Here is a 56057-nt window from a genome sequence, read left to right as displayed (position 1 = left end):
TCGACGACGACCTCGCCGGCACCGGCGCGGGCGGCCTTGTCGAACCGATCCGGCCGGCTGCCGGGGACGAACAGCCAGGACGCCGCGACCGGGGCCGTCACGGCCGCACCCGGTGGCGCCGGACCAGCTCCCGCGCGATCACGTTGCGCTGGATCTCGTTGGTGCCCTCACCGATGATCATCAGTGGGGCGTCACGGAAGTACCGTTCGACGTCGAACTCGGTCGAGTAGCCGTATCCGCCGTGGATGCGCACAGCGTCCAGAGCGATCTTCATCGCCGTCTCCGAGGCGAACAGTTTCGCCATGCCCGCCTCCAGGTCGGCTCGCTCACCCGAGTCGTAGCGGCGCGCGGCATACTGGACGAGCTGGCGGGCGGCCGTCAGCTGGGTCGCCATGTCCGCGAGGTAGTTGCCGATCGACTGGTGCCTCCAGATCGGCTGCCCGAAGCTCTCACGCTCCTGGCTGTAGCGCAGGGCGTCCTCCAACGCCGCGGCGCCGACACCGACCGCTCGCGCGGCCACCTGGATGCGCCCGATCTCCAGGCCGCGCATCATCTGCGCGAAGCCGTGGCCCTCCGCGTCGCCGAGCAGCGCGGAGCGGGGCACGTGGAAGTCGTCGAAGGACAGCTCGCAGCTCTCGACCCCCTTGTAGCCGAGCTTCGGAAGGTCGCGTGACACCTCGAAGCCGGGCCCCTTCTCGACCAGCAGGATGCTGATGCCGCGGTGCGCGGGGGAGGCCGTGGGGTCGGTGAGACACAGCAGGGCGATCAGCTGGGACCGCCGCGCGTTCGTGATCCATGTCTTGGACCCGTTGAGCACGTACTCGTCGCCCTGCCTGCGTGCCACGGTGCGCATGGCCTGCAGGTCGGACCCTCCGCCGGGCTCGGTGAGCGCCATCGTCGCCCGGATCTCGCCGACGGCCATCTTCGGCAGGTAGTGGTCCTTCTGCTCCTGGGTCCCGTAGGCGAGGAGCAGCTTCGCGACCACGCTGTGCCCGCCCATCGCGCCGGCCAGGCTCATCCAACCGCGCGCGAGCTCCTCGGTCACCGCGGCGTAGCAGCGCGCGGAGACGCCGGCGTCGTTCCACGGCTCGGGGATCGCGAGGCCGTAGATGCCCATCCGCTTCATCTGCTCGATGAGCGCCTCGGGATAGGTGTCGGTGTGCTCCAGCTCCCGCACGACGGGTTTGACCTCGTGGTCGACCCATTCCCGCACCAGGGCGACGATCGCCGCTTCATCCGCGCTGAGTTCGCACATGGGAAGCCCTCCCGGGCGTGATGGTCAGGAACGGGGACACACGGTGCGCTTGGCCGCCAGGCCATCTTATTTTGCGATGTCACATCCTGTGAAATGCTGATATGTGATGACCTCACTCGTTTCGCGCATGACCACGTAAAGGACCCGATGGACCTCAAGCAGCTCACGGCGCTCGTCACCGTCAGCGACGTCGGCAGTGTCACCAAGGCGGCCCGCCTGCTCCGCGTCGTGCAGCCCGCGGTCAGCCGGCACATCCGCTCACTGGAGGAGGAGATCGGCGTCCGGCTCTTCGAGCGCACCAGCCAGGGCATGACGCTCACTCCCGCGGGTGAGATCCTGACCGAGCGCGCGCGCCGGGCGCTCCTCGAACTGGAGCGGGCACGGGCCGAGATCCGGCCCGATCGCGGGCAGGTCCAGGGGATCGTCACGATCGGGTTGCTGGAGAGCACCGTCGAGATCCTCGCGGCGCCTCTGATGGAGTCGGTCGCGCGGCGGCACCCGGGCATCGATCTGCGCCTGCTCAGCGCCTTCTCCGGCCACCTCCAGCAGTGGCTGGACGACGGCGCCGTCGACATGACCCTGCTGTACAACCTCGCGTCGACACCGTCGATCTCCGTCACACCGCTGCTGCACGAGTCGCTGTGGGCGGTCGCGCCGCCCGGCGCGGCTCTCGGCGACGCCGGCTCGCTGACCTGGGACCACGTGACGAGACAGCCACTCGTACTGCCCGTGGCCGGGCACGGACTGCGGACCCTCATCGACGAGGCGCTCGGCACCGCCGGCGTCGAGCCCACGGTGGCGTGCCAGACCAACTCGATGCTGCTGCAGAAGAAGCTGGTGTCGTCGGGAACCGGCTGGAGCGTCCTGCCCGCCGCGGGCGTCGCCGAGGACGTGGTGACCGGACGGCTGAGCGGCGGCCCGCTGACCGATCCAGAGGTGTCCCGCACCGTTGTCCTCGCTCTGCAGCGGGGCGGCCGGATACCGGCCGCCGTCGAGGTCGTCGCGACCGAGGTCTTCCGGGTGACGCGCCGGTTGGTCGAGAACGGGGCGTGGCCGACGGCGCGTGCCGTCGAACGGCGGGACTGACATCGGCCCGTGTGGTCTCGGAGAACCCGCGCCCGCCTCGCGACCGGCCGGAGGGTCCGCCGTCGAGCGCGGTGAGGACCGGCGGGGAAGGACATGCACCCGCGCCGCGAACTCCGGTCGCCGCGGGCGGATTCTGTCGGTCCTCGGTGCCAAGATCTTCCCGATCTGTCAGCCGAAGAGAATCGGACCCCCGTGAGCGACTACGACTGGATCGACGACGACGCGTTCTGCGTGACCTTTGTCCGCGGTCTCACCCCGCGCGAGGCCCTCTCCCGCTTCCCCACCGAGGTGTTCGACGGTGACGACGAGGAGGGGGACTACGAGGAGGGTCTCGTCTCCGCCCGCCCCGCCGAGGGCGGGGCCATCCTCAGTGAGTGGAACGGCTTCGCGGGGACGCTGCCGGAGATCCTGTCCCGGCTCTCCTCGGGAACGGTGACGGCGAGCGTCTTCCGCAACGTCAACATGGTCGCGAGCTTCGTCCACTACGCCGACGGGCAGGAGGTCCTCGCCTTCGACTGGCTGTTCCCCGACGACGACGCCTCAGGCGCATACCTCGCCGAGCGGACCGAACTCGGCCTGGCGGGCGAGGACGCCGAGGGGGATCTTCCGCAGGCGCTGAAACTGGCCGAGCGCATCACCGGCGTGCGGGCGAACGGTTCCAGTGAGACCGTGGCGGCCCACTGCGTGTTCGAGCACTACTGATCCGCCGGGATCCGCACCACGGCCCGCCCTCGGCCGGGAAAGGGCCGGGGACGGGCCGCGGTCAGTCGCGTGCGTTCGAGGAGTGGAAGAGCCGGCTCGCGAACACGACCACCACCCCCACCAGTCCGATGATCAGAGCCCACTTGAGGAGCGTGAAGAGGAAGCCCAGCACCGAGCCCAGCAGGAGGAAGCCGATCACCACGGCCGCCACGATCAGAAGAATTCGTCCCATGCACCCCACGCTAGGCCCCTGCCCGGCCCGGCGGCAGGCCTGGGCCCCGATCTCAGGGACAAGCCGGGGTTTCCCCTCATGCCCGTCCCCTCGCCCGGGTGCCGCAGGCCGTGCGAAGGGTCCGCGTTCCCTGACCGGGCCGGGGATCAGCGGAGGGCGGCGCTCCCGCCGACGAGCGGGAGGACGACCGAGCTGGATCCGGGCTCGACCGAGACGCCGGTCCCCGGAGGCAGGCGCAGGGTGAAGTCACGGTCGGTGGACAGGAGCACGACGCCGATCCGGTGGCCGGCCTTGACGACGTAGTCGTTCGGCTGCAGGTCGAAGCGGAAGTCGTAGAAGTGCCCCTCGCGCAGAAGCTCGGTCTTCGAGGCGGAGTGGCGGTTGCGGACGTCGAGCCAGCCCCTTGTGATGATCTTGTAGGGGGCGGTCACCGTGATGTGCTCGGCCAGCCGGGTGCAGCCGGTGTCGCCGGGCACGCCCTGGCCGTAGCAGACCTGGGTGTCGCCGTAGACGACGCCGCCGTACGCGCGGGTGTCGGTGCCGTAGTCGACGAGCAGCGCCGTCAGGTACGGCGAGCGCCCGCCCTTGAAGGCGGCGCGCACCGAGACCTCCGGGGTGCCCGACAGGCGCGCGTCGCGGGCCAGGGTGCCCGAGACGTAGGCCAGCCGGTTGGGATCCGTGGCCTCGGCGTTCTCGGCGAGCTGCTCGGCGGTGCGGGCGCTCTGGTCGACGAACGTCTCGACGGTGCGGCGGTCCCGGGGGCGGTCGGCGCTCAGGGTGCCGTTACGGCCGTCCTTGCCGGCGGCGAGGTGGAGCCGCGCGTCGCGGGTGCCGGGCAGCGGCCACGAGGCGTGCTGCGCCCACTGTCCCGGGCCCGACTCCACGTCGGCCTGCGGCTCGTCCATGATGCCGTTGCGCAGGCCGTACAGGTGGAAGTCGAACCAGCGGTGGAGCTGGCGCAGCCACTCGGCGTTGCGTCCGGCGAAGGAGAACGGGTTGAAGTGCGCGCCCTGGTGGAGCCAGATCTTGCGGGGCACGTTCCGCTTGGCGAGGGCGTCCCACCACTGGACGGCCTGCTTGGTCTTGACGTTCCAGTCGTTGAGGCCGTGCACCAGGAAGACCGCGGCGCGGACCTTGCGCACGTCGTTGAGGTAGTTGCGCCGGTCCCAGAAACCGGAGTAGTCGCCGGTGACCCGGTCCTGGTCCTGCTCGATGCGGTCCATCAGCGCGCCACAGTTCTGCGTGGCGTTCTCGCGGGTCAGCACGTAGCGGGCGAGCACGTCGGCGTCCTCGCCCTGGTAGCCGCCGGGGGCGAGCACCCCGCCGTTGGCTCGGTAGTAGTCGTACCAGGAGGAGATGGCCGCGATCGGCACGATCGCCTTGAGCCCCTTGACCCCGGTCGCGGCGACGGCGTTGGGCAGCGTGCCGTTGTAGGAGACGCCGATCATGCCGACGTTCCCGGTGGACCAGTCGGCCCTGATCTCGTTCCCTGCCGCGTCGAACCCCCGGGCGCGGCCGTTGAGCCAGTCGATCGCGGCCTTGGGGCCCGCGGTCTCGTTGTCCAGGCCGGTCGTGGGGCAGCCGGTCGCCCGTCCCGAGCCGAGGTTCTCCACCAGCGCGATCGCGTAACCGCGCGGCACGAAGTAGTTGTCGTAGTAACCGCGGAAGGGCGGCGCGACCGCGCGGTTCACGTCGAGACCGTCGATGCCGAACATCTCGTCGCGCAGGTCCTGGAACTTGTTGCGCCGGTACTCCATGCCCGCGGGGTCGGAGCCGTCCAGGTCGACGACGTGGTTGGGCACGTCGTTGCCGCCCGCGTAGTAGGGGCTCGCCTCCATGATGACCGGGACCTTCAGTCCCGAGGCGGTCTCCTTGGGCCGCATGATGTCGACGGCGACCCGGTCCGGGCGGCCGTCGGCGTCGCTGTCGACCCCGGCGACCTCGACGAACACGGTCTCGGTGAGCGCGTCGGCGCGCGAGTAGACCGGCTTGGTCTCGCCGTCCTGGATCGGGGAGGCCGCGGATCGCGCGGCGGCGGCGGGCAACACGTCGGTAGGCAGCACGCCGGCGGGTAGCACGGCGGGCAGTACGCCGCTTGGCAGGGTGACCGCCAGCGCGACGATGGCCGTTTTCCATCTGTTCATCGAGGAAAGCTCCCAGAGGGTCGCTGAAAAACTGACAACTCCGGTCAATCTCCTGCGAAGCAATCTTGACCTGCAAGATCGAAGATATAACGAATAAGCGGCTATCTCGCGTTACGCGCGAGTTCCAGCGCGTATTCGGGGAACCAGTCGCCGGCGCGGGGTTCCCCCCGGTGGCACTCGCCGTCCGACTCACCGGGCCGCTTGATCCACAGGAAGGCGTCCACCCGCTCGTGGCCGGTCTCGGTGGTCGGTTCCGCGCCGAGCGCGCGGCCCTTGGGGTTGCACCACGCGTCGTCGCCCTGCGCGTCGCGGACGGGACCGTTGCCGTTGCGGGAGGTGTCGATGACGTAGTGGGCCCCGTCGACCGCGTCCGAGAGCCGTCCCGCGACGGCGACGCTCTCCTCGACGGTGAAGAAGTTGCTGACGTTGAAGGCGAAGCCGTCCGCCTGCGGCACCCCCGCCCTGCGCATGGGTTCGGCCCACTCGCCCGGGTTCTTGATCCAGCCGGCGTTCCCCGCGTCGAGGTAGACCTTGGCCGCGGGCTGTTTCTTCAGCGTCTCCACCGCGCCGCGCAGCAGGTCGAGGCGCTCGCCCGCCTGACCGCCCTGGGTGCAGTTGTCCAGGATGTGGGCGAGCGCGTCGGGTTCGACGACGACCAGCGCGGGCCGGTCACCGATGCCCTCGGCGAACCGGCCGATCCAGGAGCGGTACTCCTCCGCGTCGGAGGCGCCGCCCGCGGAGAACTGGCCGCAGTCGCGGTTGGGGATGTGGTACGCCACCAGGACGGGGATCCGGCCCGCCTGCCGGGCCTTGGTGGTGATGGCGGCGACCCTGTCCTTCGGGTCCTGGTCACCGATCCAGATCGCGTTGGGCCGGTCGGCGATCTTACGGATCAGCCCGGCCTCCTCGGCCCTGCCCTCCCCTTCAAGCCTGCGGACCTCCTGGGCGGCGGCGCCGTCGGGGTCGACGTAGAACCCGCCCGCGGGGCCCGAGGGAGTGCCCCCGGAGGTGGCGTTCCCTGAGACCGCGTTCCCGGAGGTGGTGGGCGGCGCGGGATCGCCGGTACAGGCCCCCGTCGCGAGAACGAGAGCCAGCGCGGCCGCGAGGCCGTACCTGTTCATCGAATACCTCCGGCGTGGGGACCCCGGGCCGACCCCGGGGAACAGAAGTGGGAGGGCGCCGTACACCACCGGAGGGCTGCGGGGATCATGTCAGCCCTCTCCTCGGATGTGGACCCAGCGTGCCGGGGACGGCGTTCCCCGTTCGGTGACTCCGAACAGCATGTACCACCCTGGGGGCACCAGGGCTGGATTGGAGGGGATCTCGGCGATTATCCCGGTAGGCACCCGGGTGAACTCCAACTTGATCGAGCGTTGCTCCACATCGGTGACGTGGGTGACGGCGCTCGGGCGCATCAGCCGCACCTGGTGGATGCGTGCGGCGTCGGGAGTCTGGAAACCGGCCCTGCGCCCCAGGGACACGCTCTCGCGCCCGCCGGTGAACACCGGCGCCTTCTCGCCGTTGTGCAGGTAGGTCGGCGTGTAGATCTCGATGCGCTGGTCGAAGGTGCCTGGCAGGGAGCCCGCCTTGTCGCCGAAGAGCGGGTCGGAGCCCATGCCGAGCACCCGTCCGTCGGGCAGCAGGAGCCCTTCGGCGTGGTAGTTGCGGCCGACGGCGGGCGCTGCGGCCTCGTGGAAGCTGTTGCTCTCCGGGCGGTAGACCTCCGCGCGCAGGACGTCACTGGCGCCACGTCCCCGGTAGTCGCTGGAGCCGTTGAAGGAGAGCACGCTGTCGTCGGGCAGCAGCACGGCGTTCGGATAGCGCACCGGGTCGGACAGGTCGGGGCCTCTGACGTAGCGCGGGCTCGCCTCGGTGAGGTCGACGATGGCGGTCCTGGCGGTGGCGTTGGGCAGGCCCGGCTGGCGTTCCCCGACCGGCCCCCCGCCCATCACCATGATCCGCTGGTCCTGCGCGGGCGGCAGCAGCACGGAGGCGCCGGTCTCGTTCAGCTCGGGCTCGGGCAGTCCGGGGACGGGGGTGAACGCCTCCATCTCGTCGGGCGCCATGCCTCCGACGCCGCCCGGGGTCTTCACCAGACGGTCGGTGTCGCGGCGGTAGTCCCAGATTCCGGGGGGACGCAACTCGAGCTGGCCGGGGCCGTACCCGGCGCTCATACCGGTGAAGAAGAGGGTGTCGTCCTCCAGCAGGAACAGCGCGGGGTAGGTCGGGAAGAACCTCTTGGGGCCGGGCCGCCAGGTCTTGGTCCTGGGGTTGTAGATCTCGTTGTCCCTGGTGACCTCCCCCACGACGTCGAGTCCGGAGACGGTCATGACCCTGCCGTCGGGCAGGTTCGTCATGGTCGGGTACCAGCGCCCCTCGGCCATGTCCTGGACCTTGGTGTAGCGCTCGGTGACGGGGTCGAACTCGTAGGCGTCCCTGATGCCCTGGAAGTCCTGCTTCTCCATTGTCATGCTGCCGCCCATGGCGTACAGGTCGCGCTTCTCCCGGCCCTTGAGTCCCTGGATCTCGTAGTTGACGGAACCGGCCGGCGCGGTGAGCAGGCCGGCCGCGCCCTCGGTGACGGCCTCGGCGAAGACCTTGGTCTCGCTGGGCCGGATCCTCACCTTTCCCGGCACTCCGGTCTCGATCTTCTTCGCGGGCGGCACGCTGATGTGGGCGGTGGTGCGGTAGACCTGACCGCCGGGGGCGGTGAGCAGCGTGCCGGGGTGGAACTGTCTGGGCTTGGCGTCGGGGTTCTCGTTCTTGAAGGTCAGGGCGCCCGCGGCCCGCTTGACCTTTGCCTTCAGCACCTCGAAGCGGCCCGTGCCGCCCGCGATGAGGAGCTTGCCGTCGGGCAGCATCGTGTGTCCCGCGCAGAAGAGGTCGACGGGGGTGTCGATCAGCTTGAACTCGTCGGGCCCGCCCGGCTTCGCCGGGTCCCACAGCACGGTCTTGAAGGTGCCCTTGTCGAAGTTGGCGGCGTTGTTCCCCGATCCGGCGACGATGAGCACCTTGCCGGTGTGCAGCAGCGCGGCGTGGATGGCGTTGACCTTGAACCTCTCGGGGACGTCGAGGAAGGTCCAGTGGCCGTGGGACGCCTTGTAGTCGTCGCGGTTGATGCTGTAGTCGCGCCACTTCTCCGTGGCGAAGCCCGCGACGGCGGGCAGGTTGATCGCGAGGACGGCGGTCACCACCGCCACCCCGACCAGGTGCTTGCGCAGGCGGCTCACGACTCGTCACCGACCGGCCGCAGGCCGCCCTTGACCGCCCGCAGGTTCCAGGCCCAGGTCACGAGCGGGCCCAGGCAGATGACCAGGGCGAGGATGGCCCACAACGTCATGACCAGGTGGATGTGGCCGGTCCAGAAGACGGTGAGCAGCAGCCCTCCGCCGAAGATCGCCGCCCACCACAGGTGGATACGGAACGTGGCGATCTGGTCGGGGCTGGCCGAGTCGCCCTTGGGGGTGACCACGAACTTGCTGGGCCTGCGCAGCGCGGCGCCGATCAGCGAGGTGACGTAGATGGGCGCCGACAGCGCCGACATGACCATCCCCGCCACCCCGGAGGAGCCCTCCGGCTCGTGCGGGCTGACGTTGTGGCGCCGGTTCCAGGTGTAGAGCATGACCTGCAGCAGCGCCGCGTCGCCGTACAGCATGAGCCACATGTCCATCGGCACGGTCACGCCGGAACCGCCGACGGCCATGAACAGGGTGGCGCTGAGCCCGGCGAGCAGCCAGTTGAGCGCGGACATCGGATAGAAGGTCACCATCAGGGAGTAGTTGAAGAACCGGCCGGGCGAGAGCTTCGGCGCGGCCTTCCAGAACTGGGTGAGCAGCGTCTCGTAGGTTCCCCGGCTCCAGCGCAGCTGCTGGGTGAAGAAGTCGGTCCACGAGGACGGCCCCTCCCCCACGGCCAGCACGTCGGGGGTGTAGACCGACATCCAGCGCTGCCCGGTCTCCGGATCACGGGAGCGGTGGAACTCGATGCCGGTGGCCATGTCCTCGGTGATCGAGTCGTACAGGCCGCCGATCTGCTTGAGCGCGCGGATGCGCACCGCGTTGTTGGTGCCGACGAACATCGGCGCGCCGTACAGGTTGCCCGCCCGCTGGATCAGCGAGTGGAACAGGAACTGCTGGCTCTCAGCGGCCTTGGTGACCCCGGCGTCGTAGTTGCCGTAGACCTGGGGACCGACGACGAAGGCCACCCTCGGGTCACGGAAGTAGCCGAGCATGCGCTCGCAGAACTCCGGGAGCGGTACGTGGTCGGTGTCGACCGAGACGAAGAAGTCGTAGTCGTCGCCGTGCGCGTCCAGCCAGCTGTTGTAGTTGCCGTGCTTGGTCTTGGCTCGGAACGTTCCCTTGGGCTGGTTCCACTCGGGCACGCCCTTGCGGGTGAAGTGACGGGCGCCCAGCCAGTCACAGAGTTCGCGGATGTCGGGGTCGTCGCCCTCGTCCAGCAGCCAGACGTCGAGCACGCCGTCGTGGCGGATCTTCAGCGCGGCGGCCAGGGTCTCCCTGACCATCTCCAACGGCTCCTTGCCGGGTACGCAGGTGGTGATGAAGGCCACCCGGGTGCCGGGTTCCGGCGCGACCGGGACCGGGTCCCTCGCCGCCAGCATGGCGTGCACGTTGGAGACCACGCTGACCAGCCGGAAGACCTCGATGAAGGCGATCGCGACGAGCATGATCCGGTCGGCCACCGGCAGATACCAGGGGATCGTGCCATAGGGGTCGGGACGGACGGTCCAGTGGTCCGGCAGCAGCAGCCAGACCATCAGGGTGAACTCCACGAGAAGGGCCGCGACCATCAGCAACACCGCCCGCACCCGGTGCGGCTCGGTGGCCAGCAGGGAGCGGTAGCTCACGCGGTAGGGCACCCCGGGTTCCGGTTCGGTCACGGGCCCGGCGAGCCTGCTGAACTTTCCGTAGTCGTAGCCGGCGGTTTCCGCGGCGTCTGCGGGGGCGCTCATCGATCCGGCGACCTCGGAGCACACGAAAGCAGGCCCAACACTGTGTTCCCCCAGGTAGATCGCGTAGGCCGCTCCCCGTCAAGGTAGGGTCACCCGCGGCCCGCGTGGTGATAAATCGTCACACATCATATTGGGATCGGTAAGCAAGATCTGCCCAACCCGGAGATGTGCGGAACATTTCACGCGGCCCTCTAGTTTAAGTTTCAACAAACGGGATGAGAGGACCACCAGACATGAACGTCGACATCCGCAGGTCCGACGAACGCTACGCCACCAAGATCCCGTGGCTGGACTCGAAGCACTCCTTCTCCTTCGGCCGCCACCAGGACCTTTCCAACACCCACCACGGCGTGCTGCTCGTCAACAACGACGACATCGTCAAGCCGGGCACCGGCTTCGACACCCACCCCCACCGGGACATGGAGATCGTCACCTGGGTGATGCGCGGATCCCTCGTCCACCAGGACTCCGAGGGCCACTCCGGGGTGATCTATCCGGGACTGGCCCAGCGGATGAGCGCGGGGACGGGCATCCTCCACTCGGAGAAGAACGACTCGTGGCGGCTCCAGGGCGAGCAGCACACCGACCCGGTGCACTTCGTCCAGATGTGGGTGGTTCCCGACGAGGGTGGACTCGCCCCCGGGTACGAGCAGCTGGAGATCGACTCCGAACTGCTCGGCGGCGCCCTGGTGCCGGTCGCGTCCGGCATGGCCAGAGACGAGGGCCGCAGCGCCATCCGGATCAACAACAGGTACGCCGCGCTGCACGTGGCCAGGCTCCAGCCGGGCCAGAGCGTGCAACTGCCCGAGGCGCCGTTCCTGCACCTGTTCGTCCCGCGCGGCACCGTCGACCTGGAGGGGGCCGGGCACCTCGCCGAGGGCGACGCCGTCCGCTTCACCGCCACCGGCGGCCAGCGCGTCACCGCGATCGACCCGGCCGAGATCCTGGTCTGGGAGATGCACGCCGCCCTCGCCGCCTGACGGCGAGATCAGGCCCGCCACCGGGCGGCCTGGGACTTCGGCGGGATCCGTCCCGCCGAGCCCTGGATCGAAGGCCGCTCCCCCGCGCCCACCGGCAGGACCGGAGACGCCCCAGGGGGCCATTGAGCCATGATTACCAACAAAGCTAGCCTTACCTCATGACTTCCCTCGACACCGGTGCGACCGGCGAGACCGGCCAGATCGTCACGGTCACCTCAGAAGAAGAGCTGCGCCGGATCACCGGGGAGGCCACGGACGTCGTCCTGCGCAAGGACATCGGCCACCTCGACGAACACGCCCGCGACTTCATCGCCGCCTCGCCGTTCGTCCTGCTCGCGACCTCGGCCCCCGACGGCACCTGTGACGTCTCCCCGCGCGGCGAGGAGCCGGGCGGCGTCCTCGTCCTCGACGACCACACGCTGGTGATCCCCGACCGGCCCGGCAACCGCCGGGTCGACAGCCTGCGCAACATCGTCGCCAACCCGAACGTCGGCCTGCTGTTCGTGGTGCCCGGCACCGAGGAGACCCTGCGCGTCAACGGGCGGGCACAGGTGGTCAGCCAGGCCCCGTACATGGAGCGCCTGCGCGTGAAGGGCAGGCTCCCCACGCTGGCGGTGAGCGTCGAGGTGCGCGAGTGCTTCTTCCACTGCTCCAAGGCCTTCCGGCGCTCGGCGCTCTGGCAGCCGGAGCGGTGGCCGGAGCGCGAGTCGCTGCCCACACTCGGCCGGATCCTCAAGGACCAGCTGAACCTGGAGTGGTCGGCCAAGCTGATCGACGACGACCTGAGGGCCGACGCCCGCGAGAACCTGTACTGACGGTGAGGATGTCGGCGAACGTCTCCCGGTGAGGTCCCGGCCGGCCGCCTTCCTCCCCGTCCCGCGGGCGAAAACCTGTACCCGAGCCGGGAGCGGCCCTGACAGGCTGTGCGGATGGATGCGCGGTACGTCCCGGATCACCTGGTCTTGTCGGTGGTGGTCGGCTCGCGAGCATACGGGCTGGAGACCGAGGAGTCGGACATCGACCGGCGCGGAGTCTTCGTGGCGCCGACCCGGCTGTTCTGGCGGCTGACCAAGCCGCCCACGCACGTCGAAGGACCGCTGCCCGAGCAGTTCTCGTGGGAGGTCGAGCGGTTCTGCGCTCTCGCGCTGGAGGCCAACCCGACAATCCTGGAGTGCCTGTGGTCGCCGACGGTCGAGCGCATCACCCCGGCGGGCGAGGAACTGCTCGCCATCCGGGACGCCTTCCTGTCCGAACGCGCCAACCAGACCTTCGTGGGATACGCCGACGCCCAGTTCCGCCGCCTGGACCCCGCGCGCCCCAGGTGGAAGCGGGCGATGCACATGATCCGCCTGCTGCTCAGCGGCCTGCACCTGGCCCGCCACGGCGAGCCGCTGGTGCGGATGGACGCCCACCGCGACCGGCTGCTCGCCGTACGCAGGGGAGAGCTCCCCTGGGAGGAGGTCGAACGCTGGCGCTCCGAGCTGACGGCGAGATTTCGCGGCGGTGGCGTGCTGCCCGCCGAACCCGACCGGCGGCGCGTGGAGGACTACCTCGCGCGCACCAGGCAGGCCGCGCTGTGACGGGTCGTCCCGCCCTGCCGACCGGCCGAGCCCCCCGCCACCCTCTCCGTGGTCGGAGGACTCACCCGGGTGACTCCTTCCCGAAGGATCAGAGCCTGGGGTCGGAGCCTCGGGGAGGGGAGTTCGGCACCCGGCCGGGCGTGCGGGACGTCTCGGCGCCGTACGACACCTCCCACCAGCTCTCCAGCATGGGCACCTCGGCGGTGTCGACGCGCTCGCCCGGGCGGGGAACGGTGATGCGGACGTCGCGGGCCTTGGCCTCGCGCCACAGACGGTCGACCGGCTCGGCCCACGGGTGCGTGGCGAGGGCGAAGGTCGCCCAGTGGACCGGCAGGAGCAACCCGCCGCCCAGGTCGAGGTGGGCGTTGACCGCCTCCTCGGGATCCATGTGGATGTCGGGCCAGGCGGCGTTGTAGGCGCCGATCGGCATGAGCGTGAGGTCGAACGGGCCGTGCGCGGCGCCGATCCTCGCGTAGCCGTCGAAGTATCCGGAGTCGCCCGCGTAGAAGACCCTCTTCTCTCCGGCCGCGATCACCCAGGAGCCCCACAGGGTGACGTTCCGGTTGAGGGTGCGGCCGGAGAAGTGGCGGGCGGCGGTGGCGACGAACCGCAGGCCCGCGACGTCCGCCTCCTCCTCCCAGTCGAGCTCGATGATCCGTGAGGCGGGCACGCCCCACCGCTCCAGATGCGCGCCGATGCCCAGCGGCACCAGGAACGGGGCGGCCTGCAGCGCGGTGAGCCCGCGGACCGTCGCGCGGTCGAGGTGGTCGTAGTGGTCGTGCGAGATGACGATCGCGTCGAGCGGCGGAAGGCCCGCCAGCGGTCCGGGCACCGGGTGCAGACGGCGTGGGCCGACCAGCTGGGAAGGCGAGGCGCGCCTGCTCCACACCGGGTCGACGAGCACGCGGCGCCCCTCGATCTCCAACAGCGCGGTGGCGTGGCCGTACCAGATGACGCTCAGCCCCGCCGGGGACGGCCCGCCCAGCGGGGAGGTCACCACGGGGACCGGTACGGCCGGGCGGCGCTCCTCGCGGTTGCGCACCATGTTCCGGACGACCTCTCGGGTGCTCTGCGCGGAGGGGACGAATCCTCCGGGCATGGAGTTACGGAAGACGCCGTCGTGGAACTGCGGCGAGCGGCGCATCCGCTCCAGCCGCTCCCCCTCGGCCCTGCCGCCGAGCTCCGCGGGGATGTCCTTCAGCGCCCACCCGGCGGCGGCCAGCGCCAGCCCGCCCGCGAGGAGACGCCCGATCGATCTGCTGCCCGCCATGCGGTTTCACGCTCCTGAAGTCGCCCGTGCCTCAAGAACGATCTCGACTCCGCGGGCATTCCCCTTACGCTCCGGGCGAGCCCGGCCCTCGCGGAATCCGAGAACACGCGGGCGGGAGAGACCGTCCGAGGCACGAAACAGCACCTGACGGCACCCGCGACGGCGTCCACGCCTCCGGCCGCGAAAGGCGTCACGATCTCTTCGAGGAGCGAGCACGCGCCGACCTGCGCCTGGCATCACGAGGTGGACCACCGTCCTCGGGCGCCGGGGCGTTACGGGGCGAGATGCCGTTCGACGGTGGCGACCTTGGTCTCCAGGCGGCCGCCCTGCCCCTCGCGGATGTCCGCCTTGAGGACGAGGCTGACCCGTCCGGCGCGGGCCTCGACCACCGCGACGGCGTCCCGCACCACGGTCATGACCTCGTCCCACGTCTCGCCCTCGACCGTGGTGAACATGGCGTCGGTCCTGTTGGGCAGGCCGGAGGCCCGGACGACGCGCACCGCCTCGGAGACGAGTTCGCCGACATCCTCCCCCACCCCGATGGGGGTCACGCTGAACGCCACGAGCACCGACATGGACAGTCCCTTCCCCGAATTCCCGCGGTGACGTCACCGGTCACCGAAGAACCCGATGAACAGTACCGAAATATGACGTCATACTATAAAAGTAGCGATCATGGAGTCATGAAGGTACAAATGCCGCGCACTGTCACGGAGGCCGAGGCCATCCAGGACGAGCTCAGGGCACTGCTCGACCTGGCCGGTCCCGGACCCCGCCGGCCCGCGAGGATCGCGGGAGTGGACGTCGCCTACGACAGGGACCGGCTCGCGGCGGCGGTGACCGTCCTGGACGGAACGACACTGGAGATCGTCGAAGAGGTCGCCGTCACCGGCAAGGTGACCTTCGACTACGTCCCCGGACTGCTCGCCTTCCGCGAGGTCCCCGCGCTGCTGGACGCCCTCGCGCGGCTGTCCGCACCCCCCGACCTGGTCGTCTGCGACGGATACGGCCTGGCGCACCCGCGCCGCTTCGGCCTCGCCTGCCACCTCGGGGTGCTCACCGGACTGCCCTCGATCGGAGTCGGCAAGACCGCCTTCGTCGGCACCTACCCCGAACCCGCGCCCGAGCGGGGCGCGTGGACCGACCTGACGCTGGACGGCGACGTCATCGGCCGCGTGCTGCGCACCCGGGACGGGGTCAAACCCGTCTTCGTCTCCACCGGTCACCGCGTCGACCTCGACACCGCCTGCCACAACGTGCTGAACCTGACGCCCCGCTACCGCCTCCCCGAGACCACCCGCGCCGCCGACCGCCTCTCGCGACGGACCCTCGCCGAGAAGTGTCGTACGGACCTGGTTGGATCCGCTTAGCACAACAAGATGGGATAAAAGTGGGCGAAGACGAATGGGCCGAGGACGTCGACGCGTGGCGTGACACCAACCTGGCGCAGATCCGCCAGCGCCTGGCGGACGGGTTCGACCCCGGCCGACGACTGCCGTGGCTGCGCACGACCCCCCTGCACCAGGCGGCCCAGGAGGGCGCCACCCAGGTGATCGAGCTGCTGCTCGCGTCGGGTGCGGAGGTCGACCCCGTCGACACCGACGGCGCCACCCCGCTGTGGGAGGCCGTCCGCCACGGCTGGGAGGACGCCGTACGAATCCTGCTCGCCGCGGGCGCCGACCCCTGGCGGCCGTGCATCGCGGGCCGCTCCCCCGGCGTCCAGGCCCTCTTCACCGAGATGGCCGACCTGTTCGCCCACCTGCCCGGGGCGCCCAGCGTGAGCCCCCGGTTCCGCGAACTCCAGGACACCGTCGACGCGATGATGTTCTCGTACGAGGACTACAACGAGGAACTGTGCGTCGCCTTCGTCGGCGAGGTGCCCGAGGACGAGGTCATCCGCCGCCTGGGCGTCGCGCCGGAGTCGTGCCCGCCGATGGGGGTCGGTGAGCTGTGGGGCGCGGAGCAGGCCTCCCCCGTGGAGGTCCTACGCGTGGCCAGCCCGCCGGGGGGAGGAGTTGCGCTCTTCCAGGCCGGTGGCATCCTGCCGGTTCGCGACGAGGTCGGGCGGGCGGTCACCTCGGGCGGCGGGGTGCTGGCCGGGGCGTTCCCGTCCACCAGCCCGTCGGTCGACATCTGGCGGGACGGGTTTCCCGCGGGACGGCCCTCGGTCCACGAGCAGCTCTCCGACGACAGCATGGTCGAGCTGTGGATGTGCCGCTTCGGCGACTGCGGCGCCCACCCCTCCACCGCCACCGAGCGGACCCTCGGCCTCATGACGCTGCTCACCTCCACCTACATCACCGAGGAATGGCTGTGGAACGCCCCGATGAGGCTGGTCCCGGTCACGCTGAGGTGACGGGACCGGGACCGCCGGGAAATGGGTAGAGTCGCACGACGATGAGAATGCACACGATCACCGCCCTGTGGGAAGAGGTCCCCGACGACGCCGACGACCTCGTCGTGGTGAGCGGCGGGTTCCGGATCTATCTGTGCGTGTGCGGCACCCGGCTGGCCGACCGGGCGGCGGCCGAGTCGCACGCCGCGGAGACAGACCAGTGCACCACCTGCCTGGGCACCACCGTCGAGGACATCGTGCCCGGCTTCTCCCAGCCGTGCACCGCCTGCGCCGGAACCGGCCGGCGCACGGTTCAGCTGACCTGGCAGCTCGCCCACCTCGAGGCCGAGAGTGTGATCACCGTCGAGATCGTCCGCGGCCTGATCTCCGGTCTCACCGAGCCGTTCCGGCTCTCGCAGGTGGCCGACCTGGTCCGCGACACCCTGCACCTCCCGGTGGGCCGCCTGCCGGTCGGCCCCCGGGTCCGCGACATCCTGCGCGGACTGGAGGCGAAGGGCGAGCTCGTGCTCGTCTCCGCCCCCGACGAGCTGCTTCGCGGCACCTCGGTCACCCTCTACCGCGACCCCTACTGGGAACACGCCACCGGCGGCTGAGCGTCCCTCGCGACTACGTCGTCTCCGCCGCCGCGAGGTATCCCGCCAGCATGGCCAGCGCGACATCGCGCACCGCGCCGTCGCCGGGCAGGAAGCCGGCACTGTGCATGCGCACGTCCGTGCCGTCACCGACCCCGACGAACATCATCAGGCCGGGCAGCATGGCGGAGAGGTAGGAGAAGTCGTCGGCGCCGAAGGAGAGCAGCGGCCGCGAGAGCGTGAGGCCGAGGTGGGCCAGATGGGCACCGGCGCGGGTGGCGAGCCCGGGATCGTTGCGCAGGACCGGCTCGCCCCGGGTGATGCTCACCTTGGCCTCGCAGCCGTGGGCCCGCGCGACCAGGTCCGCGACCTCCTCCAGCCGGGCGTGCACCTGGTCGCGGATGTGCTCGCTCAGCGCTCTGACCGTACCGCCGGCCGTGGCCTCGTCGGGGACGACGTTGGCCGCGCTGCCGGCCGCCAGCGTGGAGACGCCGAGGACCGCCGAGTTGGTCGGGTCGACGTCACGGCTGACCACCTGCTGCAGGGCGACGACGACGTGCGCGAGCGCGAGTACCGGATCCCTGGTCAGGTGCGGGTAGGCGGCGTGCCCGCCGCGGCCCCTGACCAGGACCGTGAACTCGTCGGCGGCGGCGTTCACCGTACCGGGGGTGGCCGCGACCTCGCCGCGCGGCAGGGTGGGCTGGACGTGCGCGCCGATGACGGCGGTGATCCGGTGTTCCGCCAGTGCCGGCGACCGGGCGATGTCGTGGGCGCCGGAGGGATAGGTCTCCTCGCGCGGCTGGAGCATCGCGATCAGCGGGGGCGTGCCGGCGGTCTCACCGACCGCGTGGCAGAGCGCCACCAGGGCGGCGAGGTGCACGTCGTGCCCGCAGGCGTGCATGCGGCCCGGCCTCGTGGACGCCCAGTCGACGCCGGTCCGTTCGGTGACCGCGAGCGCGTCGAGTTCGGCCCGCACGGCGACCGCGGGCCCGGGACCGCCGACGCGCACCAGCGCGCCCGTACCGGCCACCGCGTCCACCGGGTGTCCCGGCAGCTCGGCCAGGATCAGGTCGCGGGTCGGCCCCTCCTCCCCCGACAGGTCGGGGAGTGCGTGCAGTCGGCGGCGCAGCTCCGTCGCGGCGGGCAGCCGCCGCTCCAGCGCCGACCGGAGCCTGGCCGCGACGGAACCGGCGGCCGGGCCGCGGGCGACAGACTCGATCATTCGGCCGGTTCCAGACCGTAGACGCGCAGGGCGTTGCCGACACCGATCATGGTGGCCACCCGGACCGCCTCCTCCTCGGTCCACTCGCCGGCGTCGACCCATCCGCGCAGCGCCCGGCCGAGTCCGCGGCGGAACAGGTGGGCTCCCAGCATGTGCAGTTCCGCGGGGCCCCAGGCGTCCGACGAGAACAGGATCTTGGCGAACGGCGCGAGTTCCAGTGACTCGGCGATCAGCGCGTCCGACCGGCTGCCGGTGTAGTTGACGCCGAGACCGACGTCGAAGTAGACGTGCGGGAAGACCTGCGCGAGATAACCGGCGTTGCGATGGTAGGGGTAGCAGTGCAGCAGCAGGACGTCCACGCCGTGTGGCTCGACGAGCTTCAGCCAGCGGGTGAGCAGCAGCGGGTCGCACATGTGCAGTTCCACGTCGGGGTCCCCGTAACCGGCGTGTAGTTGCAGCGGCAGCCCACGCTCCACCCCCGCCCAGAGCCCGAAGCGGAGCAGCACCGGGTCGTCCACCCGCCAGTGGCCGCTCTCCTCACCGGCGGACAGCCAGCGGTCCGCCGCGAGGGCGACCTCCCGCTCCCCGGGCGGCGCCGGGTCGAAGGCGAAGCCGTGCCGGTAGGCGACGATGCTCTTGAGACCGACGGCGTCGGCGGTGCGGCGCTGGAGTTCCTCGCGGAACCGGCCCGGCAGCTCCGCGGCCGAGACCCCCGAGGCCGCCACCTGCTCCAGCACCCGCTCGATGCGGACCACCTCGTGCGCGGGCCGCCCCGACGCCCGTGCCATTCCGGCCGGGTCCAGGACGTCGTCGCCCCGGTAACCGGTCTCCAGCAGGAAGCGTCCGATACCGCTGGCGGCCAGCAGCCGCCGGTTCACCTCGGCGGCACCGAGTTCAGTGCGGCGCGCCAGGTAGTCCTCCGGTGCGGCGTGGGCGGGCAGGTCGAGGACCGGCGCGCACCAGCGGCGGATCGCGAAGCCGAGCTGGGAGTCGAACTGGGTCATGAACGCCGGGATCGGCCGGTCGGACTCGGTCACCAGCGTCTCGAACTCACCGCGGCCGAGGTCTCCGGAGGAGGCTCCGTGCACATGGTGGTCGACCAGGGGCAGGGTGGCGAGCACGCTCTCCAGACCGTCGGCCGCGCCCGCCGGGGAGCTCTCAGTAGACATCGGCGACCTTCCGGCAGAGCTCGTGGTCGGGCAGTCCCGCGACGTGGGCCAGTTCGCCCCGGCGCACGGCGAGGAAGGTGTGCAGCAGTTCGTGGGGGAACCAGCCGCGGGCGACCTCGTCGGCCTCCAGCGCGGCGAGCGCCTCGGGCAGGGAACCGGGAAGCGCGGGCTCTCCCGCCAGGTCGGCCTCGGCCGAGCTCTCCGGCCACACCCGGGCGTCCTCGGCCCCGGCCAGTCCCGCGAGGCCCGCGCGGATCAGGACACCGAGCACCAGCCACGGGTTGGCGGTGGCGTCCGCGGCCCGATACTCCAGGTGGAGCTGGTCCGCGGGGTCGGCGTTCCCGATCTCGACGGTCGGCGCGATGCGCAGCAGCGCCTCGCGGTTGCGCTCGGCGAGGAAGACCCCGCCGGCGCTCCACCGGTGCGGGGTGAGCCTGAGGTGGGAGCCGACGCTGGGAGCGGTGACGGCCACCACCGCGCCGGCGTGCCGCAGGATCCCGGCCGCGAACCTGGCCGCGGTCGAGGAGAGCCTGCCGGGGGCTCCGGCGTCGAACATCACCGGGGCGCCGCCGGCCTCGCGGAGCGAGAAGTGCACATGGACGCCGTTGCCGACGCCCGCGGGGTCGGCCAGCGGGACGAAGGTGACCGGGTGCCCGCGTCTGCGGGCGAGGTCGCGGACGAGTTCGCGCAGCAGGACCGCCCGGTCGGCGGCGACCATGCCGGGGGCGGGACGCAGGGTGATCTCGAACTGGCCGTCCCCGTACTCGGGAAGCCAGCTCTCCGGTTCCAGCCCGGCCTCCTCCAGCAGCGCGACCAGGTCGGTGCCGAACGGCTCGACGCCACGCAGGCGCTGGAAGGAGAAGGGCGGCGCCTCCCCCTGACCGCCGAGCATGAACTCGTGCTCGAAGGAGACGTTGATCTCCAGGCCCGCGATCTCCTTCAGGTCCTCCAGCGCGCGGGCGAGGAAGCCACGCGGGCAGCCCGGCCAGGGGCTGCCGTCCAGGCCGACCTGGTCGGCGAGGTAGAGCCGGGTGCCCGGCACCGGGCCGTCGTCCGGCAGGTCGACGGCCGTCGCGGGGTCGGGAAGCAGCCTCAGGTCGCCCACCGATCCGAAGACGTTGTCGTCGACCAGCTGACCGAAACAGGTCAGCGCCAGGTTGGCGGGGACCCATCCCACCCCGGTGCGCAACGTCTGCTCCAGCCGCGCCGCCGGGGTCGCCCGGCCGCGCACCTGGGCCGCGAGGTCACAGGTCGCCACGAAGGCGGTCCCTGTCGTCATCGGCTCTCTCCTCCCAGTCCGGTCCGCACCTCGCGTCCCGGCCGCCCCAAGTGAAACATACGATTCACATGTATGGTCAAGGCGACGGAATGAAACTTAGCATGCGTGTTACCCGGCGGCCCGGAAGAAACGACCAGGTCACACGTGTCGAGTCGGCAGGAGGCCGCTCCCGCCCGGCATCACCGGAAGGCATCCCATGACGGACGACTCCTCTCCCGGCAGGCTCGACGGAACGGTCGTCCTGGTCACCGGCGGAGCCCAGGGCATCGGCCGGAGCATCGCCGACGCCTTCCACGACGCCGGGGCGACGGTCGTCGTCGCCGACCTCGACGAGACGCGCACGGAGCGGGTCGCCGCGGAACTCGCCGCCACCTCGGTCGCATCGCCCGCGCCGGTCTCGGCGGTACGCCTGGACGTGCGCGACCCCGGGTCGGTGACCGCCGCCTTCGAGCACGCGACCACCCGGCACGGCGGGGTGGACGTGCTGGTCAACTGCGCCGGGGTCTATCCGAACACCCCGGTCCTCGACATGACCGCCGCGGAGTGGGACGAGGTGTTCGCCGTCAACGTCCGCGGCGTGATGCTGACCTCGCAGGCCTTCGCCCGCACCTCCGGCGCCCTCGGAGGCGGGCGCCGGATCGTCAACGTCTCCTCGGGCGCGGCCCGCTCGGCCCGGGTGGGCGCCGCCCACTACTGCTCGTCCAAGGCGGCGGTGGAGATGCTCACCAGGGTCCTGGCGCTGGAGTTCGCGCCGTCGGGGATCACCGTCAACGCCGTCGCCCCCGGACTGATCGAGGTCCCGGCCACCCTGGCGCTCTCGGCCGAGTACGTGACGACGCTGGTCGCCGGGCAGCCGGTGCACCGCATGGGCACCCCGGCGGAGATCGCCCGGGCGTGCCTGTTCCTCGCCGATCCGGACTCCTCCTTCATCACCGGGAGTGTTCTCGACGTGGACGGAGGCTTCCTGGCCGGGACGGCCCTGCCGCCGAGCTGATCCACGTTTTACGAGATCAGGGCGGCGGAACGGATCGAGTTTAAGTAACAAATCTTTTACAGCCCTAGTCTTTGCCGCAGTATGCAACGTACGTTTCAATCGTCGAAACTGACAGAACGGTGCAAAGCAGGCATGTCTCGCACGCGTTCGTCCCCTCGTCCAGCAGACGCAGAGAGGCTTCACCGTGGCCCGTTCCCCCTTCCTCCGTCCCCGGACGCCAGTCCGGGCGATCACCGCCGTCGCGGTGACGGGCGCCCTGGCAGCGCTCACCGCGTGCTCCTCGTCCACCTCCACCTCCGCGGCGGAGAACGGCGGTGAGGCCGGCACGAAGGAGATCCAGATCGGCCTGCTCGCCCCGCTGACCGGAGCTCTGGCATCCGACGGCCTGGGCATGAAGCAGGGGGCCGAGCTCGCCGTCAAGCAGCTCAACGAGGCCGGCGGCGTCAACGGATACACGTTCAAGCTCAAGGTCGCGGACGTGCAGAGCCAGTCCAACGACGCGGTGACCAAGGGCGTGCAGACCCTCACCGACGACGAGTCGGTGAAGGCGGTCGTCACCGGCTACGCCTCCACGTCCAACTTCGAGATCGACGAGTTCGCCGCGGCGGAGAAGGTCTACCTGATCGGCGGCAACACCGCGCAGACCCAGGAGATCATCGAGAAGGACCCGGCGAAGTACCCCACTGTCTGGTCGATCACCCCCAACTACGACGCCTACGGCACCGAGCCGGTCGACCTGGCCGAGTCCTGGGCCGAGCAGGGGCTGTGGAAGCCGCGCGGCAAGTCCGCGTTCATCGTCCGCTCCGACAACCCCTACAGCGAGAGCATCGCCGACGGCCTGGTCAAGCAGTTCGAGGCCAAGGGCTGGACCATCGCCGGCCAGGAGAAGGTGCCGTTCGGCACGGTCAACGACTGGGGCACGGTCCTCGGGAAGATCCGCTCCGCCGACCCCGACTTCATCGTCAACACCGACTACCAGGTCTCCAACGAGGCCAGCTTCCTGCAGCAGTTCCTGCAGAAGCCCACCAACTCCCTGCTGTTCATGCAGTACGGCCCCAACCAGCCCCAGTTCTTCGAGCTGACCAAGCAGCAGGCCGAGGGTGTGCTGTTCAACAACCTCGCGGGCATGGTGCCCTCACCCGACTACGAGCCGGCCGCGCAGTTGCAGAAGGACTGGAAGGCCGAGTACGGGACCGACGACGTCGACCCGCAGGGCGTGATGACGTACGTGGAGACCATGATCTACGCCGACGCGCTGCGCGAAGTCGGTGACCCCGACGACGCACTGGCGATCGGCGCCGCCATCGGCAAGAGCGACAGCGAGCGGGCCTCCGGGCGGATCGCGTTCGACCAGGCCACCCACCTGGCCAAGCAGGGCGACGACTACGTGCCGCTGCAGTCCTTCCAGTTCCAGGACGAGAAGCGGACGCTGATCGCCCCGGAGAAGTACAAGTCGGGCTCCTTCCGGCTCCCGCCGTGGATGAAGAAGTGACCTCGGCTCCCCTGGCGCTGCCGCCGGGCAGACGGATGGCCGTGGCGCTCACCTTCGACTTCGACGCCCACTCCCCCTGGATGGGCACCCTGGGTCGCACCTCACCGTCCTACCTCTCGCGTGGCGACTTCGGCGCCGAGCAGGGGGTGCCCCGGCTGCTGGAACTGCTCGGCCGCAACGACCTGCCGGCGACCTGGGCCACCCCCGGCCACGACCTGGTGACCTTCCCGCACCGCATCGAGCAGATCCTGGCGGCCGGGCACGAGATCGCCGCGCACGGCTGCTACCACGAGGTCGTGCCCGACCTGGGGCCCGACGAGGAGCGCCGGCTCATGGAGGTCGCGCTGCGTCAGCACGAGCAGGTCGTCGGGCGCCGCCCCCGTGGCTACCGCTCGCCCGCCTGGGACTTCTCCGAGAGCACGCTGGGTCTGCTGGAGGAGTTCGGCTTCGACTGGGACAGCTCGCTGATGGGCCGGGAGTTCGAGCCCTACCGGCCCCGGCGGGTCACGGTGAACTACGAGTCGGCCAGCGAGTTCGGCCCGGAGAGCCGGATCGTAGAGATCCCCGTGTCGTGGTATCTCGACGACTGGCCCTCGGTGGAGTACGTCGCCGGGGTCTCCCCGCTGGGTTCCCACCGCGACATGGAAGACCGCTGGAACACCATCTTCGACTACGCCCACCAGCGGGTGCCCGGTGCGGTCTACGTGCTCACCATGCACCCGCAGACCATCGGCCGAGCCCACCACCTGCTCGTCCTGGAGGCGCTGATCGACCGGATGCTGGCGACGGGCGACGTCTGGTTCGCGACGCTGAGCGAGATCGCCGATGCCTGGCAGGGCTGAGCCGGGCCCCGCCCGGGGAGCCGGCGGGATGGTCACCGCGCCCGACCCGAGGGCGGCGCGCGCGGGGGCGTCGATGCTGCGCGCCGGCGGCAGCGCCGTGGACGCGGCGGTCGCCACCGCCTTCGCCACCGGAGTGGTCGAGCCCTACATGAGCGGGCTCGGCGGCGGCGCGTGGCTGGTGGTGCGCGAGCCGGACACCCCGGCCGCGACCGTCGTGTGCGGCCCGATCCGGGCCCCGGGCCTGGCGCACCCGCGGATGTTCCCGCTGACGCCGTCCGCGACCGGCACCGGCCTGTACAACTGGCCGGCCGTGCGCGACGACGCGAACATCGTCGGCCCGCTGTCGGTGGGCGTCCCCGGAGCGGTCGCCGCCCTGTGCCGGGCGCACGCCAGGTTCGGCCGTCTGCCGCTGCCCCAGGTGCTCGCCCCGGCGATCGAACTGGCCGAGGCCGGACACGAGACCAACTGGTTCGCCTCCTCGGCGATCTGCGCCGAGGCCCGGACGCTGCGGGCCTTCCCCTCCTCCGCCGACCTCTTCCTGCCCGACGGCCTGCCGTTGCGCGGCCCGTCCCAGGGGCCGGGCGACCCGCTCGTCCAACCCCGGCTGGCCCGGGTGCTCCGTGAGATCGGCGCCGGCGGCGCCGACGCGTTCTACCTGGGCCGGGCCGCCCACGCGATCGCCACGACGGTCACCGAGGCCGGCGGGCTGTTGACGGCGGAGGACTTCGCCGGGTACACCGTCGACGAGGGCGAGGTCCCTCCCGTCGAGATCGGCCCGATACGGCTGTACGGCCCGCACTCCACCGGGGTGATCTCGGTGATCGAGGCGCTGCAACTGGTCGAGGCCGCCCGGCGGCGCGGGCTGGATCCGGGGGCCCGGCTGTGGGCACGGGTGCTGTCCCACGCGTTCGAGGACCGGCTGCGCGAGGTCACCACCTCATCGGAGAGTCCCGCGCCCTGGGCCCGGCTCGCCTCCTCCGAGTACGCCGACGAGACGATGGCCCGCTGGATCGCGGGCCGGAACCAGCCACCCGCGCCTCCCGGCGGCTCCGCCAGGGCGGGATGCACCTCGCACATGTCGGCGGTCGACGACCAGGGCATGACGGTCTCGCTCACCCAGACGGTGCTCGACCTGTTCGGCTCCCGCATGGTGGAGCCGGAGACCGGCATCGTGCTGAACGACGGGATGATGTACTTCGACCCCCGCCCCGGCCGGGTGACCAGCGTCGCTCCGGGCGCGGCCGGGCTCAGCGCGGTCAGTCCCGTCGTACTGACCGGCCCCGGGGACGCCGAGGCGACACTCGGCGCCTCGGGCGGGCGGCGGATCATCTCCGCCGTCGCCCAGATCGCCGCCCGCTGGCGTGACGGCGCGGACCTCCAGGAGGCGATCTCGGCGCCGAGGATCCACGCCGAGGGCGACCGCGTCTGGCTGGACCCGCGCGACGCGGGAGCCTCGGCCGACCTCTCCGCCGCCGGGTTCGACGTCCTCGTCGTCGCCGAGGAGCCCACCACCTGGCACTTCGCCCGGCCCAACGGCATCGCGCGGCGCGGCGGCGGGGCCTGGTCCCCCGGCGTCGACCGGATGAAGCCGTACGGGGTGGGTCTGCCCGGCGGATGAGACAGGCCGGCCGAGCCGGCCCACCGACACCACGATTACCAGCGGATTGAGGGAGATATCGCGATGGCGAGCACTCTGACCGGGCGACGGGCCCTGGTCACAGGCGCGGCGGGCGGGATCGGCGCGGCCATCGCGCACCGCCTGCGCGCGGAGGGGGCGCAGGTCATGATCGCAGACGTCGACGTGGAACGCGGGACGCGTACCGCCGCGGAGCTGCCGGGGGACGGTCCCGCGTGTGTGTTCCAGGAGGCGGACGTGTCCGACGAGGGCGGCGTCGAGGCGCTGTTCGCGCGGGTCTCGGACGAGTTCGGCGGCCTGGACATCCTGGTCAACAACGCCGGCGTCGCCGAGGGCGGCGGCGGCGTCACCGGTGTGCCGGTCTCCGAGTGGCGAAGGGTGATGGACGTCAACGTCACCGGGACGTTCCTGTGCGCCAGGGCGGCGTTCCCCCTGCTGGCCGCGAGCGGTGCGGGCGCCATGGTCAACCTGTCGTCCATCTTCGGGGTCACCGGCCTGCCGGCCTTCCCCGCCTACTCCGCGGCCAAGGGCGCCATCGCCAACCTGACCCGGCAGCTCGCCGTCGAGGGCGGCCCGCTGGGAATCCGGGTCAACGCCGTGCTGCCCGGCTACGTCGACAACGACATGGGCGACTCGCGGAGCCTGCTCGACGCCGAGGCGGCTGCGGAGTCCCTGCGGCAGCGCGAGGCGGCGGCGGCCCGCCAGCCGGCCGGGCGGCAGTGCTCTCCGGACGAGATCGCCGCGGCGGTCGCCTTCCTGGTCGCTCCGGACGCCTCGTTCGTCAGCGGCGTGCTGCTCCCGGTCGACGGCGGTTTCCTCGCCCAGGGTGACTGGCGCGGACCGGGGCGGGCCGCGTCGTGAACGCTCAGGTCATCCTCGCCGCGCACGAGGTCGGCAAGTCGTTCGGCAGCCTGCGGGCCGTCGACGGCGTCTCGATGTCGGTGAGGCGCGACGAGGTCTTCGGCCTGGCCGGCCCCAACGGCGCGGGCAAGAGCACGCTGTTCAACCTGCTCACCGGCATCCCGATCCGCCCCGACTCCGGAAAGGTGATCTTCGACGGGCACGAGATCCAGAACCGCTCGCCGCGCTGGATCGCCAAGGCCGGTCTCAAGCGCACCTTCCAGACCGAGGCCGTCTTCGAGTCGCTGAGCGTGCTGGAGAACGTCCGCATCGGCTCGGCGTACGGCGGCGCGGGCAAGGCCAGGCGCTGGGCCCCCGCCCGGTGCCGGGAGGCGCTGGACGCGGTGGAACTCGGCGGCGACCCGAACCGCCCGGCCGACGGACTCTCGCTGATCGACCGCAAGCGCCTGATGATCGCCGGTGCGCTGGTCAGCGGCCCTTCGGTGCTGCTGCTCGACGAGCCCGCCGCCGGCCTCGACCCGGCCGACCAGGACGCGCTGATCCGGCTGCTGGCCGGTGTGCGCGGCACGGGCGTCACCATGGTGATCATCGAGCACGTGCTCTCGGTGCTGGAGGCGCTCGCCGACCGGATGGCGGTCCTCGACAGCGGCCGGATCATCGTGACCGGCCGGCCCGCCGAGGTGCTGTCCGACCCGAGGGTCGTCGAAGCCTACCTGGGACCGGGGGCCGCGCGATGAGCGATCTGCTGACCGTGGAGAACCTCACCGCCGGCTACGGCCAAGCGAAGGTGTTGCGCGGCATCTCGCTGCGCGTCGGGGAGAACGAGGCGGTCGGGCTGCTGGGGCCGAACGGCCACGGCAAGACCACGCTGCTGCGCTGTGTCTCCAACCTGCACCGGGCCACCTCCGGCACGATCGCCTTCGCCGGACGCGACACCAGGGGCGAGTCCCCCGGCAGCCTGGTCAGGCGCGGGCTCGTCCACGTGCCGCAGGGCTCGCGGCTGTTCCCGCAGCTCACCGTGGAGGAGGCTCTGCGGCTCTCCGCGTCCTCCAGCGGGCACTCCTCGACCTGGCGGGACGGGATCGAGCGGGTGTTCTCCGTCTTTCCCAAGCTCAAGGAACGGCGCCGGCAGCTCACCGGCACGCTCAGCGGCGGGGAACGCCAGATGGCCAGCCTCGGCATGGGCCTGATGGCCCGGCCCACGCTGCTGATCCTCGACGAACCCACGCTGGGCCTGTCACCGAAGGTCAAGCACGAGCTGAGCGAGTGCATCGTGCGGGTCCGGGCCGAGGTCTCGTCGGTCGTCCTGATCGACGGCGACATGGACCTGGTGCTCGACCTGACCGACCGCTACCACGTCGTCCTGCACGGCGACGTGGTGGACAGCGGCGCCTCGGACGGCAGCCGCAGCCGCGACGAGATGATGTCGCTCTTCCTGGGAGGGACCGCCGATGGACGGCATTAGTGTCATCGTGACGAGCACGCTCGTCCTCGGCGGCCTCTACATGCTCATGGCGGCGGGGCTGACGCTGATCTGGTCCACGCTGCGGGTCTTCAACTTCGGGCACGGCGCGCTGATGATGTTCGGCGCCTACCTGACCTGGACGCTGCTGGACGCGACCGGGCTACCGGTCGCGGTGGCGCTGCTCGGCGCCGTGGCGGCGATGGCGCTGATCGGACTGGCCTACGAGTTCCTGCTGGTCAGCCCGTTCATCCGGCGGCCAGGAGGCGACATGCTGGTGATGGTCGCCACGCTGGCGGCCACGATGCTGCTGCAGAGCGGCGCCCAGCTGATCTGGGGTCCGGAGATCAAGCAGCTCCCACCGTTCGGCGGCGCGCGCGTCGAGGTCGCCGGGGCGATCGCCCAGGGCAGCCAGCTCGTCACGATCCTGCTCGCCCCCCTGCTCGTGGGCCTGCTCGCCCTGGTGCTCAAACGCACCGGCATCGGGCTGACCGTACGGGCGCTGGAACAGAACCGCGAGCACGCCCAGCTGCTCGGCATCGCACCGCGCCGGGTCTACGTCTTCGTGGTCGTGGTCGCGATCGGCCTGGCCACCGTGGCCGGGGCACTGCTCGGCAGCATGCAGTTCATTTCCCCGGGCATGGGCGGCGACCCGCTGCTGCGGGCCTTCGTGGTGCTCGCCTTCGGCGGCGCCGGCAGCCTGGCGGGCACCATCGCCGGCGCGTACGCCATCGGCCTGCTCGAAGCCGTCACCACCTACTACTTCGGGCTCTCCTGGAGCCCGGTCCTGGTCTTCCTCGCGATGATCGTGATCATGCTGGTCAAACCCGAGGGACTGCTGCGGACCAAGGTGAGGAGCGCGTGAACGCCATGACCAACCTGCGCTCCTGGGCCGGCTGGCCGGTCTACGCGGCGGTCCTGGTGGCCCTGCCGATGCTCTTCACCGACCCGCACTCCCGGCTGCTGCTCATCCTCTTCACGATGTACGGCGTGCTCGCCATGAGCTGGAACCTCACCCTCGGTTTCGCCGGCATCTTCAACTTCGCCCAGATCGGGTTCTTCGGCATCGGCGCCTACACCACGGGCATCCTGGCCACCCGCACCGGCATCGACCCGTGGCTCGCCCTGCCGATCTCGGGGCTGTCGGCCCTGATCGCCTCGCTGGTGGCGTTCCTGCCGGTGCTGCGGCTGCGCGGCATCTACGTGGGCCTGGCCACGTACGTCTTCTCCCAGCTCTGCATCTACCTGGTGCTCGGGCAGGCGGGTCTGACCGGTGGATCCAACGGCATCGTCGGCATCCCCCGGCTCAGCCTGGGCGACGTCAACCTGCGGGCCGACGGCCGGATCGGCTACTACTTCCTCGGTGCAGCGTTGCTGTTCGCGGTCACCGTGCTGGTCCGGGCGCTGACCCGCTCGACCCTGGGCATGTCGCTGCTGGCACTGCGCGACAACGAGGCGCTCGCCACCAGCCGGGGCGTCTCCCGGGTGCGCCAGCACCTGATCGTCTTCATGATCGGCGCGGCCGTGGCCGGGGTGGCGGGCAGCTTCAACGCCTTCCTCAACGGCGTGGTCAGCACCGACGTCTTCGGCTTCGGCTACCTGACCCTGCTGCTCAGCATGATCTTCCTGGGCGGCAGCGGCAGCGTCTACGGGCCGATCGCCGGCGCCGTGGTCGTCACCCTCGTCTCCGACGTGCTGCAGGACGCCGGGGCCTGGCGCGACATGGCGATCGCCATGCTGATCCTCGTGGTGCTCTGGATCGCCCCCAAGGGCCTGGCCGGCATCACGAACTCCGTCCTCGCCTCGCTGCGGCGGCCCCGTACCCCCGCTCAGGAACCACTTCCCACCACCTCGAAGGAGACCGCATGACCGCCGAACACGACGTGACCCGCCGGGTGCTGGAGCAGGTCGACCTGCTCGCCGAGCGGATGGTCTCCAGCCTGGCCGACGCGATCGCCATCCCCAGCGTGAACCCGCGCTACCCCGGCCAGGAGTACGACAAGATCGTCGGGGCGGAGGGCGACGTGAGCGCGCTGCTCGGCGACCTGTACGCCGAGGCCGGGGCCGAGGTCACCAAGGTCACCGTGGAGCGGGGCCGCGACAACGCCTGCGGTGTCGTCTCCGGCGCCGGCGGCGGCCGGTCGCTGCTGCTCAACGGGCACGTCGACGTGGTGCCGCCGGGCCGCCTCGACCGGTGGCGCGGCGACCCGTTCCGTGCCCAGGTCACCGACGACGCGGTGATCGGGCGCGGCGCGACGGACATGAAGGGCGGTCTGGTCGCCGCGGCCTACGCGGCCCTCGCACTGCGCGGGGCCGGTGTGCGCCTCGCCGGTGATCTGGTCCTGCAGGGCGTCGTCGGCGAGGAGGTCGGCGACCACGAGGCGGGCACCACCGCCGTGCTGGAGGCGGGGTTCGGCGCGGACGCGGCCATCGTCTGCGAGCCGTCCGGACAGGCGGGCACCCTGCCCGCGTCGGTGCCGGTGACGCCGGGCCTGCTCTGGTTCAGCGTCTCCCTGGAGGGCAAGACCGCGCACTCCGGGCTGCGGGGCATGACCGTGCACCCGACGCTGGAGGGCGACGCGCTCGGCGTCAACACCGTCGACAAGTTCTGGGTGGTCTATCAGGCGTTGCGCGCCCTGGAGGACGACTGGGCCCGGCACAACCGGCATCCGCTCTTCCCGCCCGGCTACTTCAACCTGCTGCCCGGTGTGCTGCGGGCCAACCCCTCGGGCATCCTGGTGCCCTTCTTCCTCGCCGACGAGCTGGTCGTGGAGTACTGCGTCTACCACCACCCCGACCGGTCCAACGAGGAGGTCATGGCCGAGATCGAGTCCCGGGTGCTGGACGCCTGCCGCACCGACCCGTGGCTGCGCGAGCACCCGCCGGTGTTCGAGTGGAAGCTGCTCTGGCCGCCGTACTCGCTGCCCGACGACGCTCCGCTGAGCGCGGCACTGGTCGGCGCGCACACCACGGCGACCGGCGGGCAACCGCCGCTCACCACCGGCTTCATGGGCGTGTGCGACCTGACCTGGATGGACCGCAAGGGCATCGGCGGCCTGGTGTACGGCCCCGGTGTCGGGTACACCGCGCACGCGGAGAACGAGTACGTGGAGATCGCCCAGCTGGTGCAGTCGGCGAAGACCTACGCGCTGACCGCGATCGACTGGTGCGGGCTCGCGGACGAGCGGTGAGCGGTAGTCGGCCCCGGGCGGTCGGTGCGCGATCCGGGGGTGACGTTCTCATTTCGCACGGTTCGTGGCATGATCCCTACCTGCCGACGTGCCGCGCGAGCCGGCGGCCGTTTCGGAGGAGTCACCATGTCCGGCACCCCTGAGCCGCGCACCGTCGCGGCCCAGCTCCGCGATGTGCTGCCCAAGCTGCCCCGTGCGGAGCAGCGGGTCGCCCGCACCCTGCTCGCCGGCTACCCGACCGCCGGCCTGGAGCCGCTGGCGACCGTCGCGAGCCAGGCCCAGACCAGTCCGGCCACCGTGCTGCGACTGGCCTACCGGCTGGGTTTCGAGGGCTATCCGGAGTTGCAGCAGGCGCTCAAGCGTGAGACCCAGCAGCGCTACTCCTCTCCCCTGGCCCAGTACGGCAGCGCCGAGGAGGACACCGGCAGGGTGCTGAGCCGGTCCCGCCGGGTGCTGCTGGACGCCACCGCCATGACCTTCGACCAACTTTCCGAGGGGGAACTGGTCAGGGCCGCGGAACTGCTGGCCGACCCCGGCCGCCGCATCTCAGCGGCCGGAGGGCGGTTCAGCACCATCCTGGCCCAGTACCTCATCGCCCACCTGCACCAGTTGCGGCCCAACGCGACCTACATCACCGGGTCCACCGCCGACCACGCCGCCCACCTGCTCGACATGGGCCGCCGCGACGTGCTGGTGCTCTTCGACTACCGGCGTTACCAGCGCGAGACGATCGCCTTCGCCCGTGCCGCGGCGGCGCGCAACGTGAAGATCGTGTTGCTGACCGACCCGTGGCTGTCGCCCGCCGCCGCGGTGGCGGACGTCGTGCTGCCCGCCCAGGTCCGCTCGCCCTCGCCGTTCGACTCGCTGACCCCGGCGGTGGCGCTGCTCGAAACGCTGGTCGCCGCCGTGGTCGAGCAGCTCGGCGAGGCCGGCAGGAGCCGGGTGGCCGAGTACGACCAGATGGCCGACGACGTGCTGCGCGAGGGTGACGGGCCGCTCCCTGCGGCCGAGCCCGGCACCGGCGCCGGGCCACCCCGCAGGACCCGGACGTCCACGGAAACCCCGTCTGACGGCGCCCCCTCTTGACGACGCCCCGTACGCGTTGACCGGCGGGTCCGGCGTGACCTTCACGATCCCGCCACCGACCGCGCGATCGGAACCGTAGCGGTCCTCGCCGCCACCTCGGTAGCCCCGCACTCGTGCCGAATGCGCTGTCGAGGTGTCGATTCGCGCCAACACCTCGGTGTGGGCCTCTGTGATTTCCGCGCTCCTCGGAGCCTCCTCACCAGGACACCCTCGTATCGAAACGATCGGGTCCACCGTGGACGATCTCCGATCGAACCGACGAAAAACAGCCGTACACCAGGGCAATCAATCCGAGGCACCCCAAAGCGCGGCCCCCTTTCCCGCACCGGCGAGCCGCGGCGACACGGGCTCCTCGGCGCGGATAACAGCCCATATCACGACGTTATGGAACTTTGCGAGGTATTCAGTCGCCCATCTCGGTGCCAACTTAAGGGAGCCCGGACTTCTTAGGGCTCCTTGCATCCCTCCTCCCCACAAGGGACACCGAGAGGAGTCACCCCGCGTGAATCCGAAGGTCAAGCTTGGCGCCGTGGCCGTACTGGTCGTCGCCGCCATGACCACCCCCACGGCGGTGAACGCCGCCACCTCGGCGAACGCCGCCGCAGCCCGCACCGTGTCCGCCGACCCGCCGGTGTACGCACCGCCGGACGCGGAGGCGCGCAACCGCGCGGTCACCACCGCCAACGCGACCCTCGCCGCCAGGTCGGAGGCCGTCCTCAAGGGACAGAACGAGAAGTTCACCCTCACCAGGAACATCGCCGGTGCGTACGGCCTGCAGTACCTCACCTACGCGCGCACCTACCGCGGACTGCCGGTCTACGGCGGTGAGGTGATCGTCTCCACCGACAGGGCCGGAGAGCTCGTCGGGTCCGTGAGCTCGGGCCAGCAGTCCAGGATCACGATCGACGTCACGAGCAAGGTGGACGCCGCCACGGCGGCCGCCACCGCCCGCGCGCAGCTGCCCGTCGTGGAGAGCGTGGCCGCGCCCAAGCTGCTCGTGCACGCCACCACCACGACGCCCAGACTGGCCTGGGAGGTGGTCGTCAGCGGCGCCACCGCCGAGGCTCCGAGCGTCCTGCACGTCTTCGTGGACGCCCTCGACGGGACGGTCTTCGACTCCTACGACGACGTGCACGCCGGAACCGGCAACAGCTACTACAACGGCAACCCGGTGACCATCCAGACCTCGGGCTCGGGCAGCTCCTACTCGATGACCGACACCACCCGGCCCGGCCTGCGCTGCGGCGGCCAGAACGGTTCGGCCTACACCGGGACCGACGACTCCTGGGGCAACGGCTCGGGCACCAACCTGGAGACCGCCTGCGTCGACGCGTTGTACGCGGCCCAGACGGAATGGAACATGCTCAGCAGCTGGCTGGGCAGAAACGGCTTCAACGGCTCGGGCGGCGCCTTCCCGGCCCGGGTCGGCCTGAGCGCCGTCAACGCCTACTGGAACGGCAGCTACACCAGCTTCGGGCGCAACTCGGCGAACACCAGGCAGGCCACCCCGATGGACGTGGTAGGCCACGAGTACGGCCACGCCGTCTTCCAGTACTCCGGAGGCAACGGGGGCAGCAGCACCGAGACCGGCGGCCTGAACGAGTCGACCGGCGACATCTTCGGCGCGCTGACCGAGCACTACGCCAACCAGCCCGCCACTCTCGACCCGCCGGACTACCTGGTGGGCGAGGAGGTCAACCTCACCGGCTCGGGCGAGATCCGCAACATGTACAACCCCTCAGCCAAGGGACACCCGAACTGCTACAGCTCCCCCTTCAACTTCGAGGTGCACGCGGGAGCGGGCCCGCAGAACCACTGGTTCTACCTGCTCGCCGAGGGCACCAACCCGGTGGGCAAGCCTGCCAGCTCGGTCTGCTCGGGTCCGACGACCCTGACGGGCATCGGCATCCAGAAGGCCGGCCGGATCTTCCAGGCCGGGCTGAACACCAAGACCTCCCCGTGGACGCACGCCAAGGCACGCCTCGCCACCGTGGCGGCCGCCAAGTCGCTCTTCCCGAGCGGCTGCACCGAGGTGAACGCGGTCAAGGCCGCCTGGACCGCGATCAACGTCCCGGCCACGAGCAGTGAGGTGTCGTGTCCCTGACATGAGGAGCTCCCTGCGCCGACGGTGACCCCCGGCCTTCGCGGACCCGGAAACCACCCTGGCGTGAGGACTTTCCCCCGGCCCTCGCGGGCACATCCGTGATGGCCGGGGAATCACACCGGCGTGAGAACTCTCCCCCGGCCCTCGCGGGTACACCCGCGAGGGCCGGATCACGCTCCGGGGCGCGAACCATGATTGGAAAGGCTACAAAGGGTACATACGCCCTGCTAAAAGGTGGAAAGCTCGACCGAAGACGGGGAACGGGGCGGTCATGACGATCCTCAGCCGATCACGGGCCGGAGCGCCGCTCCCCCACCCGACCGGATGAGCACCGGCCCCGACAGGACGACGTCCCCCCGGCATCGCGAGGGAGCCGATCCGCGCCGCTGGAAGGCGCTCACCGTCTGCCTCGTCGCCGGTTTCATGACCCTGCTGGACGTCAGCATCGTCAACGTGGCGCTGCCCTCCATCCGTACCGGGCTGGAGGCCCCGCAGAGCACCCTGCAGTGGGTGGTCTCCGGGTACGCGCTCACCTTCGGGCTGGTGCTCGTCCCCGCCGGGCGGTTCGGCGACACGCACGGCCGGCGCAACGCGTTCGTCTTCGGCGTCGTACTGTTCACCGTGGCGAGCGCGGCGGCCGGGCTCGCCCAGAACCCGACCTTGCTGGTCGTCGCGAGACTCGTACAGGGGATCGCGGGCGGAGTGATCAATCCGCAGGTCAGCGGGCTGATCCAGCAGCTCTTCCGCGGAGCGGAGCGAGGCAGGGCGTTCGGGATGCTGGGCACCGTCATCGGCATCTCGACCGCGATCGGCCCGCTGCTCGGCGGGGTGCTCATCAACCTCGGCGGCTACACCGACGGCTGGCGCCTTGTCTTCTACGTCAACGTGCCGATCGGTGTCCTCGCCGTCCTCCTGGCCTACCGCTACATCGGACCCGCCGCCAAGGAGTCTCGCCCCCGGCAGACCATGGATCCGGTGGGCGTGCTGCTGCTCGCCGCCAGTGTCCTGCTGGTTCTCCTGCCACTCGTCGAGGGCCAGGAGTGGGGCGCCTCGGCCAGGTGGCCGGCCCTGCTCGCCGGGCTCGCCCTGCTCGCGGCCTTCGTGGCCTGGGAGCGCCGGTACGGGCGGCACCACCAGCCGGTCGTCGACCTGTCCCTGTTCCGCAGGCGCTCGTACGCGCTCGGCGCCCTGCTCGGGGCGCTCTACTTCGCGGGCTTCACCGCGATCTTCTTCATTCTCACCCTGTACCTGCAGAACGGCCTGGGCTACTCGGCCCTGGAGGCGGGACTGGCGACCACGCCGTTCGCGGCGGGCTCGGCCGTGACCTCCCTGTTCGGCGGCAGGTTCGTCACCCGGCTCGGCCGCCCGCTGGTGGCGGCCGGGCTGGTGACGGTCGCGGTCTCCCTCGCCGTCACCGCGCTCGCGGTGGAACTCGTCCCCGGCGCCCAGGTGGCCTGGGCGACCGCGGTTCCGCTGCTCCTCGCCGGCCTGGGCAGCGGCCTGGTGATCTCCCCGAACCAGACGCTCACCCTGTCGGAGGTGCCGGTCCCCGAGGCGGGCACGGCCGGGGGCGTGCTCCAGACGGGGCAGCGCATCGGCGCCGCCGTCGGCATCGCGGCGATCGGCTCGGTGTTCTTCTCCGGGGTCGCCTCCTCGGGCGGCGAGTACGCGACGGCGTTCCGGCACTCGCTGCTGGTCACCATCGCCTTCGTGCTGGTCGCGCTGGTCGTGGCCGTCGCCGACGTGATCGCCTCCCGCCGCCCCTCTCGCACCTGAGCGCCCGCCTCGACCGCGCCGCGCTCACTCACCCACAAACCCCCGACTGTCTTTATGTGATCGAATAGGCTCTCTGCGTGACCGTTTGCACCGGGGGCATGAGCGGACCGGCGGACGCATCTGACACGGACGCCATCGACTACGAGGCCATCCGGCGGCGCTTTCCCTGGGTCGGCTGCTTCGACAGCGGCGGGAACGACCTTTCGTCCCGCTACCGCGACATGATGGCCGAGGCCCTTCGCGACCGGGAGATCGTTGAGGCGATCGACGCCGCCCGGCACCGTCTGTGAAAACAACCTCAAGGTCGCCCCTGGTCAGGCGGCCAGCTCGCTGTTCAGGTGATCCCGGAACTCGCGAACCATCACCCTGTCCCCGTACGGCTCAAGCTGCCCGGCGAACCGCTGAAGACGCTCCACCGTGCGAGCGGAGGTCAGCGTCTTGGTCGCCGGGATGGCGGCCCGCGCGCAGGCAAGGGCTTGGTCCAGCTCGCCCATTCCCAGGTACGCCCCAGCGGCACTAAGCCGGTTGATCTGGGCGGATCGAGGAAGGCGCTCACTGAATTCGGTCACCGCCGCTTCCGCGCAAGCCGCCGCCCGCGCATAGTCACCCAGAAGCCGCCAGCACCCGCCTGCCTGTCCGTTCAGTTCCACCTCGTCGTACTTGCCGACCCACTCCGGATCGCGGTCAGTGGCCCCTTGGGCATAGGCGCGCTCGACTTCGACGAGCAGTCGCTCGACCTGCTTGGCGCTGTGTCGATCGTGGCTCTCAGCCGGTTTGGTCTGCAAGGCCGTCGCTCTGGCCTCCCTGGCCAGCATCACGGCCATGACACGAGGGGGTGCCTGCGCCCGGCGGGCGGTGTCGACGGCAGCTCTGCCCAGCCACACGGCCCAGGCTCCCTGCTCCAGGTGAATGGCCTGCAAGGTCAGCGTCGCCAGCACCCAGGCGCCGGTCAGCGGGTCGTCGGCGTTCTTGGCCAGCCGCAGCGCCTGGCCGAAGTGCTGCTGGGCCTGGCCGTGCCGGTTCAGGTCGAAGGCCGTCCAGCCCGCAAGCCAGGTCATCCCTGCCGCCGCCGTCATCAGCTCGGAGCCCACCCGCTCGTCGTAGCGGCCCCGCAGCAGCGGCGCCACCGTCTCGTGCAGGTATTTGACCACCACCGGGCGCACCAGCCCGGCCCCGAACCGCTGGTCTATCTGGCCGAACGCCTTCTGCGCCTCGATGATCCGCGCCACGTCGGCGAGACCCACCTCGCGTCCCTCGTCCTGCCGGACGGCCAAGGCGGTCGGGGTGCCGTAGTTCCAGGAGACCAGCCACTCGCCCAGGGCTCCGGGCACGAACGGCAGCGAGCCCAGTAGGTGACGCCGGGACGGGTCCATCTCCAACCTCCACAGAAGCGCAGCCGATTTCACGGTAGCCGCCGGTGAGTCGTCGTCACAGCCCGCGATCGGCCACGATGATGTCTCCCCGTAGGACCACCCGTCTATCCACCGCTCGACCTCGACCGCCTCGACCCCGAACACGGCGGCGATCAGCGGCCGGTAGCAGGCACGCACCCCCTGCTCTCCGCGCTCCCAACGCGCCCAGGTCGTCGGCGTCACCCCGAGCGCCTCCGCCGCCGCCTCCTGGCTCATCCCCCGCTGCACCCGCGCACTGACCAGCTCAGGACGAGCCCTACGACTCCGCGACCCACCCATGTCACTCTCCTTCGGTATCCGAATGACTACCCATTGTGATGAAGGAGAGCCGCCGCACACCACCCCGCCAAGGAGAACGACCAGAAACCGACCAGCCCACACGAGTGAACGCAAGACGGCATTCCATCTCGGCGTCGAAGTGGAGCGTCAACAGGTCGCGGACCGTCTCCTCGATCTGGTCAAGGCGCCGCACCTGGGTATGCGCAGGACGTCGCAGTCCTGGCCCTTCGACCTCCAGTGCCCACCAGCCGTCGAACCATCGAGCCGTGACCCTGAATTCACTTACCTGCTCACCCCGTTCCATTCGACACAGCCAAAGCCTGTTGCCACCGCTGCGGCAACAGGCTTGCCCATACATCCGCACAGGTTCTGTTTGCATCAGATTTGATCTCGAATAACCGCTTGGCCTGGGGAAACGACCAGGGACCGGCCACGCTGAACATGCTGTTCCCGGAGCCTTGACAAACGAGCAGCACCCGATCTTCACGCCCCTTCGTCCGTCGCGTTTCCTGCTGTCCACAGTCACCGACAGCGAACGGAGCGTGCTCATGCGGCCATCCGGCGGCATCCCCCACGGTGCCCAGGACCACCCCGGCGAGGATCTGGCCTTCCCCCCGGATCACGACCGAGGAGACGGCGGCCTGATGGGACAGCACGCCGACGTGGTGGGAGGCGGCGACGTTCGCGTACTGGTCAAGATCCTTCAGCCGGGCTCGGCCTCACGTCGCGCCCGCGCCGTGGTCCGGGAGGTGCTCCGGGAGGCCGGTCTGGACGACGAGGCCGTCTCCGACGCGGAGACCATCGTGGCGGAGTTGGCCGCCAACGCGGAGAGGCACGCCTGTCCCCCGTACGAGCTGCGCGTTCTCAGTCTGGACGGCGTCCCCACCTGGTGCGAGGTCGTCGACGGCGACCCCGACCTCCACGAGGTCCGCGTCATCCTCGGCCTTCTCGACTCGGTGGAGGAGATCGGCCTGCCTCTGCTCACCGAGAACGGCCGCGGCCTGCTCCTGGTCCACCGGCTCTCCCAAGGACGGTGCCACGTCCACCCCGCCACGACCCACACCACCGGCACCCCCGGCAAGGCCGTCGTCTTCGCCCTGCCCGCCCAACGTTAATCTCGCCCTGCGATCCGTCACGTGATCCTGGGTGAGATCCGGTCGGCGGGCAACCGTACCCAACGCAAGGTCGAACTCGACGTGACGATGGACAACGTGTCGGGTGCGCGTCCTCCACGACGAGGTGCGTCTCATCACCGAACGGCCCGGTCCTGTCGTCGTCCTGATCCGGGCCGCCCGGTGTCAGGCGGGCGCGTAGGTGAGGCAGTCGATGTCCTGCTGCGCGTAGCCGACGACGATGCCTGAGGCCTGGCACTCGTACTGGACGTTGTGCTGGCAGTCGGCCATCTTGCAGGCGCCGACGCGGCCGGTGTGGGTCGGGTCGCCCCCCTTCGAAGGGACCTTGAAGAAGGTCTCGCACTCGGCGTGGCTGCTGTTGCCGACCGTGATGGCGAGGGCGTGGCAGCTGTGCGCGGTGTTGTACGCGCACGCCTCGACCTGGCACTCGTTGACCGTGGGCATCTCCATGACTGAACTCTCCTCGCTCGGGCCGCTCCCAGGCTCGACGAGCCGTCGCCCAGTGATGTGTCGGTGTCACCCGGTTGCGGCACCGGCGTGTCCCCCGGTCAGCATCCGGGACGTCGGCCCGCCTCGCGCCGCGCCATGTCACGGCTGCCGATGCTCACGGCAGGACATGGCGCGGCCCGTGCCCACTACGGGCACCGGGACTATCCCGTCTCATACCGCGCCCGCGTCGTCCTCACGCTCCCGGCGGTCCCAAGGCTTCTCCAAGAGAGCCGGGGCGTTCGTTTCGCGTGTGACGGGTTTGGAAGGCGGCCGACGACGCCCGAGGAGTGCCCGTGGTCACCGGTCCAGCAGGTGGGCGTAGCCGGGCTCCAGGCCGGCCCGCGCCGCGATGTCCGCCGTACGGACCTCGAAGTCCTTCTCGTCGGTCAGTGTCGCGTTGTCCTCCAGGGTGACGCCCTGCGGCGGGTCGTCCCAGCCCACGGGGTCGGCGTCCCAGACGTTGCCTCGGAAGACGACGTTCTCCAGCGGCGGCCAGACCTGCAGGACGGCGGTGTTGTCGGCGCGCTGGACGGCGTTGTCCTCGACGGTGACCCAGGCGGCGCCGTAGTCGGTGTAGAGCGCGAAGTTGTACGGCGTGAGCGTGTCGCGCACGATGTTGCCTCGGATCACCGCGCCGTTGTCGTGGGAGTCGCCCTGCGGGCCCGACAGGTAAATGCCGCCGCCGTCGGCCAGCACCTTCAGCGTGTTGAAGGTGAGGTTGCGCAGGATCCGGGTGCTTCTGCCGACGCCGGCCACGATGCCGCAGTGCGGGACGTCGTTCACCTGGTTGTGCGCGATCGTGGAGTCCTCGCTCGCGCTCACCGCGATGCCGGGCGCGCCGGAGTACTCCAGGCCGATGTCGTGGATCCAGTTGTTCTCGACCGTGGCGCCGCGGCTCCCGCTGATCGAGATCCCGCCGCCGCAGACGCCCTCGAACACGTTGCCCCGCACCAGGATGCCCGTGCTGTCGCCGGAGAACCGCAGGGCCGTGGCGCCCAGCCTGGTGAAGCGGCAGTCTTCGACCGAGACGCTTCCCGCGCCCTCGAACACGACGTTCGCGGGGATCGCCAGCGACTCCCCGGGGACCGTCACCCACGCGCCCTCGCCGAACGACACCTTCTCGATGGGGCCGCCGTCGTAGTAGCCGCTGCCGTGGTAGTGCAGAAAACCTTCGGGACGACTCGGTCGCATCCAGGTGGCGTCGGCGAAGGTGATGCCCAGGAAGGCGACGTCGCGGGCGCCGGTGACGTTGACCAGTTCCTCCAGCACGGGTGCGACGACCTCCGTCCGCCCGGGATCCTCGCCGGGGCGCGGCCGGTAGCGCAGGACGTGGTGGCCGGGGCGGGACCTGTCGAGGGCGAAGGTGCCGGGCTCGGTCAGGAAGCCCACACCGTTCTCCACCCGGGTCGGCAGGCCGGGGCCGTGGGATTCGATGCTCTCCCACGGGACGGCCGAGTTGTAGAGGTCGATCGCCCAGGCGAAGGCGGGCTGGGCCATGGTGATGACGGTCGAGTGCTCGTCGCCCTCGACGGCGGCGACACCGAAGCGGGCCTCGGTCCACGGGTAGACGCCGCGCAGGACGAACTCGACGTCGCCGGGGTTTCCCCAGCCCTGTGGGGCCGTGCTGTCGGTGACGTAACCCGTGTCGGTTCTGGTGATGTTCCCGGGAATCGTGTCGATCGCGGCTCGTTCGGCCCTGCGTCCGTCGACGTGGAGCTGCCGGGTGTCGAGGTCGCCGACCTCGGCCAGCCACACACCGTCCCGCTCCTGCCAGCCGGTGATCACCCTGCCTCCGCTGATGACGGCCTCACCCACGGCCCGATAGGTCACGCCCGAGTCGGCCTCGGTGAGCCGGAAGGTTTCCGCGAGCCTGTGGGTGCCCGCCAGCAGGTTGACCACGGCGCCGGTGCCGCGTGCCAGGTCACGGGCGCGGGCGAGGCTCGCGAGGGGCTGTCCGCGGGTGCCGGGCCAGGCGTCGTCGCCGGACGGGGAGACGTAGAGCTCACTCAAGGAACACTCCTCGTTTATAATGTAAACAGCGTTATACAGCATAAACAGATATTGGGTCCGAGCGTCAAGCCGGAAGGAGGACGGGGTGGCCGTCGAGGAGGGTCCCGACCGGACGGTCGAACTGCTGTGGCGAAAGCCGCGGGACGCCGCGCCGAGACAGGGGCTGAGCGTCGACGCGATCGTGCGCGCGGCCGTCGAGATCGCCGACGTCGACGGGATCGAGGCGCTGTCCATGCGCCGGGTCGGCGAACGGCTCGGCTTCACCAGCATGTCGCTCTACCGGCACGTACCGGGGAAGGCGCAGCTCGTCGAGTTGATGTGCGACGCGGTGCTGGCCGACACCACGCCGGGTGCCGCGCCGGGCACGGGTGGCGCGTCAGGTCAGGCCGCGGGTGACGTGGGGAGCACGTCAGGCGAGGCGGAAGCGGGGGAAGCAGCGGGGACGACGGAGGCGGCGACGGGCGAGGGCGTCGCGGCGGCCGGAACCTCGGTGAGCACGGCGCACGGGTGGCGCGAGGCGCTCGAGGGGTGGGCTCGGCACGGCTGGGCTCTGCGCCTGCGCCACCCCTGGCTGGCCGGGGCGCGCGACAGCCGGCACATCCCGGGACCGAACTCTGTCGCCAACTTCGAGTACGCGCTCAGCACCGTGGCGAAGAGTGGCCTGAAGCCCGCCGAGATGGTCGCCGTGGTGGGCCTCGTCGGCCGGTTCGTGGACAGCGAGGCGGCGAGGGCCGCGGAGATCGCCAGGGTGGAGCGGCACACCGGGGTCTCCGAGGAGGAGTGGTGGGGAGCCAGGCAGTCCCTGTACGAGAACCTCCACCGCTATCCCACGCTGACCCACATCTGGGAGGCGGGCGGTTACGACGAGCCGGAGGACTCCTTCGAGTTCGGCCTGCGGCGCGTGCTGGACGGCGTCGAGGCCCTGATTCGTGAGCGTGATGCAATGCGTGACGAAAGAGCCTTGTGTGTGATGTGCGGAACGACCCTGGACCGGGCCGAGGCGGGTCGCCCGCGGGCCTACTGCTCGCGGGCCTGCCAGCAACGCGCCTACCGCAGGCGTCACCGCTCCACACCGCGACCGGGCGACCCGCCGGACCGCACCTGACCCGCTCGAACGGGTTCTCACCGAACGGGGTCCCGGCCGGTCACCTCCCAGGCGAGGTCCGGCCGGGCCGGTTTCAGCCGAGCGGGTTTCCGCCGAGGTCCGGCCGGGCCGGTTTCAGACCGGCCGCCTCAAACCGGCCGCGTTCCGGCGAAGCGGACCCCGGTCGGCGAACCCGGCCACGACCCCCCTCGCGCTCACCTTGACACGGGCGCGGCGGCGAACCGGGGAAGCACGTTCTCACCAAACCAGTACGACTCCTCCAGATGCGGATAGCCGGACAGGACGAACTCCTCGATGCCGAGCGAGGCGTACTCCTCGATCCGCTCGGCGACCTGGGAGTGGCTGCCCACCAGCGCGGTCCCGGCGCCGCCCCTGACGAGACCGACCCCGGCCCAGAGATTCGGGTGGATCTCCAGGTCGCGGGCGCTGCCACCGGTGAAGCCTTCGTGCAGTTCCAGCATGCGTTTCTGGCCGACCGACTCGCTGCGGCCCAGCAGCTTCCTGGCCGAGACGATGTCGGCCGGGTCGATGGCGGCCAGCAAGCGTTCGGCCTCAGCCCAGGCGTCGCGCTCGGTGTCGCGGGTGATCACGTGCAGCCGGATGCCGAAGCGGAGCTTGCGGCCCTGTTCCTCGGCCAGCCCGCGAATCCACTCGATCTTCCTCGCGACCTGTTCCGGTGGCTCGCCCCAGGTGAGGTAGACGTCCACGTGCCTGGCCGCGACCGGTCCCGCCGCCGGTGAGGAGCCGCCGAAGTAGATCTCCGGGACGGGGTCGGGCGTCTCGGAGACCATCGCGCCCTTGACGCGGTAGTGCGTGCCGTCGAAGTCGTACGGGGTGCCGCTCCACGCGCCGCGCACGATCGAGAGGAACTCGTCGGTGCGCTCGTAGCGTTCGTCCTTGGACAGGTGGTCGCCGAACCTGGCCTGTTCGACGGTCTCCCCGCCGGTCACCACGTTGAGCAGGAGCCTGCCGCGCGAGAGCCGCTGGTAGGTGGCGGCCATCTGCGCGGCCAGCGTCGGGGACATGCAGCCCGGCCGGAACGCGACGAGAAACTTCAGCCGCTCGGTCTCTCTGGTCAGCGCGGCGGTGACCAGCCAGGCGTCCTCGCACCAGGTGCCCGTCGGGGTGAGGACCGCCTCGAAGCCGAGTTGCTCGGCGGAGCGGGCGACCTGCGCCAGGTATTCGATGTCCGGCGAGCGGAACGCCGCCGCCTCGGAGCGGCCGTGTCCTCTGGCGAGGCCGTGGCCGCCCCCGGTGAGGACCCGGCTGTCACCGGCGGTGGGCAGGAACCAGTGGAACTTCATCGGGCGCCTCCGGGTCTCGGATGGGACGTCACGAGGGGTTCTCCAGGGTGGCGTCGAAGCGGGTGTCGACGACGTCGGCGAACGTGATGGACACCGGGATGAGCTTCTCCTCGCTGAAGGCGTCGGCCACGAGCTGCTCGCGTTCGACGACGTCACCGGCGAGCTTGAGGTCCCGGTACGAACTGCGCTTGATCGCCGTGCCGACGATCCCCTGGTCCAGGCCGGTGAGCTCGGAGAAGACCTTGGTCCACTCGTCCTGGTGCTCGTTGGCCCACTGGTGCGCCTTGCGGATTCGTGCCACCCAGTCGCCCAGCGCCGCCGTGCGGGCCGGGTCGGCGAGGACGTCCTTGCCCGTGATCTGGAACTCGAAGCCGTTGGCGTAGCCCTCGCCGTCGACCAGGATGCGCGCCTTGGTCTGCGCCTCGGCCTGGGCGGTGTAGGGATCCCAGATGGCCCAGGCGTCGATCTTGCCGGAGGAGAGCGCGGCCAGGGCGTCCGGTGGCTGGAGATACTGGGGCTGGATGTCGCCGAAGCTCAGGCCCTCCTTCTTCAGCACGGCGAGCAGGTGGAAGTTCGCGGAGCTGCCCTTGGCCACGGCGACGCGCTTGCCGCGCAGGTCGGCCGGGGTCTTGATGGGCGAGTCGGCGGGGACGACGACGGCCTGGCCGCCGAGCCCCTTCTCGGCGACCGCGACGACGGAGATCTTCGCCCCTGCTGCGGCGGCGAAGACCGGCGGGGCGTTGCCCACCGCGCCGAAGTCCAGGGAACCGGCGTTGATGGCCTCCAGGATCGGCGGCCCCGAGGTGAACTGGGACCAGGTCACCTTGTACTTGACGTCGTCGAGCTGGCCGGCCGCGGTCAGCAGCGCCTGCAGACCCGTGCCCTTCTGGTCGCCGACGCGCAGCGTCACCTGGGACAGGTCGATCGAGCCGTCGGCCCGGACGCTCTGTTCCTCCCCCGCCCCGCAGGCCGCGGTGACGGTGAGGAGCAGTGCCGCGGCGATCAGGGCGGTGACACGACGTTTCATGCGGTTCCTTCCGGGGTGACGCCCAGCCGGTCGAGCAGGGTGGAGCGCAGTGCGATGAGGTCGGGGTGGTCGCGGTGGCGGGGCCGGGGCAGTTCGATCCGGGACTCGTGGGCGATGACGCCTTCGTCGAGTACCAGGACGCGGTCGGCCAGCAGCATGGCCTCGTCCACGTCGTGGGTGACGAGCAGGATGCCGGGGCGGTGCCTCTCCCACAGGTCGAGTACGAGGCGGTGGATGGTGATGCGGGTCAGCGCGTCCAGGGCGCTGAACGGCTCGTCGAGCAGGAGCAGGCCGGGCTCGCGGACCAGTGCCCTGGCCAGGGAGGCCCGCTGGGCTTCCCCGCCCGACAGGGTGAGCGGCCAGGCGTCGCTCAGCCGACCGAGACCGACCTCCTCCAGCGCGGCCCGCGCGGCGGCGTCCGGGTCGGGGGCGCGAAGACCGAGGGCGACGTTGGCCAGGACCCGCTTCCACGGCACGAGCCGGGGTTCCTGGAAGGCCACGGCGACGGTGCCGCCGACCTCGGCCTCGCCCTCGGCGCCGGGGTCGAGCCCCGCGAGCACCCGCAGGAGGGTGGACTTGCCGGAGCCGCTGCGGCCGAGCAGGGCGACGAACTCGCCTCGGCCGATCTCCAGGTCGACCCCGTCGAGGACCCTTCGCCGCCCGAAGTCCCTGGTGAGGCCCTTGACGGCCGCCACCGGAGCCGCCGTGGCGGGCCGGCTCTCGGTGCGGGACGACGCTTTCACGAAGGTCTGCGGCTCGGTCCGCGAAGGCGTCTTCGCAGGCGGCTGGGGATCGGTGCGCGAAGGCGTCTCCGTACGGGACGAGGTCAGCGTGACAGGAAGTTCTGCCGCCATGACAGGGCCCTCCTCTCCAGCAGGCGCACCAGCGCGTCCGTCAGCAGGCCGAGGACCGCGTAGACGATCAGACCGACGACGACCACGTCGGTGCGCAGGAACTCCCGGGCGTTGTTGATCATGTATCCCAGTCCGGCGTCCGCGTTGATCTGCTCGGCCACGATCAGCGCCAGCCAGGCCACGCCCAGGCTCTGCCGCAGACCGACGAGCGTCTGGGCAAGCGCGCCCGGCAGGACGATGTGGGCGATCGTCTCGGTACGGCTCAGCCGCAGCACCCGGGCCACCTCGGCGAGTTTGCCGTCGACGCCGCGGATCCCGGAGAAGGTGTTGAGGTAGAGCGGGAAGAGCACACCGAGGGCGACCAGGGCCACCTTGGGGGTCTCCCCGATGCCGAACCACAGGATGAACAGCGGGATCAGGCCGAACAGCGGAAGCGCTCGCAGCATCTGCAGCGGCGGGTCGACGGCGTTCTCACCGACGCGGCTGAGCCCGGCGACCAGGGCGAGACCGACTCCGGCGACCGCGCCGAGGGTGAAGCCGATCGCGGCCCGCTGGAGCGAGACGGCGATCGCCTCGGGCAGGACCCCTTCCTGGACGAGCCCGGCCGCGGTGGTGAGGATCTTGGCGGGTGAGGCGAGGAGCCGTTCCTCGAGGAGTCCGGCGGTGCTGGCGACCTGCCAGACGACGACGATGACCAGGGGGCTGGCGAGACGCTGCCAGGCGGTGGCGGAGAGAAGGGGGACGCGTGACCGTGTTCGCACGGCCCGTTGTCGTATCCCCGCGTCGACGGCGGGAGCGGACACGGAAGACCTCACTCACGGCTGGGGGCTGGGTTCCCGCCCATCGTGCGGCAAATAACCCACAAAGTCAATCGGTAATACCGGTTATTGCCGTCGGTACGGCACCGGCCCCCGAAGCCACCGGTACGTCGAGGGCCCCCGAATTGGTAGGTTTTCCGTAAAGGAAGAACACATGCGCACGCGGAGGAGCTGGCACGGTGGAGGTCGAGCAGACGGCACTGCCTGGGATAGGACTGCGACACGAGTTCACCACGCGCTCAGGCAGGCGCATCGGGATCGTCACTCACCGCACCGGCCGCCGTGACCTGGTGATATACGACCCCGACGATCCTGATCGCGCGTGCGAGACCATCAAGCTGAACGACGAGGAGGCCGACGCGCTCGCCGAGTTGCTCGGCGCCCCGCGCATCGTGCAGCGCCTCAACGATCTGCACCGCGAGGTCGAGGGTCTGGTCAGCATGCAGCTGCCGATCCCGCCCGCCTCCCCGTACGCGGGCCGGCCGATGGGTGACGCGCGCGTGCGCACCCGCACCGGCGCCTCCATCGTGGCCGTGGTGCGCGAAGGTCAGGTCTTCGCCAGCCCCGCTCCCGACTTCATGCTGTCCCGGGGCGACGTGGTGGTCGTGGTGGGCAGCCCGGAGAGCACCTCCGCCGTCTCCGATATCCTTTCCGGCGGGTAGGACGCCGGGTGCACACAGCGATTCTTTTCCTTGAGCTCGGCGCTGTCCTTCTCGGGCTCGGCATCCTCGGAGCACTAGCCCTAAAAGCGGGCATATCACCCATCCCCCTCTATCTCATCGCGGGCCTCGCCTTCGGCACCGGCGGCATCCTGCCCCTCGCCACCAGCGAGGAGTTCATCGCGGTCGGCGCCGAGCTCGGCGTGATCCTGCTGCTGCTCACCCTCGGCCTGGAGTACAACGCCGACGAGCTCGTGACGAGCCTGAAGGGCAACGCGCGAGCGGGCGTCGTCGACCTGGTGCTCAACGCCGCACCGGGCGCGATCGCCGCGCTGCTGCTCGGCTGGGGTCCGGTGGCCGCCATCGCCATGGCCGGCGTCACGTACGCGACCTCCTCGGGCATCACCGCGAAGGTGCTGTCCGACCTGGGGTGGATCGGTAACCGCGAGACACCGGTGGTGCTGTCGCTGCTGGTCTTCGAAGACCTGACGATGGCCATCTACCTGCCGATCCTCACCGCGGTGCTGGCCGGGGTGAGCTTCGCCGGTGGCGCTATCACCGTGGCGATCGCGCTCGCCACGGTGAGCGTCGTGCTGCTGGTCGCGCTCCGCTACGGCAGGTTCATCGAGGCCTTCGTCTCCAGCCCCAACTCCGAGGTGCTGCTGCTGAAGGTCGTCGGCCTCGCGCTGCTGGTCGCCGGAGTGGCGCAGCAGCTGCAGGTCTCGGCCGCGGTCGGCGCCTTCCTCGTCGGGATCGCGCTCTCGGGTGAGCTGGCCGAGGACGCGCAGGCGCTGCTCACCCCGCTCCGCGACCTGTTCGCCGCGGTGTTCTTCGTCTTCTTCGGCCTGCAGACCGACCCGACCAAGATCCTGCCGGTCGCCGGGCTCGCCGCGTTGCTCGCCCTGATCAGCATGATCACGAAACTGCTCACCGGCGCCTACGCCGCCCGCCGGGCGGGCATCGCCAACGCCGGACAGGCGCGGGCCGGTATCGCGCTCATCCCCCGGGGCGAGTTCAACATCGTGATCGCCGGACTCGCGGTGGCCGCCGGGGTCCATCCCGACCTGGGGCCGCTCGCCGCCACGTACGTTCTCATCCTCGCCGCGTTCGGCCCGCTCGCCGCACGGCTCGTCCAGCCCTTCATCACCGCCATCGCCAAGCGCGCCTGAGATCGCGCCCGGCCCGCCGTCCCGGCGGGCCGGGCGCGATTCCCAGAGCCACTCAGCCGGTCGTCCTTCCTGGATCACGGACCGGAAAAACTCCGGCACCCGGCGGTGACCACCGGGTGCCGGAGAGGGTGTGGACGACGCGGGCTCAGTCCGTGACGACGCCTCCCTCCCATTCCGCGGCGAGCAACTCATAAGAGCGGACCCGGTCGGCGTGGTCGTGGGTCATGGTGGTGATGAGCAACTCGTCGGCGCCGGTGACGTCGCGCAGCACGCGCAGCTTCTCCACGACGGTTCGCGGGGAGCCGACGAACTGGGTGGCGAGCCGGTCGGCGACCAGTGCGAGGTCCTCCCGCGTCCACTCGTGGGCGGCGGCCTCGGCCGGAGTCGGGAACGGGATCGCCCCGGCGCCGGTGCGGATGCTGCGGACCCAGAGCCCGTACGGGGAGGCGAGTTCCCTCGCCGTCTCGTCGTCCTCCGCCACGACGACGTCGGCCGAGACGATCAGGTAGGGCTCGCCGAGCACCTCCGAGGGCTTGAACGCCTCCCGATACGCCTGCGCGGCGTCCAGCACCCCGGACGGGCTGACGTGGTAGTTCGCCGCGAACGGCAGTCCCCGCTCCCCCGCCACCTGCGCGCTCTGCCCGCCGCTGCTGCCCAGGATCCACAGGCTCAGGTCCGCGCCCTCGCCGGGCACGGCGTGCGCGACCACCCCCTCGGGGGAACGATAGGTCCCGGCCAGCAGGGCCGCGATCTCGTCGACCTGGTCGGCGAAGTCGGGGCTTCGCGCACCCGGCTGCTGCAGCAACGCGCCGTACAGCGAGAACAGCGGCGACCTCACCAGCGCCGTGAAGGAGAAGGGCTCGGGGATGAGCAGCCCGTCCACGACCCTGGCGGGCGTCGGCGGAGGCGGGGTCTTCTCCGATTCCGAGAGCTCGACGCTCGCGCGGAGTTCGGCCCCGCGCTGACCCGACCGGCCCAGGCCGAGGTCGATACGGCCCGGGTAGAGCGCGTCAACGAGACCGAACTGCTCGACCACCGACAGCGCGGTCTGGTGACCGACCTGGACGGCTCCCGAGCCGACCCTGATCGTGCTGGTCGCGGCGGCCACCAGGCCGATGAGCACAGCGGGGGCGGCACTGGCGACCCCGGGCGCGAGGTGGTGCTCGGCCACCCAGTAGCGGAGGTAGCCGAACTCCTCGGCCCGCCGGGCCAGGTCCAGGGTGTTGCGCAGCGCCTCGCCGGCGGTGCCACCGGAGGGGATGGGAGCGAGGTCGAGGATCGACAGGGAGGTCATGACCGCACCTCCTCACGCTGTGAGTTCCCGGGGCGGGGAGCTTCGGAGACCGGGCTCTCGCGTCGAGAGCTCTCCGCGCCCGGACTCCCGGAGCCCGGACCTCCGGGACCCGGACTCCCCGGCTCGGAGCCCTCCTGACGGGGAAACGGCCTGCTGGGGATCTCCGCGCGCAGCACGGGGGCGATGTCGCTCTGGAAGAGTTCCAGGGCCGTCCGGTGCTGCTTGTCGGTGAGGCCGTCCGCGTCGGCGTGCAGGTGCATGACCTCGTGCCCGAGCCGCTCGTGGTAGCGGTGGACCTTGTCGATGATCTGCTGCGGGCTGCCGACCAGGATCGAACTGCGCTCGATCGCGTCCTCCAGGGTGTGGAAGACCGGGTCCACCCCGACCTTCCTGAACAGCTCCAGCCTCGCGTTGAAGATCGGCCGATAGGTCTCGATCGCGTCCTGGGACCTCCTGGTCGCGTAGTAGCCCGCGGTGCCCGCGCCCACCAGGGCGTCGGCGAGGTCGTGACCGTGGAACTCCCAGCGTTCCCGGTAGTGGCGGACCAGCTCGGCGTACGGCTCGACCGGGTTGCTGACGTTGGCGGAGAAGAGCGGGTCGCCGTACAGGGCGGCGAGCTCCACCGACTCCTTGCTGGTGGCGCTGCCGTGCCAGACGCGGACGGGACGCTGCAGCGGGCGCGGCCAGGTCTCCGCGTCGGTCAGGGACGGCCGGAACCTCCCCGACCAGGTGACCTTGTCCTCCCGCCACAGGCGGCGGAACAACTCGTAGCCCTCCCGGTTGCGCTCCCACTGGTCCTCGCCGGTCACGTGGAACAGCTGGGCCTGCGCTGCGCCGTTGCCCTTGCCGATGATGAGTTCCAAACGGCCGTCGGAGAGGTGGTCGAGGGTGGCGTAGTCCTCGTAGGCCCGTACGGGGTCCAGCAGGCTCAGCGTGGTGACCGCGGTGAACAGCCTGATCGTCGACGTCCTGGCCGCGATGTGGCTGAGCACGACCGGCGGGGACGAGGAGATGAACGGGCGCTCGTGCCGCTCCCCGACGCCGAAACCGTCGAAGCCGAGCTCCTCGGCCAGCACGGCGTTCTCGACGACCTCGCGCAGGCGCGCGTTGGTCGACTTGAGCTCACCAGTGATGGGGTCGGGGCCATGGACAATCAGGGTGATCGCCAGAAATTTCATCGTTCGTTCTCCAGGCCCAGGTGACCGCGCAGCGTGGTGGTCTCGTACTCGGCGCGGAAGACCCCGCGCTCCTGCAGCAGGGGGACGACCGTGTCGACGAAGGCGTCCAGGCCGCCGGGGGTGAGGTGCGGCACCAGGATGAACCCGTCGGAGGCGTCGTTCTGCACGAACTCGTTGATCTCCTCGGCGACGCGCGAGGGCGAGCCGATGAAGGACTGCCTGCCGGTCACCTCGATGATCAGGTCGCGGATGCCGAGCTTCTTGGACTCGGCCAGGGCCCGCCACTCCGCCGCCGTCTTGAGCGGGTCGCGGGACAATCTGGTCCGGCCCTTGATGATCGAGTCCTCGGAGACGTCGGGGTCGATCTCGGGCAACGGTCCCTCGGGGTCGTAGGCCGACAGGTCACGGTTCCACAGTTGCTCCAGCAGCAGGATCGCGGTCTGCGGGCTGACCTGCTGGCGGCGGATGTGGTCGGCGTTCTCCTGTGCCTCGGCGTCGGTGTCGCCGAGCGCGAACGTGGCACCGGGAAGGATCTTCAGGGAGTCGGGCGACCGGCCGTGCGCGGCCAGCCTCGACGTGATGTCCCGGTAGAACGCCTGCCCCTCCTGGAGCCGGCTGTGCCGGGAGAAGATCGCGTCGGCGGTGGCCGCCGCGAAGGCCCTGCCGCCCTCGGAGTCGCCCGCCTGGATGGTCAGCGGACGGCCCTGCGGGCTGCGCGGCACGGTGAAGTGGCCGCCGATGTCGAAGTGGGTGCCCCGGTGGGCGAACTCCCCCGCGTCCGGCCTGGCGAACGTGCCGGACGCCGGGTCGGCGACGAGGTCGTCGGCCGCCCAGGAGTCCCAGAGTTCGTTGACGGTCCGCACGAACTCCTCGGCTCGCTCGTAGCGCCGCGCGTACTCCAGGAAACCGCCCCGGCGGAAGTTCTCCCCGGTGAAGGCGTCGGAGGAGGTGACGACGTTCCACCCGGCCCGGCCTCCGGACAGGTGGTCGAGGGTGGCGAGCTTGCGGGCGAGCTCGTACGGCTCGTTGAAGGTGGCGTTGATCGTCCCGGCCAGGCCGAGGTGGTCGGTGACCGCGGCCAGACCGGAGAGCACGGTGAGCGAGTCGGGGCGGCCGACCACGTCGAGGTCGTGGATCTTCCCGCGCTGTTCGCGGAGCCGCTGCCCGTCGGCGAGGAAGAAGAAGTCGAACTTCCCGCGCTCGGCGGTCCGCGCCAGGTGGGCGAAGGAGGCGAAGTCGATCTGGCTGCCCGAGGCGGGATCACTCCAGACCGTGTGGTTGTTCACGCCCGGGAAGTGGGCGGCGAGGATGACCTGCTTCATCGTCGGCTCCCTGCGTAGCGGCTGGCGGGTCGGGGCAGGTGGAGATGACCGCGGAGGGTGTCGGCCTCGTAGGCGCGGCGGAAGGCGCCGCGTCCCTGAAGCTCGGGCACCAGGCCGCGCGTGATCGCGTTCAGGTCGGTCGGCAGCACGGCGGGCCGCAGCCTGAAACCCTCCAGACCGGCCGCCCGCCATTCCAGCAGGAGGTCGGCGAGCTCACCGGGCGTGCCCGTGAAGATCGCGGCGTCGGAGGTGTAGGCGGCACCGTCGAGCTCGTCGAGCCGGGCACCGCGCTCGCGGGCGTCGCTCCCGTCCTCTCCCAGGAACACGACGAGGTCCGCGAAGATCTTCAGTCTCTCGGCGTCCGGGTCGCGCACCTCTTCCGCGACCTCGCGCACCTCCGCCACGATGGCCCGCGCCTGCTCGGTGTCGTGCGGCGTGACATGGACGACGTCGGCGCCGCGCGCGGCGAACTCGTACGGCAGCCGGGAGTGTGCCAGCGCGGTGACGAGCGGCTGCCCCTGGGGCGGTCGCGGCACGATGGAGGGCCCCTTCACGGTGAAGTGCTCGCCCTCGAAGTCGACGTAGTGGAGTCTGTCGCGGTCGACGAACCGGCCGGTGGCCACGTCGCGGATGACCGCGTCGTCCTCCCAGCTGTCCCAGAGGCGCCGCACCGCCTCGACGGTGTCGGCGGCGTCACCGAACAGTTCCCGCACCAGGGGTGCCCTGTCGATGTCGCCGAGACTCTCCCGCGTCAGCACGGGAACCTCCCGGCGGCCGAAGTGGGCGGCCTCGGTGTGGCGCCCGGAGATCTGTGCGCGCCATCCGGCCCGCCCGGAGCTGACGTAGTCGAGGGTGGCGATGGAGCTCGCGACGTGGAAGGGCTCGGTGTGCGTGGTGGTGACCGTGGGCACCAGCCCGATCCTGCTCGTCAGCGGGGCGATCCTGGAGGCGACGAGGGCGGCGTCGAGACGCCCGCGCACCTGGTCGGTGCGGCCGTCGTGCCCGTCCAGGAGTGTGGTCTGCAGGGCGAAGGAGTCCTCGATGGTGACGAAGTCGAGGAGGCCGTGCTCGGCCTCGGCCACCAGGGCGGCCCAGTAGGCGGCGGTGAACAGGGCTTTCGGGGAGGCGGCGGGGTCACGCCAGGCCGCGGGATGCCATCCGGCGCCGTCGAATGCGACGGCGAGATGCAAGGGAACTGCCGACATACGACGACAATAACACCAAACCCCTTAATCTCTACATGTTTAGTTGGTTATATCGCGGGGGTCAGCCCATCGCGGACGTCTTCCTGACGTCGGCATCGGGATCTGGTAGGCATTTGTCCCGTGACGCGTTTTCTGGCAGCTCTCGCGATGGCCCTCCCGCTCATCGCCACCACCACTCCGGCCTCGGCCGCCGCCCCCGGCAAGCCGAACATCCCACCGGGGGTGACAGCCGGGTACGTGGTCTTCGACCGGCAGACGGCGAAGGTGACCGAGTACCGCAACGCGCACCGGAGGTTCCGATCGGCGTCGGTGGTGAAGATTCTCATCGCGATCGACTACCTGGAGTCGCGCAAGAGCGTTCCCCAGCGGGACCTCGCGCTGCTGAAGGCCATGCTGCGAGTGAGCGACGACGGCGCCGCGACGTCCTTCTGGACCCGGGGCGGTCAGGGAAAGATCGTCCAGCGGATGGCGCGCAAGCTGCGGCTCACCGACACCGCTCCCCCGCCGGCCGACAAGCCGGGCTTCTGGGGCTACACCTCACTCAGCGCGATGGACGTCGCCACGACCTACCGCTACCTGCTCGACCAGGCCGACCCCAAGGTCGGCGGCCTGATCCTGGGCCACCTGCGCAGGTCGGGGCAGTGCGGCTCCGACGGTTTCGACCAGTACTTCGGCATCCCCCGCGCGGTGCGCGGGCCGTGGGCGGTCAAACAGGGCTGGTCGGGGTACGGCTCCACGCCCCCGGTCCGCTGCCGCCCGGCGACCGCTCCCACCCCCCTGCCTTCGGCCTCGGCGGCCCCCGCGTCCGCCGCCCACCCCGCGACCTCCACCTCCACCGACTCCATGGTCACCGCACAGGTCGTCCCCGCCCGCTCAGGGCCGGTCCCCGACCTGGGACGCCCGGTCCTGCACACCACAGGGCTCGTCGGCCCCAAGGAACGCTGGATCGTGGTCCTGCTGACCGCCCACCCCGCGGGAAGCACCTGGCAGCGCTCCACCGCCCAGACGACGAAGCTGACCCGGGAGGTCCACCTCAGCGGAACCTCCTGATCACCGGCTCTCCGAGATGAGCGGCCGCGAGCCTTTTGGGGGCGACCATCCGCCACGCCTCCTCGACGATCTCGCGCGTCTCGGCTTCGTCGATCGCCGCGAGCCACACCCGCACCCAGTGGTAACGCTCGTCGGAGGGCCGGGGCATGTGGAACTTCTCCGGCTCGGCCGCCACCAGCGCGGCCCGCTCCTCCTTGGGGAAGGCGAAACCCATCGAGGTCTCGTCCGACGAGATCGCGGCGTAGACGATCCGGCCCACCCGGAAGGTCACCCGGTCCCTGACGATTCTCTCCTCGGTCCTGGGCAGCGCCAGGGCGACGCGGCGTACGTCGTCGGCCGTGGTCATCGCACCGACTCGTCGAGGGAGGCGACGAGACGGCGCAGGGTCCGCTGCAGGTCCAGGACCTCGACGGGGGCGAGACCGGCGGCCTCGAAGATCCGGGCGGGGACGTCGCACGCCCGCTGCCCCAGCCGGCCACCCTCGTCGGTGAGCCGAACCAGCACCGATCGCTCGTCCTCCGTGCTGCGCTCGCGACGCACCAGGCCGGCCGCCTCCAGCCTCTTCAGCAGCGGGGACAGGGTGCCCGAGTCGAGCCGCAGCCTCACGCCGAGCTCCTTGACCGTCACCGGCTCGCGCTCCCAGAGCACCATCATGACCAGGTACTGCGGGTAGGTCAGGCCGAGCTCGCCCAGCACCCTGCGGTAGACGGCGTCCAGGGCGCGAGAGGCGGCGTGCACGTCGAAGCAGACCAGATTCTCGACGGTGATCTTCACGTCTCGATTATACCGACCTTGACTGTTATCAACTTAATTGTGCACAATTAAGTTGCCCGAAACCAAGAAGGGATCACGATGAGTACGATCTACACGGCCATCGCCACCGCCAACGGCAGAGAGGGACGGGCGGTCTCGTCCGACAAGCGCCTCGACGTGACCCTCGCACCACCGAAGGAGCTGGGCGGTTCCGGCGAGGGCACCAATCCCGAGCAGTTGTTCGCGGCCGGATACGCCGCCTGCTTCGCCAGCGCGCTCCAGCTCATCGGCAGGAGGCGGAAGGCCGACGTGTCCGAGGCCTCGGTGACCGCCGAGGTGGGCCTCGTCCCCGAGGGTGAGGGCTTCGCGCTCGCCGTGACGCTGCGCGTCGAGCTGCCCGACGAGTTGCACGGGGAGGCCGGCACCGCCCTCGTGGAGGCCGCCCACCAGGTCTGCCCCTACTCCAACGCCACCCGGGGCAACATCCCGGTCAACCTGGTGGTCGAGTAGTCAGGCCCCCGGCCCCTCAGGGGAACGTGGTCAGGGAAGGGGTTGGCAACTGCTCAATTTTTTATAAGCAAAGATGATCACACATAGTTATATATCTTGCACGTGTGAAGCTTTCGGAGTGGGCACGTCGGCAGGGCGTGAGCTATCAGACCGCCTGGCGGTGGGTGAAGAGCGGCAAGATGCCCGTCGCCGTCCACCAGGCGCCCTCCGGCACGTGGATCGTCGA

General features: G+C 70.7%; 53 protein-coding genes and 1 pseudogene (1 of these 54 running past the window's edge). 29 read left to right on the top strand and 25 right to left on the bottom strand.

Annotated features, from left to right (window positions below; all coding sequences use genetic code 11):
* Positions 1-101 carry the 5' portion of an HpcH/HpaI aldolase/citrate lyase family protein gene (locus tag ACFY3D_RS37845; protein WP_389989130.1) on the bottom strand. 730 nt of this gene lie to the left of the window's left edge, so the window shows 101 of its 831 coding nt (coding positions 1-101); its start codon is at positions 99-101; its stop codon lies off the left edge, out of view.
* Positions 98-1255 carry an acyl-CoA dehydrogenase family protein gene (locus ACFY3D_RS37840; RefSeq protein ID WP_362906466.1) on the bottom strand — a complete coding sequence of 386 codons (1158 nt, stop codon included), beginning with the start codon at positions 1253-1255 and terminating at the stop codon, positions 98-100. The genes ACFY3D_RS37845 and ACFY3D_RS37840 overlap by 4 nt, the downstream gene beginning before the upstream one ends.
* A gap of 147 nt (positions 1256-1402) precedes the next feature.
* Between ACFY3D_RS37840 and ACFY3D_RS37835 the strand changes: the two genes are divergently transcribed.
* Together ACFY3D_RS37835 and ACFY3D_RS37830 are read left to right on the top strand one after the other, a co-directional pair.
* A complete protein-coding gene (locus ACFY3D_RS37835; RefSeq protein ID WP_389989128.1) occupies positions 1403-2341 on the top strand; it encodes a LysR family transcriptional regulator in 939 nt (312 codons plus the stop codon).
* A gap of 192 nt (positions 2342-2533) precedes the next feature.
* Positions 2534-3043, top strand: a complete 510-nt coding sequence (locus ACFY3D_RS37830; RefSeq protein WP_389989126.1) for a DUF6461 domain-containing protein — start codon at positions 2534-2536, stop codon at positions 3041-3043.
* Between the two features lie 61 nt (positions 3044-3104).
* Here the strand turns inward: ACFY3D_RS37830 and ACFY3D_RS37825 are convergent, their stop codons facing one another.
* From ACFY3D_RS37825 to ACFY3D_RS37805, 5 genes are all read right to left on the bottom strand, one after another.
* Entirely contained in the window at positions 3105-3275 is a 171-nt protein-coding gene (locus ACFY3D_RS37825; RefSeq protein WP_362906472.1) for a hypothetical protein, read from the bottom strand.
* Positions 3276-3421: 146 nt separating this feature from the next.
* Positions 3422-5419 carry a Xaa-Pro dipeptidyl-peptidase gene (locus tag ACFY3D_RS37820; protein ID WP_389989124.1) on the bottom strand — a complete coding sequence of 666 codons (1998 nt, stop codon included), beginning with the start codon at positions 5417-5419 and terminating at the stop codon, positions 3422-3424.
* Between the two features lie 101 nt (positions 5420-5520).
* Positions 5521-6540 carry a glycoside hydrolase family 6 protein gene (locus tag ACFY3D_RS37815; RefSeq protein ID WP_389989122.1) on the bottom strand — a complete coding sequence of 340 codons (1020 nt, stop codon included), beginning with the start codon at positions 6538-6540 and terminating at the stop codon, positions 5521-5523.
* 90 nt (positions 6541-6630) lie between these two features.
* Positions 6631-8649 carry a galactose oxidase-like domain-containing protein gene (locus tag ACFY3D_RS37810; RefSeq protein ID WP_389989120.1) on the bottom strand — a complete coding sequence of 673 codons (2019 nt, stop codon included), beginning with the start codon at positions 8647-8649 and terminating at the stop codon, positions 6631-6633.
* Entirely contained in the window at positions 8646-10388 is a 1743-nt protein-coding gene (locus tag ACFY3D_RS37805; RefSeq protein ID WP_389989118.1) for a glycosyltransferase family 2 protein, read from the bottom strand. The genes ACFY3D_RS37810 and ACFY3D_RS37805 overlap by 4 nt, the downstream gene beginning before the upstream one ends.
* 233 nt (positions 10389-10621) lie before the next feature.
* Between ACFY3D_RS37805 and ACFY3D_RS37800 the strand changes: the two genes are divergently transcribed.
* The 3 genes from ACFY3D_RS37800 (at position 10622) to ACFY3D_RS37790 (ending at position 12948) form a co-directional block, all read left to right on the top strand.
* Positions 10622-11368 (top strand): pirin family protein, encoded by a 747-nt coding sequence (locus ACFY3D_RS37800; RefSeq protein WP_389989116.1) that lies wholly within the window; start codon positions 10622-10624, stop codon positions 11366-11368.
* 158 nt (positions 11369-11526) lie between these two features.
* Entirely contained in the window at positions 11527-12183 is a 657-nt protein-coding gene (locus ACFY3D_RS37795; RefSeq protein ID WP_389989114.1) for a pyridoxamine 5'-phosphate oxidase family protein, read from the top strand.
* 114 nt (positions 12184-12297) lie between these two features.
* Entirely contained in the window at positions 12298-12948 is a 651-nt protein-coding gene (locus ACFY3D_RS37790) for a DNA polymerase beta superfamily protein (RefSeq protein WP_389989112.1), read from the top strand.
* Positions 12949-13036: 88 nt separating this feature from the next.
* Here the strand turns inward: ACFY3D_RS37790 and ACFY3D_RS37785 are convergent, their stop codons facing one another.
* On the bottom strand, positions 13037-14218 hold the full coding sequence (locus ACFY3D_RS37785; RefSeq protein ID WP_362906488.1) for an MBL fold metallo-hydrolase: 1182 nt from the start codon (positions 14216-14218) through the stop codon (positions 13037-13039).
* Between the two features lie 272 nt (positions 14219-14490).
* The gene (locus tag ACFY3D_RS37780) at positions 14491-14787 is read right to left on the bottom strand and encodes an MTH1187 family thiamine-binding protein (RefSeq protein ID WP_389989165.1); all 297 of its coding nucleotides are present in this window, start codon (positions 14785-14787) and stop codon (positions 14491-14493) included.
* A gap of 114 nt (positions 14788-14901) precedes the next feature.
* Here ACFY3D_RS37780 and ACFY3D_RS37775 point away from each other — a divergent pair, with 114 nt between their 5' ends.
* Genes ACFY3D_RS37775 through ACFY3D_RS37765 form a run of 3 tightly spaced genes read left to right on the top strand, consistent with a single transcriptional unit; the run spans position 14902 to position 17167 of the window.
* A complete protein-coding gene (locus ACFY3D_RS37775; protein WP_389989110.1) occupies positions 14902-15588 on the top strand; it encodes an endonuclease V in 687 nt (228 codons plus the stop codon).
* 20 nt (positions 15589-15608) lie between these two features.
* The gene (locus ACFY3D_RS37770; protein ID WP_389989108.1) at positions 15609-16574 is read left to right on the top strand and encodes an ankyrin repeat domain-containing protein; all 966 of its coding nucleotides are present in this window, start codon (positions 15609-15611) and stop codon (positions 16572-16574) included.
* Positions 16575-16615: 41 nt separating this feature from the next.
* A complete protein-coding gene (locus ACFY3D_RS37765; RefSeq protein WP_389989106.1) occupies positions 16616-17167 on the top strand; it encodes a hypothetical protein in 552 nt (183 codons plus the stop codon).
* A gap of 13 nt (positions 17168-17180) precedes the next feature.
* Here ACFY3D_RS37765 and ACFY3D_RS37760 read toward each other — a convergent pair whose 3' ends face one another.
* From ACFY3D_RS37760 to ACFY3D_RS37750, 3 genes are read right to left on the bottom strand one after another with little or no spacing between them, the layout of a single operon-like run.
* The gene (locus tag ACFY3D_RS37760) at positions 17181-18368 is read right to left on the bottom strand and encodes a M20 family metallopeptidase (RefSeq protein WP_389989104.1); all 1188 of its coding nucleotides are present in this window, start codon (positions 18366-18368) and stop codon (positions 17181-17183) included.
* Positions 18365-19537, bottom strand: a complete 1173-nt coding sequence (locus ACFY3D_RS37755) for an amidohydrolase family protein (RefSeq protein ID WP_389989102.1) — start codon at positions 19535-19537, stop codon at positions 18365-18367. The genes ACFY3D_RS37760 and ACFY3D_RS37755 overlap by 4 nt, the downstream gene beginning before the upstream one ends.
* Positions 19527-20816: a glutamine synthetase gene (locus ACFY3D_RS37750; RefSeq protein WP_389989100.1), complete on the bottom strand. Its 1290-nt coding sequence runs from the start codon at positions 20814-20816 to the stop codon at positions 19527-19529. Before ACFY3D_RS37750 ends, ACFY3D_RS37755 begins: the two co-directional genes overlap by 11 nt.
* Before the next feature lie 196 nt (positions 20817-21012).
* On the opposite strand from ACFY3D_RS37750, the gene ACFY3D_RS37745 reads away from it, so the two are divergent.
* The 14 genes from ACFY3D_RS37745 (at position 21013) to ACFY3D_RS37680 (ending at position 36550) form a co-directional block, all read left to right on the top strand.
* Positions 21013-21810 carry an SDR family NAD(P)-dependent oxidoreductase gene (locus ACFY3D_RS37745; RefSeq protein ID WP_389989098.1) on the top strand — a complete coding sequence of 266 codons (798 nt, stop codon included), beginning with the start codon at positions 21013-21015 and terminating at the stop codon, positions 21808-21810.
* Between the two features lie 244 nt (positions 21811-22054).
* Positions 22055-23302 carry an ABC transporter substrate-binding protein gene (locus ACFY3D_RS37740; protein WP_389989096.1) on the top strand — a complete coding sequence of 416 codons (1248 nt, stop codon included), beginning with the start codon at positions 22055-22057 and terminating at the stop codon, positions 23300-23302.
* Complete coding sequence (locus ACFY3D_RS37735) at positions 23299-24144, top strand: polysaccharide deacetylase (RefSeq protein WP_389989094.1); 846 nt, start codon at positions 23299-23301, stop codon at positions 24142-24144. Before ACFY3D_RS37740 ends, ACFY3D_RS37735 begins: the two co-directional genes overlap by 4 nt.
* A gap of 28 nt (positions 24145-24172) precedes the next feature.
* Complete coding sequence (locus ACFY3D_RS37730; RefSeq protein ID WP_389989092.1) at positions 24173-25762, top strand: gamma-glutamyltransferase family protein; 1590 nt, start codon at positions 24173-24175, stop codon at positions 25760-25762.
* Between the two features lie 63 nt (positions 25763-25825).
* On the top strand, positions 25826-26641 hold the full coding sequence (locus tag ACFY3D_RS37725) for an SDR family NAD(P)-dependent oxidoreductase (protein ID WP_389989091.1): 816 nt from the start codon (positions 25826-25828) through the stop codon (positions 26639-26641).
* Positions 26638-27378: an ABC transporter ATP-binding protein gene (locus tag ACFY3D_RS37720; protein WP_350948408.1), complete on the top strand. Its 741-nt coding sequence runs from the start codon at positions 26638-26640 to the stop codon at positions 27376-27378. The genes ACFY3D_RS37725 and ACFY3D_RS37720 overlap by 4 nt, the downstream gene beginning before the upstream one ends.
* Positions 27375-28106: an ABC transporter ATP-binding protein gene (locus ACFY3D_RS37715; RefSeq protein ID WP_362906514.1), complete on the top strand. Its 732-nt coding sequence runs from the start codon at positions 27375-27377 to the stop codon at positions 28104-28106. Before ACFY3D_RS37720 ends, ACFY3D_RS37715 begins: the two co-directional genes overlap by 4 nt.
* Positions 28093-28968: a branched-chain amino acid ABC transporter permease gene (locus ACFY3D_RS37710; protein WP_389989090.1), complete on the top strand. Its 876-nt coding sequence runs from the start codon at positions 28093-28095 to the stop codon at positions 28966-28968. Before ACFY3D_RS37715 ends, ACFY3D_RS37710 begins: the two co-directional genes overlap by 14 nt.
* A 5-nt stretch (positions 28969-28973) precedes the next feature.
* Positions 28974-29972 carry a branched-chain amino acid ABC transporter permease gene (locus ACFY3D_RS37705; protein WP_389989163.1) on the top strand — a complete coding sequence of 333 codons (999 nt, stop codon included), beginning with the start codon at positions 28974-28976 and terminating at the stop codon, positions 29970-29972.
* Positions 29969-31294 carry an ArgE/DapE family deacylase gene (locus ACFY3D_RS37700; RefSeq protein ID WP_362516141.1) on the top strand — a complete coding sequence of 442 codons (1326 nt, stop codon included), beginning with the start codon at positions 29969-29971 and terminating at the stop codon, positions 31292-31294. Before ACFY3D_RS37705 ends, ACFY3D_RS37700 begins: the two co-directional genes overlap by 4 nt.
* A 126-nt stretch (positions 31295-31420) precedes the next feature.
* On the top strand, positions 31421-32380 hold the full coding sequence (locus ACFY3D_RS37695; RefSeq protein ID WP_389989088.1) for a MurR/RpiR family transcriptional regulator: 960 nt from the start codon (positions 31421-31423) through the stop codon (positions 32378-32380).
* A gap of 502 nt (positions 32381-32882) precedes the next feature.
* Entirely contained in the window at positions 32883-34484 is a 1602-nt protein-coding gene (locus ACFY3D_RS37690; protein WP_389989086.1) for a M4 family metallopeptidase, read from the top strand.
* 324 nt (positions 34485-34808) lie between these two features.
* Positions 34809-36260, top strand: a complete 1452-nt coding sequence (locus tag ACFY3D_RS37685) for an MFS transporter (protein WP_389989084.1) — start codon at positions 34809-34811, stop codon at positions 36258-36260.
* A gap of 77 nt (positions 36261-36337) precedes the next feature.
* Complete coding sequence (locus ACFY3D_RS37680; RefSeq protein ID WP_389989082.1) at positions 36338-36550, top strand: hypothetical protein; 213 nt, start codon at positions 36338-36340, stop codon at positions 36548-36550.
* A gap of 24 nt (positions 36551-36574) precedes the next feature.
* Here the strand turns inward: ACFY3D_RS37680 and ACFY3D_RS37675 are convergent, their stop codons facing one another.
* Entirely contained in the window at positions 36575-37951 is a 1377-nt protein-coding gene (locus ACFY3D_RS37675) for a helix-turn-helix domain-containing protein (RefSeq protein WP_389989080.1), read from the bottom strand.
* A gap of 548 nt (positions 37952-38499) precedes the next feature.
* On the opposite strand from ACFY3D_RS37675, the gene ACFY3D_RS37670 reads away from it, so the two are divergent.
* A complete protein-coding gene (locus ACFY3D_RS37670) occupies positions 38500-39066 on the top strand; it encodes an ATP-binding protein (RefSeq protein ID WP_389989078.1) in 567 nt (188 codons plus the stop codon).
* Between the two features lie 183 nt (positions 39067-39249).
* Here the strand turns inward: ACFY3D_RS37670 and ACFY3D_RS37665 are convergent, their stop codons facing one another.
* Positions 39250-39534 carry a DUF1540 domain-containing protein gene (locus ACFY3D_RS37665; protein WP_389989076.1) on the bottom strand — a complete coding sequence of 95 codons (285 nt, stop codon included), beginning with the start codon at positions 39532-39534 and terminating at the stop codon, positions 39250-39252.
* A 336-nt stretch (positions 39535-39870) separates the two neighbouring features.
* Complete coding sequence (locus tag ACFY3D_RS37660; RefSeq protein WP_389989074.1) at positions 39871-41583, bottom strand: right-handed parallel beta-helix repeat-containing protein; 1713 nt, start codon at positions 41581-41583, stop codon at positions 39871-39873.
* An 85-nt stretch (positions 41584-41668) separates the two neighbouring features.
* Here ACFY3D_RS37660 and ACFY3D_RS37655 point away from each other — a divergent pair, with 85 nt between their 5' ends.
* Positions 41669-42688, top strand: a complete 1020-nt coding sequence (locus tag ACFY3D_RS37655) for a TetR/AcrR family transcriptional regulator (RefSeq protein WP_389989072.1) — start codon at positions 41669-41671, stop codon at positions 42686-42688.
* A 194-nt stretch (positions 42689-42882) separates the two neighbouring features.
* Here the strand turns inward: ACFY3D_RS37655 and ACFY3D_RS37650 are convergent, their stop codons facing one another.
* From ACFY3D_RS37650 to ACFY3D_RS37635, 4 genes are read right to left on the bottom strand one after another with little or no spacing between them, the layout of a single operon-like run.
* Entirely contained in the window at positions 42883-43992 is a 1110-nt protein-coding gene (locus ACFY3D_RS37650) for an LLM class flavin-dependent oxidoreductase (protein WP_389989070.1), read from the bottom strand.
* Positions 43993-44020: 28 nt separating this feature from the next.
* Positions 44021-45019, bottom strand: coding sequence for an ABC transporter substrate-binding protein (locus tag ACFY3D_RS37645; RefSeq protein WP_389989068.1), 999 nt, complete (start codon positions 45017-45019; stop codon positions 44021-44023).
* Positions 45016-45873: an ABC transporter ATP-binding protein gene (locus tag ACFY3D_RS37640; RefSeq protein ID WP_389989066.1), complete on the bottom strand. Its 858-nt coding sequence runs from the start codon at positions 45871-45873 to the stop codon at positions 45016-45018. The genes ACFY3D_RS37645 and ACFY3D_RS37640 overlap by 4 nt, the downstream gene beginning before the upstream one ends.
* Positions 45846-46634, bottom strand: coding sequence for an ABC transporter permease subunit (locus ACFY3D_RS37635; RefSeq protein ID WP_350948387.1), 789 nt, complete (start codon positions 46632-46634; stop codon positions 45846-45848). The genes ACFY3D_RS37640 and ACFY3D_RS37635 overlap by 28 nt, the downstream gene beginning before the upstream one ends.
* Before the next feature lie 236 nt (positions 46635-46870).
* On the opposite strand from ACFY3D_RS37635, the gene ACFY3D_RS37630 reads away from it, so the two are divergent.
* The gene (locus ACFY3D_RS37630) at positions 46871-47353 is read left to right on the top strand and encodes a cation:proton antiporter regulatory subunit (protein ID WP_350948386.1); all 483 of its coding nucleotides are present in this window, start codon (positions 46871-46873) and stop codon (positions 47351-47353) included.
* Positions 47354-47361: 8 nt separating this feature from the next.
* Positions 47362-48519, top strand: coding sequence for a cation:proton antiporter (locus ACFY3D_RS37625; RefSeq protein WP_350948385.1), 1158 nt, complete (start codon positions 47362-47364; stop codon positions 48517-48519).
* A 145-nt stretch (positions 48520-48664) separates the two neighbouring features.
* Here ACFY3D_RS37625 and ACFY3D_RS37620 read toward each other — a convergent pair whose 3' ends face one another.
* From ACFY3D_RS37620 to ACFY3D_RS37605, 4 genes are read right to left on the bottom strand one after another with little or no spacing between them, the layout of a single operon-like run.
* A complete protein-coding gene (locus tag ACFY3D_RS37620; RefSeq protein ID WP_389989064.1) occupies positions 48665-49813 on the bottom strand; it encodes an LLM class flavin-dependent oxidoreductase in 1149 nt (382 codons plus the stop codon).
* Positions 49810-50991 carry an LLM class flavin-dependent oxidoreductase gene (locus ACFY3D_RS37615; RefSeq protein WP_389989062.1) on the bottom strand — a complete coding sequence of 394 codons (1182 nt, stop codon included), beginning with the start codon at positions 50989-50991 and terminating at the stop codon, positions 49810-49812. Before ACFY3D_RS37615 ends, ACFY3D_RS37620 begins: the two co-directional genes overlap by 4 nt.
* Positions 50988-52313: an NtaA/DmoA family FMN-dependent monooxygenase gene (locus ACFY3D_RS37610; RefSeq protein WP_389989060.1), complete on the bottom strand. Its 1326-nt coding sequence runs from the start codon at positions 52311-52313 to the stop codon at positions 50988-50990. The genes ACFY3D_RS37615 and ACFY3D_RS37610 overlap by 4 nt, the downstream gene beginning before the upstream one ends.
* Positions 52310-53518 (bottom strand): LLM class flavin-dependent oxidoreductase, encoded by a 1209-nt coding sequence (locus ACFY3D_RS37605; protein ID WP_389989058.1) that lies wholly within the window; start codon positions 53516-53518, stop codon positions 52310-52312. The genes ACFY3D_RS37610 and ACFY3D_RS37605 overlap by 4 nt, the downstream gene beginning before the upstream one ends.
* A 120-nt stretch (positions 53519-53638) precedes the next feature.
* On the opposite strand from ACFY3D_RS37605, the gene ACFY3D_RS37600 reads away from it, so the two are divergent.
* Positions 53639-54568: a hypothetical protein gene (locus tag ACFY3D_RS37600; protein WP_389989056.1), complete on the top strand. Its 930-nt coding sequence runs from the start codon at positions 53639-53641 to the stop codon at positions 54566-54568.
* On the opposite strand, the gene ACFY3D_RS37595 is transcribed toward ACFY3D_RS37600, so the two are convergent.
* Both ACFY3D_RS37595 and ACFY3D_RS37590 read right to left on the bottom strand, forming a co-directional pair.
* A complete protein-coding gene (locus tag ACFY3D_RS37595; RefSeq protein ID WP_389989054.1) occupies positions 54552-54914 on the bottom strand; it encodes an MmcQ/YjbR family DNA-binding protein in 363 nt (120 codons plus the stop codon). The genes ACFY3D_RS37600 and ACFY3D_RS37595 overlap by 17 nt on opposite strands.
* Entirely contained in the window at positions 54911-55342 is a 432-nt protein-coding gene (locus tag ACFY3D_RS37590; RefSeq protein WP_389989052.1) for a MarR family winged helix-turn-helix transcriptional regulator, read from the bottom strand. The genes ACFY3D_RS37595 and ACFY3D_RS37590 overlap by 4 nt, the downstream gene beginning before the upstream one ends.
* Positions 55343-55420: 78 nt before the next feature.
* Here ACFY3D_RS37590 and ACFY3D_RS37585 point away from each other — a divergent pair, with 78 nt between their 5' ends.
* Together ACFY3D_RS37585 and ACFY3D_RS37580 are read left to right on the top strand one after the other, a co-directional pair.
* A complete protein-coding gene (locus tag ACFY3D_RS37585) occupies positions 55421-55831 on the top strand; it encodes an organic hydroperoxide resistance protein (RefSeq protein WP_350948377.1) in 411 nt (136 codons plus the stop codon).
* Positions 55832-55935: 104 nt separating this feature from the next.
* Positions 55936-56057, top strand: a pseudogene (locus ACFY3D_RS37580) (IS607 family transposase); the annotation flags it as partial.

The sequence above is a fragment of the Streptosporangium sp. NPDC000509 genome, from assembly GCF_042898365.1.
Classification (GTDB): domain Bacteria; phylum Actinomycetota; class Actinomycetes; order Streptosporangiales; family Streptosporangiaceae; genus Streptosporangium.
The sequence above is the reverse complement of the archived record's forward strand: the minus strand, read 5'-3'. Positions and strand labels throughout refer to the sequence as shown.

Excerpts from the sequence above, each read along its gene's own strand:
- ACFY3D_RS37640 (WP_389989066.1), bottom strand. The coding sequence starts at position 45,873 with ATGGCGGCAGAACTTCCTGTCACGCTGACCTCGTCCCGTACGGAGACG.
- ACFY3D_RS37610 (WP_389989060.1), bottom strand. The coding sequence starts at position 52,313 with ATGAAGCAGGTCATCCTCGCCGCCCACTTCCCGGGCGTGAACAACCAC.
- ACFY3D_RS37710 (WP_389989090.1), top strand. The coding sequence starts at position 28,093 with ATGGACGGCATTAGTGTCATCGTGACGAGCACGCTCGTCCTCGGCGGC.
- ACFY3D_RS37790 (WP_389989112.1), top strand. The coding sequence starts at position 12,298 with ATGGATGCGCGGTACGTCCCGGATCACCTGGTCTTGTCGGTGGTGGTC.
- ACFY3D_RS37595 (WP_389989054.1), bottom strand. The coding sequence starts at position 54,914 with ATGACCACGGCCGACGACGTACGCCGCGTCGCCCTGGCGCTGCCCAGG.
- ACFY3D_RS37805 (WP_389989118.1), bottom strand. The coding sequence starts at position 10,388 with ATGAGCGCCCCCGCAGACGCCGCGGAAACCGCCGGCTACGACTACGGA.
- ACFY3D_RS37650 (WP_389989070.1), bottom strand. The coding sequence starts at position 43,992 with ATGAAGTTCCACTGGTTCCTGCCCACCGCCGGTGACAGCCGGGTCCTC.
- ACFY3D_RS37760 (WP_389989104.1), bottom strand. The coding sequence starts at position 18,368 with ATGATCGAGTCTGTCGCCCGCGGCCCGGCCGCCGGTTCCGTCGCGGCC.
- ACFY3D_RS37755 (WP_389989102.1), bottom strand. The coding sequence starts at position 19,537 with ATGTCTACTGAGAGCTCCCCGGCGGGCGCGGCCGACGGTCTGGAGAGC.
- ACFY3D_RS37835 (WP_389989128.1), top strand. The coding sequence starts at position 1,403 with ATGGACCTCAAGCAGCTCACGGCGCTCGTCACCGTCAGCGACGTCGGC.
- ACFY3D_RS37795 (WP_389989114.1), top strand. The coding sequence starts at position 11,527 with ATGACTTCCCTCGACACCGGTGCGACCGGCGAGACCGGCCAGATCGTC.
- ACFY3D_RS37685 (WP_389989084.1), top strand. The coding sequence starts at position 34,809 with ATGAGCACCGGCCCCGACAGGACGACGTCCCCCCGGCATCGCGAGGGA.
- ACFY3D_RS37675 (WP_389989080.1), bottom strand. The coding sequence starts at position 37,951 with ATGGGTGGGTCGCGGAGTCGTAGGGCTCGTCCTGAGCTGGTCAGTGCG.
- ACFY3D_RS37705 (WP_389989163.1), top strand. The coding sequence starts at position 28,974 with ATGACCAACCTGCGCTCCTGGGCCGGCTGGCCGGTCTACGCGGCGGTC.
- ACFY3D_RS37615 (WP_389989062.1), bottom strand. The coding sequence starts at position 50,991 with ATGAAATTTCTGGCGATCACCCTGATTGTCCATGGCCCCGACCCCATC.
- ACFY3D_RS37815 (WP_389989122.1), bottom strand. The coding sequence starts at position 6,540 with ATGAACAGGTACGGCCTCGCGGCCGCGCTGGCTCTCGTTCTCGCGACG.
- ACFY3D_RS37730 (WP_389989092.1), top strand. The coding sequence starts at position 24,173 with ATGGTCACCGCGCCCGACCCGAGGGCGGCGCGCGCGGGGGCGTCGATG.
- ACFY3D_RS37670 (WP_389989078.1), top strand. The coding sequence starts at position 38,500 with ATGCGGCCATCCGGCGGCATCCCCCACGGTGCCCAGGACCACCCCGGC.
- ACFY3D_RS37725 (WP_389989091.1), top strand. The coding sequence starts at position 25,826 with ATGGCGAGCACTCTGACCGGGCGACGGGCCCTGGTCACAGGCGCGGCG.
- ACFY3D_RS37825 (WP_362906472.1), bottom strand. The coding sequence starts at position 3,275 with ATGGGACGAATTCTTCTGATCGTGGCGGCCGTGGTGATCGGCTTCCTC.
- ACFY3D_RS37785 (WP_362906488.1), bottom strand. The coding sequence starts at position 14,218 with ATGGCGGGCAGCAGATCGATCGGGCGTCTCCTCGCGGGCGGGCTGGCG.
- ACFY3D_RS37585 (WP_350948377.1), top strand. The coding sequence starts at position 55,421 with ATGAGTACGATCTACACGGCCATCGCCACCGCCAACGGCAGAGAGGGA.
- ACFY3D_RS37665 (WP_389989076.1), bottom strand. The coding sequence starts at position 39,534 with ATGGAGATGCCCACGGTCAACGAGTGCCAGGTCGAGGCGTGCGCGTAC.
- ACFY3D_RS37715 (WP_362906514.1), top strand. The coding sequence starts at position 27,375 with ATGAGCGATCTGCTGACCGTGGAGAACCTCACCGCCGGCTACGGCCAA.
- ACFY3D_RS37700 (WP_362516141.1), top strand. The coding sequence starts at position 29,969 with ATGACCGCCGAACACGACGTGACCCGCCGGGTGCTGGAGCAGGTCGAC.
- ACFY3D_RS37840 (WP_362906466.1), bottom strand. The coding sequence starts at position 1,255 with ATGTGCGAACTCAGCGCGGATGAAGCGGCGATCGTCGCCCTGGTGCGG.
- ACFY3D_RS37620 (WP_389989064.1), bottom strand. The coding sequence starts at position 49,813 with ATGACCTCCCTGTCGATCCTCGACCTCGCTCCCATCCCCTCCGGTGGC.
- ACFY3D_RS37745 (WP_389989098.1), top strand. The coding sequence starts at position 21,013 with ATGACGGACGACTCCTCTCCCGGCAGGCTCGACGGAACGGTCGTCCTG.
- ACFY3D_RS37775 (WP_389989110.1), top strand. The coding sequence starts at position 14,902 with ATGAAGGTACAAATGCCGCGCACTGTCACGGAGGCCGAGGCCATCCAG.
- ACFY3D_RS37605 (WP_389989058.1), bottom strand. The coding sequence starts at position 53,518 with ATGTCGGCAGTTCCCTTGCATCTCGCCGTCGCATTCGACGGCGCCGGA.
- ACFY3D_RS37765 (WP_389989106.1), top strand. The coding sequence starts at position 16,616 with ATGAGAATGCACACGATCACCGCCCTGTGGGAAGAGGTCCCCGACGAC.
- ACFY3D_RS37750 (WP_389989100.1), bottom strand. The coding sequence starts at position 20,816 with ATGACGACAGGGACCGCCTTCGTGGCGACCTGTGACCTCGCGGCCCAG.
- ACFY3D_RS37695 (WP_389989088.1), top strand. The coding sequence starts at position 31,421 with ATGTCCGGCACCCCTGAGCCGCGCACCGTCGCGGCCCAGCTCCGCGAT.
- ACFY3D_RS37820 (WP_389989124.1), bottom strand. The coding sequence starts at position 5,419 with ATGAACAGATGGAAAACGGCCATCGTCGCGCTGGCGGTCACCCTGCCA.
- ACFY3D_RS37645 (WP_389989068.1), bottom strand. The coding sequence starts at position 45,019 with ATGAAACGTCGTGTCACCGCCCTGATCGCCGCGGCACTGCTCCTCACC.
- ACFY3D_RS37800 (WP_389989116.1), top strand. The coding sequence starts at position 10,622 with ATGAACGTCGACATCCGCAGGTCCGACGAACGCTACGCCACCAAGATC.